Origin of the sequence: Pseudomonas sp. PGPPP4 (assembly GCF_002256045.1) — a bacterium.
Lineage (GTDB): Bacteria > Pseudomonadota > Gammaproteobacteria > Pseudomonadales > Pseudomonadaceae > Chryseomonas > Chryseomonas oryzihabitans.
In genome coordinates this window covers 226162-282254 of sequence record NZ_NKID01000004.1, presented here as the reverse complement: position 1 = coordinate 282254, position 56093 = coordinate 226162, and the positions used below count along the sequence as shown (strand labels likewise).

Genomic DNA, 56093 nt, shown 5'->3' with positions numbered 1-56093 from the left:
GTCCACCGCCTGGCGCAGCAGGCTGCGTCCCTCTTCGCCGATGGCGATGGAGCCCTGGCGGCGCTGGTAGCGGTCCAGCGCCTGGCGGCCGTCGGCCAGGCGCTGGTTCACCCGCGGCAACTCCTGGCGCAGGAAGGCCAGTTGCTGGGTGGATTCGTCGGCGTTGCGGGTCACGTCCTGGCGCACGTAGGCCTCGGTGATGCCGCGCAGGATGCGTTGCGCCCGCTGCGGATCTCTGTCCTGCAGCTGGATCGAGAGGATGCCCGAGCGCTTGCCGCGCTCGCTGACCCTCAGCCGCTCCTGCAGCGCCTGGATGGCCACGCCGCGGCGTTGCTTGACGAGAATGAATTCGGTGCCCGGATAGGCGTGCAGCTGGGCGATGTCCAGCTGCAGCTCGCCGGCGCTGGCCGGCTGGCCCAGCCGACCTTCCAGCAGGCGCTTGCCCTGGGCATCGTTCAGCAGGAAGCGATCCGGGGGCTCGGCGGTAAGGGTCAGCGGCTGGCCATAGAGGGCGTCGGGCACGCTCAGGCTGGCGATGGTCAGCTGTTCGCCGCCCCAGGCGAAGCGCGCAAGGCCGAACAGCGGCGCGGCCACCCCGGCGCCCGCGCGTTCGTGGCGGCGTGCCAGCCAGTCGCCCAGCAGCGGCAGGCGCCGCGGGGTGACGCTAAGGTCCAGGCCCTCGGCGTCCACCACCTCGCCAACCACCCGCCGCGAGGTGAGCAGCTGCATCTCGGTGATGGCTTCCGGCGGCGGCAGCGGCCGGCCATTGTCGGACTCGTCCAGGCGCACGATGCCGCGCTGGTATTCGATCTGCACCGTCGCCACCGCCTGATAGCGTGGCGCGGCCAGTTGCGCATAGGCCACGCCCAGCAGGGTGCAGAGGGCGATACAGACGAGCAGGCTGCGGCGATGGCGCCAGAGCGCGGCGCAGTAACGGGCGAAACCTATGTCCGCGGCCTGGGTGGCGGCGGGAAGCGTCTGATGCGACTTGTCCATGCAGGAGCGGGCCTTGGGGCAGGTACGAGAAAGGACAGCCGTCGCAGCCGCACGCTGGCGAGAGGGCAGCGCGCGGCGAACCGGGGGTCGAAATCGTCACACCAGGCAGGGCACAGCTGGGAACGCCAGGCACTGGATCGGGGATCCGCGCCTTGTCGGCTGGAGTGCTGCGTCGACTCTAAGCGAAAGCAAAAGCCAAAAATGTGACACTCCGTGCAGAACGCGACGGATGCCCGCTTGGCAGCGTCAAGGTGCTAAGGCAGTCTTCTTCGCGACCTGTCGTGTCTCCGGACGACAAGCCATGGCCAGCGCCTGGTGTTCCGGGAGCGCTCGTGCCCGTGCCGTTGCTGGCCGAGGCATCCCAGGTAGCAGATGCAAACGCCGCGGCCCCTGGCCACGGCGTGTTCCTGACGGCTTCTTGAATGTAGTCAGCGGTTGAAGCCCGGTTCCCACCTACGCGCCTCCTGGCCTGCGTGGGCGGTCTTGCACCGGTTGTACCAGGCCTGCGGAAGAGGGCGCCTGGTTCTTCACTGCCCTGGACGGCGTTCTCGACTGCATGGCTGTCAGGAGACAGGACAATGAGCGTGGTATCTGACGTTACCCATCCCGGGGTCCGGGTGGGACGGTGGCCGTTCTGGCTGGGCGGTCTGGTGGTCGGTCTGCTGTTGCTGCTGGCGCTGCTCTGGCGCCTGCCGGATTTTCGCGATGGCACCGGGGCGCAGAATCTCGAAGCCAGCTATCACGTCCTGCTCAGTCTCAATGCCCTGGACGAATCCGGCGTGACCCGCCACTGGTGGCTGCCCACGGTGACCCTGGGCGGCAGTCACGACCGGCAGGTGTCCTGGGGCGCGACCATCCCCACCCACAGTGGCGACTACGTTTACACCAGCTTCAGCAGCTACGGCTTTCTCGCGCCCTATCTCGGCCTCAAGGCCGCGGGGCTGACGCCTTCGCTGCACAGCCTCGCGCTGTTCAACGCCGCCCTCGGCGCCCTCACGGCGCTGCTGCTGTTCCGCCTGCTGTACCTGGTGCTGCGCAGTCACGGTGCCAGCCGCGCCCTGGCCGCCACGAGCGCGGTGCTGGGCGGCCTGATCGCGGTGTTCAGCCGCGAGGCGCTGCTGTCCCAGGGCCTGCTCTACTGGGTGCAGAGTTTCTACCAGGTGCTGCTGCTGGCCAGTCTGCTGACCTTCTTCCACTACCTGCGGGCAGCCGCGGGCCAGCGCCAGCGACTGGGCTGGCTGCTGGCCGGCCTGGTCTGCTTTGGCGCCCTGACCGAATGGACCGGCTACGTCTTCGGCGGCGGGCTGGTCGCGCTGTTCTGGCTGCAGCGCCGGCAATTGCCGGACGGCCAGCGGATGGCCTGGCGCCTGGCCTTCGCCACGGCCCTAGCCGGATTGCTGGTGCTGCTGCACTACAGCCTGGCGGCGGGCCTGTTGCCGACGCTCAAGGCCTTTGCCCGGCGCTTTCTCGCCCGTAGTCCGAACAATGCCCACCTGACCGACTTCTTCGCCGGCTACGGACTGTCCTTCGGCCTGTTCCTGGCTGCGGTGGCCATCGCCCTGGGGGTGCTGGTCTGGAAGCGCAGGAGCCTCAACTGGCCGCGCAGCACCACGCTGCTGCTGGTCGCCGCCAGCGTGCCGCTGCTGGAAAATCTGCTGCTGCTGCAGCATGCCACCCAGTTTTCCTTCGATCGGCTCAAGTTCATCTTTCCCGCCGCGCTGCTGCTCGGCCTGGCCTTTCTGGCCCTGAAGACCCCGGGGCGCGCCGTGCTCGCCGTGGTGCTGGTGGCCGCGGCCCTGCAGAACGGCCAGACCTATCGCCGGGACCTCGCCGGCTATGCCGGCTGGGGCGCCATCGACCGGCAGAATCAGGCCCTGGTCGGGCTGGTGAAAGGCCAGGTCACGCTGGACTGCACCCTGATCTCCACCGACATGACGGTGCGCGGCTACGCCAATCTGCTGTTCCACCGCAGCATCCACGAATTGCAGCGCCAGCCGCTGGACTACCACGGCGAGCCGGGAGCCTGTGGCGGACTCTATCTGGAAGGCCGGGATTTCCGCGTCGACCTGCCCGAATACACCCGCGCCCGCCTGAGTCTGGCGGACGGTCGCCAACTGACCTACGCCAAGGTCGAGGGTGACTGGCGCCTGCAATGAACGCCCCATCCATGAACGTGCTGCGAGGAAACCGGGTATGCCGGGTACGCTGATCAATCGACTGAGTTTTCTGGCCCTGGGTGGCCTGATGGTCCTGCAGTTCGGCGTCTTCGAACAGAGCCCGACCAATCCGGTGGGCATCCGCTACGTGGGCGAGCTGTACCTGGCGATCTGCCTGGGTTTCTTCGCGCTCTTCACGCTGAGCACCTGGGATCGGCCGCAGCGCGACTATCGGCTGCTGATGGGCTTCTGCCTGTTTTCCACGGCGGTGTTCGTCGGCTTGCCGGCGCTGTTCGCCCAGCTGTTCTGGGGCCAGCCGCTGGTCTACGGCCTCATCGAGGAGCGGCGGGTGCTCTACTGCTTCAGCGCCTTCCTGGTGCTCTACCTGGCCAAGCGGCTGAATGCCGTGCAATTCGAGAATCTGATCATCCTGGTCGGGCTGCTCTCGGCGCTGCTGTGCTGGCTGTCCTACTTCAAGATGCTGCCGGACCTGCGCGAGGAGGTGAAGGACCTCAGCCGCCCCGGACGGGCCTCCACGGGGGCGGGCGCCATCTTCTTCGGCTACTTCATCTGCATCTACTTCGCCGGTCGCGGGCGCTCCTTCATCGACGGCCAGTTGCGCCCCAAGCTGCGCCACGGCCTGCTGGCGCTGTTCTTTCTGGCGACCATCGTGGTGGTGCTGCAGACCCGCCAGCTGATCGTGGTCTGCCTGGTGTTCACCATCCTCGCCCTGCGCGCGCGCCTGGTCGGCCCGGCGCTGTTCGGCGCCATCATCATCGCGCCACTGATCCTCTATCCGCACCTCCTGGAAACCCTCGGCTTCAACCTGGATTTCTACGCGCGCTCGGTGCAGGAAGGCCCCACCGACAACGTCCGGGAAAACACCATTTCCCAGATCATCAACCACCTGCAGCTGTACAACGGCCTGCCCAGCGGCAGCCTCAGCCTGATGTGGAACGACGGCTTCAAGCCGATCTTCGGCGACTACTTCTTCCTTTCCGACGTCGGCATCTTCGGCACCGTGTTCCGCTTCGGCTTCCTGTCGATCCTGGTGATCCCCATCGGCCTGGCGGTCCACTACCTGGTGGCGCGCAAGCTGAGCCGCGACCTGGAATTCACCCTGGCGGTGTTCCTCGCCTTCATGACCATCTGGCCGCTGCAGGGGCTGTTCGAATACCAGGGCACCGCGGCCCTGCTCTTCGTCATGCAGGCGCTGAAGACCTACCACGGCGCGCCCCAGTACGGGGTGGTCAGCCTGCCGGAGCGACCGGGAGCGCTGCCGCCCGGTCGCCAGGTCCTGCCGGTCTAGCAGCCGGTCAGGCGTTCGACGCGGCGTTCGCCGGGAAAGAAGAAGGGGCGCAGGCGCACGCCCAGGCTGTTGCCGAAGAAGGCGGCCACCAGCCACAGCCAGCCGTGCAGGCTGCCCGAGGCGATGCCGCTGAAGTAGGCGCCGATGTTGCAGCCATAGGCCAGCCGCGCACCGTAGCCCAGCAGCAGGCCGCCGAGCACCGCCGCCACCAGCGACCGCGCGGGGATGCGCAGGCTGGGGGCGAAGCGCCCGGCCAGCCCCGCGGCGGCCAGGGCGCCCAGCATGATGCCGAGGTTCATCACGCTGGTGACGTCGAACCAGAAGGGCTCGGCCAGCGCCCGGGCATTGGCCGGTTGCTGCCAGAAGGCCCAGCCGGAGACGTCCAGCCCGAGCAGACCGGCACCCTTGGCGCCCCAGAGGGCGAAGGCCGAGGTGACGCCCCAGGGGCGACCGGCCAGGGCCAGGGTGACGAAGTTCAGTATGGCCAGGGCGATGGCGCCCCAGACCAGCGGCCAGCTGCCGCGCAGCAGGCGCGCCGCGCCCTGGTGTTCACCGGGCACCGTGACTTCCAGCGAGCCGTGGCGACGGCGCTCCAGCACCACCGAGACCCCGGCGATCAGGGCGAAGGCCGCCAGGCTGACCAGGATGCCGGGCAGCACGCCCAGGCTGGTCACCAGGGAGGTGGGCGGCAGACTGGGCAGGGCGAACCACCAGCCCAGGTGCTGGGTGGCGATCAGCGAACCGATGACGAAGAACAGCAGGGTCACCAGCATCCGCGCATTGCCGCCGCCGGCGGTGAACAGGGTGCCGGAGGCGCAGCCACCGCCCAGTTGCATGCCGATGCCGAACAGGAAGGCGCCGACCACCACCGAGGTGGACAGCGGCGAGACGTTGCCGCGCACCGCCTCGCCGAACAGGCTGCCGGCGCCCAGGGCGGGAAAGAACAGCAGCACCGCCAGGGCCAGCATCACCATCTGGGCGCGCAGGCCGGCGCCGCGGCGGTCGAGGATGAACACCCGCCAGGCCGAGGTGAAGCCGAAGGCGGCGTGGTAGAGGGTCAGGCCGAGGGCGCCGCCGAGCAGCAGCAGGAGCGCCTGACGGCCGCCCACGGCCTGGCCTAGAAAGACCATGCCCAGGGCGAGCAGGCAGGTCGCCCACAGGGCCGCCCAGGGCAGGCGAGGAGAGGAAAGCGTAGAGGTCTGCTGCATCATGGTTCCGGTAGCTTCGAACTAAAGTCCGACTATTTTAGTAGGACTTGCCCGGGAATCCCAGCCAACCGTCAGCTCTGGTTGAATGAAAGGGTTACATCGATATAGCCAGAAGTTATCTAGCGTTCAGGACAGCCGTTTGGCCGAGGGCGTGGTCAAAGCGGCCAAAGGAATCCCCTGGAGTCGCCGTGTCCGCTGCTGCCGTGCCGTCTGTTCCCGCCTTGCCTACCCTGCCGCGATTGCGCGGCTGGACCGCCCTGGCCGCTGCCCTGGTGCTGGCCGGTTGCAGCCTGACGCCCAGCTCCCAGGGTCCAACCCGTTCGCCGGCCGAGGTGCGCGCCGAGCTCCTGCGGCTGCTGCCGGCCAGCGTCGCGGATCGGCAGGGCTGGGCCAGCGATATCCAGACCGCCTTCAGCGCCCAGGGCCTCGAGCCCTCGACGGACAACCTCTGCGCCGTGCTGGCGGTGGCGGAGCAGGAATCCACCTACCAGGTCGATCCGCCGGTGCCGGGGCTGGGGCGGATCGCCCGGGAAGAGATCGACAGACGTGCGGCGCGGGCCTATGTGCCTCAACTGCTGGTGCGCACCGCGCTCAACCTCAGGTCGCCCACCGGCAAGACCTACGCCCAGCGCCTGGACAGTGCCCGAACCGAGCGCGAGCTGAGTCTGATCTTCGAGGACTTCATCGCCATGGTGCCCCTGGGCGGCCAGCTGTTCGGGCGCTTCAATCCGGTGCGCACCGGCGGCCCCATGCAGGTCAGCATCGACTTCGCCGAGGCGCATGCCCGCGGCTATCCCTATGAGCGCGAGGGTTCCATCCGCCATGAGGTGTTCAGCCGGCGGGGCGGTCTCTATTTCGGCACCGCGCACCTGCTGGGCTATCCCGCGGACTATGCCACGCCGCTGTATCGCTTCGCCGATTTCAACGCCGGCTGGTACGCCAGTCGCAATGCCGCCTTCCAGAGCGCGGTAAGCCGGGCCACGGGGATGAAGCTGGCGCTGGACGGCGATCTGGTGGTGCCCGGTTCGCGGACCCAGGGCGAGACCGAGCGGGCGGTCAATCGCCTGGCGCCGGCCCTGGGCATGAGCGACATCGCCATCCGCCACGACCTGGAGGCGGGGGAGTCCGAGGACTTCGCCAAGACCGATCTCTATGCCAAGGTCTATGCCCTGGCCGAGCGCAAGGCCGGTCGCAGCCTGCCGCGCGCCATCCTGCCGGGCATCACCCTGGAAAGTCCCAAGATCACCCGCACCCTCACCACCGCCTGGTTCGCCCAGCGGGTTGAGGAACGCTGGCAGCGCTGCCGGGGCCGCGCCGCGCGCTGAGGGGAGCAGGGGGCCGAACGGCGTTTTCCAGGTGACGAGGGTCGGGCCCGGGGATGGCAATTGGCCAGACTATTCGCCTAACATGGGGCGATGAAGCGGCCTCGCGCCGTACGGTTCTGGTGTAGTCCCTAGAGGTCCAGATGACCGATACCCCCGGCTCCCGGTTGACGCTGATCGTCGACCAGCCCACCCCTACGGCCCGCCATCGGCTGCCACCCCGCGAACAGGCCAAGGCCCTGCGACTGCTGCGTACCCTGGGCCTCGAAGCCGATACCCCGCCGGAACTGGTGCTGGCCTGGCTGGAACGCCGCGATGGCGGTTGTTCGCTGCCGGAAGCGGCGCGCCAGATCGGCCTGGGCAACTGGCTGGGGATCACCACCAGCCTGGCCGACCTCACCCAGAATCTGGCGCGCTTCGAAGCGGCCTACGCCCTGGACAGCGTGCTCGACTCCCTGACCGTCCTGGCCGAGCAGTCGCCGCCCGAGTCCCGCTAGCGGCTAGAGGCCGGCACCACGGATGTTGACGTAGAGGCTGTACAGCGAGTGGGAACCGGCCATGAACAGCCGGTTGCCTTCCGGGCCGCCAAAGCAGAGGTTGGGGCAGCGTTCCGGCAGGTGGATGTGCCCCAGCGCCTTGCCGCTGGGATCGAAGACCCGCACGCCATCGAGCGCCTCGGGCTTGGCCGCCGGCGCGCCACTGCTGCCCCAGCCGCACCAGAGATTGCCCGCCACGTCGCACTTGATGCCGTCCAGGGCGCCGTATTCCAGCGCCTCGATGTGCTTGCGGCGCTCGCCCAGGCTGCCGTCGTCCCTGACCGTATAGGCCCACACCAGGCGATTGGGCTTGGCGCGGCCCTCGACCACGTAGAGCAGCTTTTCGTCCGGCGAGAAGGCCAGGCCGTTGGGGCCGTTGAGATCACCGATCACCCGGGTCACCGCCAGGCTCTCGCCGTCGATGCGATAGACCCCATCGGGTTGCTCGGTCTTGACCCTATGACCCTCGTAGTCGCTGTTGGCCTGGAACGGCGGGTCGCTGAACCAGATGGAGCCGTCACGCTTGACCACCACGTCATTGGGCGAATTGAACGGCTTGCCGTCGAAGCTATCGGCCAGCACCGTGATACGCCCATCGTGCTCGGTGCGGGTGACCCGCCGCCCGAGGCCGTGAGTGGTGGAGCCTTCACAGGCGATCAGCCGACCCTGGCGATCACGGGTCAGGCCGTTGGCGAAATTCGACTGGGCGCGGTAGGTGTCCAGCCGGCCGCTGACCTCATCCCAGCGCACGATGCGGTTGTTGGGGATGTCGCTCATCAGCAGGTAGTTGCCATCGCCGATCCACACCGGGCCTTCGGCCCAGCGCAGGCCGGTGGCCAGGCGTTCGACACTGGCGTTGAACAGCCGCAACTCGAGGAAGCGGTCGTCGAGGATCTCGATCAGCGGATCGGGATAGCGTTGGCTCAGGGGTTCGGCGGCGCGAGCGAGACCGGGCAGGGCGAGGGCGGCGCTGCAGACCAGGCCGCCTTGGAGCAGGCGGCGACGGGACAACGGCCGGGCGAGACCCGGGGAGGAGTCGTGCATGGTGCAGGTCCTTGATTGTTATTGTTCAGACGAGGCAATGCGGATCAACCGGCATTAGCAGGCTAATCGTCTGACATCATATGTCTTGTGGCGGATGGCGCCAACCGGGGCGCGGGCCTAGTCGGCCTCGAGCACCAGGCAGGTCCGACCGCGGCCCTGGCGTTTGGCCTGATAGAGGCGCCGGTCGGCTTCGTGGAGAAAGCCTTCGAGGTCGTCGGCGAGGCCGCTGAAGACGCCGGCGCTGAACGACAGCGGCGGGGCGCCGGGGGCATAGCTCTGGGCGTGGCAGTAGCGGCGCAGCAGGTCCAGCGCCTGCAGCAGCTGCTCCGGTGGCATCCGGCTGACCAGGGCGAATTCCTCGCCACCCAGGCGACCGGTGAGATCCTGGGGCAGGGTCCGGGCCAAGGCCTGGGCGAAGACCACCAGGGCACTGTCACCGCTGGCATGGCCGTGTTCGTCGTTGATGCGCTTGAAGTGATCCAGGTCGAGCATGGCCACGCTCAGGGCGTGGCCCTCGCGTTCGGCCTGGCGGAACAGCTCCTGGGCCTGATCCTGAAAAGCGCGCCTGTTGCGCAGCCCGGTGAGGGAATCGTACTGGGCGGCGTGGGTGAGGGCGCGCATGAGATCCCGCCGTTCCAGGGTCGAGACCACTCGGCAATTGAGCTCCTCGGGGCAGAAGGGCTTGCGCAGGAAGTCGTCGGCCCCCTGCTTGATGAACTTGGCGCTGAGCGAACCCTTTTCGTCGGCCGACAGGCCGATGATGCTGAGGTCGTGGCGGCGCAGCTTCTGCCGCAACATCTGCACCAGTTCGAAGCCGCTGAGGCCGGGCATGCTGTGGTCCACCACCAGCAGGTCGATGTCCGGCTGCTCCTGCAGCAGGCGCAGGGCCTCGTTGCCGTCGCAGGCGTCCAGCAGCTGGTAGCGGTGGGGCGTCAGCACATGGCGGATGTAGTTGCGGGTGGCGTCGGAGTCCTCGGCGATGAGGATCTTGACCGCGGTATTGCTGTCCAGCCGCCGCAGCAGGCGAAAGGCGAATTCGTAGGAGTACTGGCTTTCCTTGAGCACATAGTCGACCACGCCCTTGGTCAGCAGGTCGTCGCGCCGGCGCTCGTCATAGGAACCGCTGAGGACGATGCAGGGCAGACGATAGCGCAGCACCAGATCGACGCTTTCGCCATTGGCCGCATCGGGCAGGTTGAGGTCCACCAGGGCGGCGAAGAACAGATTGGCCGAGGTTTCCAGCATCAGCTCGGCTTCGGCCAGGGTGGCGCAGAATACCGGCTCGAAGTCGCGCTGCTGACGAAAGAGGTGCGCCAGAATCTTGAGGACCATGGGGCTGTCTTCGATGACCAGGATGGAGCGCACCGGTAACTCCTGCAGGGCAAAGATCGGCCGAGAATAGTTCTGGCGTCAGAGGAAGGGATCATTCGCCTCTGCGTATCGGCCAAAGGATCGACGACTTGAATGGCCGCCGATCCTTCCCGGTTCAGCGGTCCGCCTGGCCTTCCAGCTGGCGCTGCCGGGGCAGGCGCAGGGCGTCGTCGCGCGGCAGCGGGCGACTCAGCAGGTTGCCCTGCACCTTGTCCACCTGCAGCGCCTTGAGCGCTTCCAGCTCGGCGAGGGTTTCCACCCCCTCGGCGATCACCTCCTTGTGGGTCTCGCGGGCGAAGGCGATGATCGCCGAGGCCAGCGCCCGGCGTTCGGCGTCGCGATCGATGTCGCGCACCAGGCTCATGTCCAGCTTGATCATGTCCGGCCGCAGTCGAAGGATGTGCCTCAGACTCGAATAGCCGGCGCCGGCATCGTCGATGGCCAGGCGCACGCCCTGGGCCCGCAGCGGTTGCAGCTGGGCATGCAGGGCGTCGTAGTCGTCGACCTCGGCATGTTCGGTGATCTCCAGCACCAGGCGTCCGGGAGGATTGCCGGCCAGCAGCGCTGGCAGGCGCCCGCCCAGGATGGTCTGCGGCGAACAGTTCATGGTCAGGTAGCTGTCGTCGGGCAGACTCTGCAGTCCCTGTAGGGCGAAGCGCATGGCGCTTTCTTCCAGTTCGTCGCCGAGACCGACGGCGCTGGCTTCGGAAAACCACAGGTCCGGGCTGCGCTGCGGCGGGCAGTGGAAGCGCGACAGCGACTCCCAGCCGGCGATGCGCAGATCCGCCAGGTGATAGATCGGCTGGTAGACGATGCTCGGCTGGTGGGCGGCCACCGCGCCCTGGATGCGCTCGCGCATCTCCACCTGGCCGCGGCGACTGGAGACGTCCAGGCTGAGGCGATCGGCCACCAGTTCGGCAAAGGTCCGCACCAACTCCAGGTCACGGGGACTCAGGGTCGGATCGGGCTGGTACTTGAAGCAGCAGAAGGTGCCATAGAGTTCGCCATCGCTGAGCCGCACCGGCACGCTGACGTGAGCGCCGATGGGCACGCTGCGGGTTTCCGGGATCAGCCGGGTAGCGCCGACGGCGCGGGTGTCGGGGATGAGTTCGGGCAGGTGGCCGGTCACCACCTGCTGACAATAGCCCTGGCTGAGCGGCAGGGCATCGCCGGCTTTGAGCGGCGCATCGGGCGCCGCATCGACGTTGCGAAAGACCCGATCCTGCTGGCGAAATTCGGCCAGAAAGGCCACGTCCATGTCCAGGTGGATGCGCAGCGCGTGCAGCACCTTGTCGATGCAGCCCTGGCTGCTCAGGTTGCCGGTATCCAGGCCAACCACCTCCAACAACTCGGTACCTGATTCCCTCATGTCCTCACTCCCGGGAAACTACGACCTGAACCAGTGTAGAGCCTGGAATGAATTTGTCAGTCAAATGACCTCATCCATTCGGCTTAACCCCGTTCGGCGTACCAGGCCTCGAAAGCGGGCAGGGCCATGGGCCGGGCCAGCAGATAGCCCTGGACCTCGTCGCAGCCGGCTTGCTGCAGGAAGGCCAGCACCTCGGGCGTCTCTATGCCCTCGGCGACGCTGCGATAACCGAGCTTGCCGATCAGCGCCAGCAGCGCCCTGACCACCTCCTGCTTGCGTGGATCCTCGGGCAGGTCATGGATCAGCGAGCGGTCGAGCTTGACGCTGGTGACCGGCAATTCGTAGAGATAGGCGAAGTTGCTGTAGCCACTGCCGAAGTCGTCGATGGCAATCTCCAGGCCCAGCTCGCGCAGGGCATGCAGCTGGGCGATGGCCTCGGGATTGCGTTTCAGCCATTCGCCTTCGGTGATCTCCACTTCCAGCCGCCGCGGATCGACACCCTGGCGCTGGCAGGTCTCGCGCAGCAACTCGACCAGATCGCCTTCGTCGAAATCCCGTGGCGACAGGTTGAGCGACAGTCGCCCCTGATAGCGAGTGTCCCAGTGCGCCAGCTGGCCGATGGCGGTACGGATCACCCAGCGGGTGACGCTGTGGATCAGCGCGGTCTTCTCGATCGCCGGAATGAAATCGCCCGGAGCGATGGGGCCGAGTTGCGGATGGGTCCAGCGCAGCAGGGCTTCGGCGCTGCACAGCCGGCGCTCGGGCAGGGCCAGGCGCGGCTGGAAGGCCAGGCTGAAGTCGCCGCGTTCGAGGCCTTCGGGAATCTGCCGGACCAGCTGGAAGATCCGCTGGAAGGCCTCGTCCCGGGGGCGTTCGTAGACCACCCAGTGACGACTGCTCAGCGCCGCCTGATCGACCGCCACCATGGCCTTGCGCAGCAGGTCGCGGACTTCGCCCGCGTCGAGCAGGAAGGGCACCACACCGGCCTTGACCGGCGGATCGATGGGAATGCGGTCGGCCTGGACCGGCATCCGCAACTGGGCGATGAGCGCGTCGAGCAGCGGCTGATAGTCGCAGTCCTCCGGCAGCAGGAAGGCGAATCTCTTGGTGTCCACGTGATAGACCTTGGCCCGCTCGCTCAGGGCGTCGCACAGGCGCAAGGCGAGGCTGCGCAGGAAGGTCTCGAAGGGCCACATGCCCTGGGCCAGAATCAGTTGCTCCTTCCAGTGGGTCTCCAGGGGATCCACCAGCACCAGCAGGCGCCCCTCGTCGGGCTGGAGTTCGGCCAGCTGGGCGACATCGGCGTGGAACTGCTGGCGATTGGGCAGGCCGCTGACCGGATCACGGCGGCGCAGGTGCTGGCGCAGGCCTATGAGGCTCATCACCTGGGCGGCGAAATCGTCCAGGCGCTTGCGCTCCTCCGCCGTCAGTTCGCGCGGCTGGCTGTCGAGGATGCACAGGCTGCCGATGGCATAGCCGCCCTCGGTGACCAGGGTCGAGCCGGCATAGAAGCGCACATGGGGGGCGCGTACCACCAGGGGGTTATGGCTGAAGCGGGTATCGCAGCAGGCATCGTTGATCTCCATCCGGCCATCCTCGGCCTGGATGGTGTGGGCGCAGAAGGCGTCCTCGATGGGCATCTGCGCCAGGTCGAAGCCGACGCGGGCCTTGAACCACTGGCGATCGCGATCCACCAGGCTGATCAGCGCGGTCGGCACATTGAAGCTGCTGGCGACCAGTTCGCAGAGGCGATCGAATTCCTCCGCCGGCGCCGAATCCAGCAACTCCAGGGCGTGCAGGGCGTTGAGGCGGTCATCTTCGTACTTCAGTGAATCGGCCATCAGGCTATCTCGGGAACATCGATGAGCCTTGCTTGAGCAACAAGCCCATCCTGGAAGAACTGCCGCGACCCGAGCCAGGCGAGTGCAGCAAACGAGAGGCAGGTCTGCGGAAGTATCGGCGAGAAATCATAAGACTTTAGCCGTTTCGTCTCGCCTGCCAGTCTGGAACCTTAGCGCGGCTGCACGTCAATCGCGAGCCCTGGTCGAAGGGATATCCCCTGCCGAGTAGCGACCATGACCCTGACCTGCCTGTTCGACATCAACGAGACCGTGCTGGACCTGTCCGCGCTGGATAGCCTGTTCACCGACCTGTTCGGTGACCCCCAGAGCCACACGCTCTGGTTCGCCCAGACCTTGCAGAACGCCATGAGCGCCGAGCTCTGTGGCCGGCACGCCCCCTTCGAGGCCCAGGGTCAGGCGGCGCTGGAGATGATCGGCGCACGGTTCGGGCGAACGCTCACCGCCGCCGACAAGCAGCGCGTCGCGGACGCCCTCAAGCGGCTGCCCGCCCATGCCGATGTCCGCGCGGGCCTCGATTTCGCCCGGGCACAGGGCGTGCGCTGCATCGCCTTTTCCAACAATGCGCGCGCCGCGACCCGGGCGCAGCTGGAATACGCCGGCCTGAGCGACGCCTTCGCCGATATCCTCTCGGCCGAGGACGCCGGCGCCAGCAAGCCGGTTACGGCCACCTATCGCCAGGCCGCCAGCAGCCTGGGTCAACCCGCCGAAGACCTGTGGCTGATCGCCGTCCATGCCTGGGACATCGCCGGCGCCCAGGCCGCCGGGTTCAAGGGTGCCCTGCTGCAGCGGCGTCCCGACCAGGTGGCCAATCCCCTGGCGCCGCCCCAGGTGACCGCCGGCACGCTGCAAGAGGCAGTGGCGCGCATTCTGGCGCACGAGGGCCGCGGCTAGTTGCCCCGGCGTGCTAACGTCCGCGCCATCACCGGCGGGTGCCGGTTTTTCCAGACAGTGAGAGTCGCTTTCCCATGACGGATACCCTTGCCCGGCTGCGTGCCGGCGAACTGGCCGGGGCCACGCGCCTGACCCTGCGCGCCGACCTGACCGAATTCCCCGAAGAGATCTATGGCCTGGCCGACAGCCTGGAAATTCTCGACCTGTCGGGCAATCGGCTGACCCGCTTGCCCGCCGACCTGGGGCGGCTGCACCAGCTGCGCATTCTCTTCTGCTCGGGCAATCCCTTCACCGAACTGCCCGAAGTGCTGGGCACGCTGCCCAGGCTAGAAATGATCGGCTTCAAGGCCTGTCAGCTGGAGCGGGTAGGCGCCGCGGCCCTGCCGCCACGCCTGCGCTGGCTGATCCTTACCGACAACCGCATCGCCGAAGTGCCCGCCGCCCTGGGTGAGCGGCCCGCCCTGCAAAAGTTGATGCTGGCCGGTAACAACTTGCAGAGCCTGCCGGCGTCCATGGCCGACCTGCACCAGCTGGAACTGCTGCGGCTGTCGGCGAATGGCTTCGCCACGCTGCCCCCGGCCATCCTGGAGCTGCCACGGCTGACCTGGCTGGCCTATGGCGACAATCCCCTGGGCGCCGCTCGCGAGCGCGCGGTACGGGCCCAGGCCGCCCGCCAGCAGCGCATCGCCTGGAGCGATCTGCAGCTTGGCGAGCGGCTGGGAGAGGGCGCCTCCGGCATTATCCACCAGGCGCGCTGGCAATCGCCCACCGGGCCGCGCGAGGTCGCCGTCAAACTGTTCAAGGGCAGCATGACCAGCGATGGCACCCCGGAGAGCGAAAGCGCCGCCAGCCTCAGCGCCGGCACCCATCCCTGGCTGATCGGCGCCCTCGGTGACCTGGCCGAGCATCCCGAGCAGCGCAGCGGCCTGGTGCTGGAGCTGGTGGAACCGGCCTTCGGCAATCTGGCCGGACCGCCCAGCTTCACCACCTGCAGCCGCGACGTCTATCCCGCGGACACCCGCTTCACCGCCAGCGCCGTGCGCAGCATGGCTGGCGGCATGGCCAGTGCCCTGGCGCACCTGCACGGGCACGGCCTGGTCCACGGTGATTTCTATGCCCACAACATTCTCTGGGATGGCGGCGCGCGCTGCCTGCTTGGGGATTTCGGCGGTGCCTCGCTGCTGCCCGAGGATGCGGCGCAGGCGGCGCGCCTGCAACGCTTCGAGAGTCGCGCCTTCGGCATCCTGCTGGAAGAGTGGCTGGCGCGGTGCAACGACCCGGTCGATCCGGCCCTGGCGGCCCTGGCCGCCGAGTGCCAGCAGCCCGTGCTCGATGCGCGTCCGCTACTGGCCGAGGTGGCGCAACGGCTGCAGGGCTAGTCACGGGGCTCAGCTAGGGCCCAGTCCACGGCGGCCAGGGCGTGCAGTCGCGTGGTGTCGAACAGCGGCACCGCGCTGTCGCCCTGGTCCACCAGCAGCATGATCTCGGTGCAGCCGAGCACGATGCCCTCGGCGCCCCGGGCGATCAGCTCGGCGATGATCGCCCGATAGGCTGCTCGAGATTCCATGCGTACCTCGCCGCGCACCAGCTCTTCGTAGATGATCCGGTGCACGGTCTGGCGCGCGTCCGCTTCGGGCACCAGCACCTCCAGACCGAAGCGCTCGGTCAGCCGTTCGCGATAGAAGGCCTGCTCCATGGTGAAGGCGGTGCCCAGCAGGCCGACGGTCCGCAGCCCCCTCGCCTGGATCGCCGCCCCGGTAGGATCGGCGATGTGCAGCAGCGGCAAGGCCGTGGCCGCCTCGATTTCATCCGCCAGGCAATGCATGGTGTTGGTGCAGAGCACCAGCGCCTCGGCCCCGCCGGCCGCCAGTTGCCGCGCATGCGCTTGCAGACGTAGACCCAGCGTCGCCCAGTCGCCGGCGTGCTGCAGCGCGGCGATCTCGGCGAAGTCCACCGACAGCAGCAGGCAGGCCGCCGAATGACTGCCGCCCAGTCGGCGCCGGACCTCTTCGTTGAGGATGCGATAGTAGTGAGCCGAACTCTCCCAGCTCATGCCGCCCAGCAGGCCCAGGGTGCGCATGGAGTGTCTCCTGGTGGTTGCAGAAACCTGATCTTGCCTGGGGATCGTGGGTTGGCGGAGAGGCAGTCGCGTGCGGATCGAGGGATACAGTCGGCCTCCCATGGGGTTGGCGAAGCGGCTGGCGGCTGCGCTGGCCTCCGCTATGCTTGCCAGAGGCCACTCCCGGCCCTGGAGGTGATCGTCATGCTCAAAGCCTTGTTCGCCGCGCTAGCCCTGACTGTTTTCGCATCCGCCAGTGTCCAGGCGGCGCCTTGCCGGGACGCCCATGGCAAGTTCGTCAAATGCGAGACGACCAAGACCAAGGCCGCACAATGCAAGGATGCCAAAGGCAAGTTCGCCAAATGCGGTACGCCCGGGGCCACACCCGTCAATTAGCCAGCGTAGCGCTGCCCGCCTGGCGGTCAGGTGACCGGCGGGCGGGCAGCGGCCTGGCTCAGGTGACCTTGAAGCGGCCTACCAGCTGATTCATCTGCACCGCCAGTTGCGACAGTTCACTGCTGGCGGTCGCCGTCTGGCTGGCACCTGCGGCGCTCTGTACCGACAGGTCGCGGATGGTTACCAGCGCCCGATCCACTTCCCGGGCCACATGGGCCTGTTCCTCGGCCGCGGTTGCGATCAGGGTGGTGCGCTCGGAGATCCCCGTCACCGCCTCGGTGATGACCGTCAGCGATTGCTGCGAATCCCGCGCCAGGGTCAGGGTGCGCTGCGCCAGGCCGGCGGTGGCGTTCATGGTGTTGACCGCCTCGCTGCTGCCACGCTGGACCTGGGTGATGACCGACTCGATCTCCTGGGTCGACTGCTGGGTACGCTGTGCCAGGGCGCGCACCTCGTCGGCGACCACGGCGAAGCCGCGGCCGGCATCACCCGCGCGGGCGGCCTCGATGGCGGCGTTGAGCGCCAGCAGGTTGGTCTGCTCGGCCACGCCGCGGATCACCTCCAGCACCGTGGTGATGTTGCCGACATCGCTCGCCAGCTGCTGGATGCGGCCACTGCTGTCGGTGACGTTGCCATTGAGCGCCTCGATGGCCTGTACGGTCTGCTCGACGCTGGCGCGGCCCTGACGCGACGCCTGATCGGAACTGCGCGCTTCACTGGAGGTGCTCTCGGCGTTACGGGCGACCTCTTCCACCGCCGCGGTCATCTGGTTGACCGCGGTGGCAGCCTGCTCAATTTCCTGGTTCTGCTGATTGAGGCCACGATTGGCGTCCTCGGTCACCGCGTGCATCTGGGTGGCGGCCGAGGCCAGCTGGATGGCCGAATCGCTGATCTGTTGCAGGGTCTGCATCAGGTTGCCGCGCATCCGCTCGAAGCTCAGGCTGAGCTGATGGAGTTCATCACGGCCATGGTCTTGCCAGGGTTGCATGAGGTCGCCATTGGCGATGCTTTCGGCCACCGCCATGCTGCGACGGACCGGCAGCACCAGACTCAGGGTAAAGCGCCAGGCGATCAGCAGAGTCATCACCATGGCGAGAACCAGGGTGCTGATGACGTAGGTCAGGCTCTGCTCATAGAGCACAGTTGACTCCTGACTGATGTCAGCGGCCTGTTCATGATTGACCTTGATCAGGTCCTGAATCTTGGCCAGCACCGGTTCGTTGAGCGGGCGAAAGGTCTGATTCAGGTAGGTGCGCGCAGCATCCACACCGTCGGTGGTCGACCGTCTCAAGACCTCATCCAGCACGGTCCGCCAGGGTCCGACCAGTTGCTTCAACTCCTGGTAAAAGCGGCCTTCCTTTTCACTACCGACTACGGTCTGGTAGGTATCCAGCGCCTTGTTGAAGCGTTCCAGCTCCTGCTTGAGCCGTACCTGACTGGTCTGACCGACCTCGCTGTCAGTCGTCGTGATCAATCTGAGGGTTTCCAGACGAATCTGCAGGATGGCGGATTCGAGTTCGGCTGCCGTCCGAGTACCCCCCAGACTGCTCTGTTCCATCACTTGCTGACTCGCCCTCAGCTTGCCTATCTGGTTCAGGCTGAAGAGCCCGAGACCCAGCAAAAGCACAGCGAAACTGGTAAAGCACAGCAGGGCTCTACTGCCTATTTTTAGATTTCTTAATGACATGAAGCGTCCCTCTCCAGTGAAATGCTGGAGAGCAATGTTTCAAAAAGTTTGAGGTTTGAAATCAGGTGCCCGATGAAACAGCTAAACAACGGCCTCATCGGTATTGCCGGAGAGTTGATTCTTATTAACTAATTTTTTAGTCAATCTTATGGCGCTATTTTTTCGTTAAACGTAGAGAAAAGATGAGGTGTGGACTTTTATGCGCTTATAAGATGTGTGACTTATGTGGCCTCAAGCCCCATGCAGACAGATACGCGGTCGACAGGAGGTGGGAGGGGAACGGATCAAGAAGAGTTGAATTTCAGACCCGCTGGTCTGAAGTATTTTAATTGGTCCGTTATTGTTATTTGGCTGTGCCTGATTGCAATTAGACAACGATTGCTGTCGTTGTTGTTGAGACTGTCGTTTAGCCAAGTACCTGTTTGAGTGTTGAAAAGTTTTTTGGCAAAGGGATACGTGGGGAGTAGCTGCCAAGACTTCAGGCTGCGTGTCGCAGCCTGAAGTCAGCCGGGGCACTGCGGCTCAATCGTCCCGCTGTGCCGATCCCGGCTCCGACCAGGCGCGGTGCCGTTCGGCCTTTTGGGCCTCGCTTTCCACCCGATTGAGTACCTCACCCTCGTGCTGGACCTCGGGACCGCCGCCATAGACATGGTCGAGGCCCTGCATCAGGGCCGCATAACCCTGGGCGGCCACCTGCACCGGATCGTTCTTGGGCCCGGCGCCAACGCTGGTGTCGTCCTCGCCGGCGCGGTGGAAGAAGTTGGTGTCGGTCTGGCCGGGCATGAGCACCGTCAGGGTCACGCCGCTGTCCTTGAGTTCGTTGCGCAGGGCGAAGGCGAAGGAGTTGATGAAGGCCTTGGAGGCGCCGTAGACGGCTTCGAAGGGAATCGGCGCGGTGGCCGAGATGGAGGAGGTGAAGAGCACCCGGCCACGGCCGGCGGCGACCATCTCCGGCAACACCAGCTTGGCCAGGTGCACGGTGGCCATGACATTGAGCTGGATCAGCGCCATCTCGTCTTCCAGGCGCGTCTGGCCGACGAAGGCGCCACCCAGGCCGACCCCGGCGTTGAGCACCACGACGTCCAGCGGGCGGCCCTGGCGACGCAGGAATCTAAAGGTCTCTTCCACGCCCACGGCGGTGCGCAGGTCGGCCGCATGGCTCCACACCTTGACCCCCAGGGCACGCAATTCGCGCTCGGCGGCATCCAGCCCATCGCCGCGGGAGACCAGCAGCAGATCATGGCCGTGGCGGGCCAGCTGCTTGGCCAGTTCGAAGCCGATGCCGCTGGAGGCACCAGTGACGGCGGCCAGCGGCCGGGAAACGTTGCTCATGCGAAAAATCCTCTGCAGACCTGATGTAGCTGGGATCGTCGCGGACTGCTGGTGCTCCCCGCGGCCGACGGTTGACCCTTGAGGGCATGGCATAATCGCCAGGCCGTGTAGAGGAGACAAGAGATGCAACCCGCGGATCTGGAAGCCCTGGTGACCTGGACCATGCCCTATGGCAAGTACGCCGGCCGCCTGCTGGCCGACCTGCCGGGCCACTACCTCAACTGGTTCGCCCGCAGCGGCTTTCCGCCTGGCGAGCTGGGCCGCTTGCTGGCGCTGATGCAGGAGATCGACCACAACGGCCTCAAGCCGCTGCTCGATCCGTTGCGCCGCCGCCGTTAGTCCGCCAGGCGACGCATGTCGATATGGGGGATGCCGTCTTCGTCATAGACCGCTGAGCAGGGCGTGAAGCCATAGCGGCCATAGTAGGCCTGCAGATGGGCCTGGGCGGAGAGAAACAGCGGGCGCCCGGGCCAGCGCTCGGCGCAGACGCGCAGGGCATCCGCCAGCAACAGATGTCCCAGGCCGCTGCCGCGGCCCTCGGGGGCGACGATCACCCGGCCGATCACCACTTCCTCGCGTACCGCGCCGAGCAGGCGCAGGTAGGCGTGCAACTGGTCGTCACGCCAGCCGAACAGGTGCCAGACGTCTTCCGCCAGATCCAGGCCGTCGGCATCGGGATAGACGCACTGCTGCTCCACCACGAAGACCCGGGCGCGCAGCACCAGGGCGGCATAGAGTTCGACGGTGGTCAGCGCCGGCGCGGCGCGGCAGCTCCACTGGAGGGTCATGGTCAGTCCTTGCGCCGGCCGGACAGCATGCGGAAGCGATTGCGGTTGAGCAGCACGTAGCCGGTCAGCTGCAAGCCCGCCGCGAACAGCAGGCTGCGCATGGCGCCGGGTTCGGCGGGGCGCGGACCCTGGTAGAGGCCATAGAGGGCGAAGGCCACGCCCAGCAGGCCGAGGATGAAGAAGACCAGACCGATCTTGGTTAGGCGGGGGAGGGTGCGCAGATTCATGGCAATGTCGTCACAGGCAAAGGCCGCCACGCTAACCGTCCGGACCGGGCTTGTCGAGCCGATAGGCAGCCGCAGCGGACTGGTCTAACGTGGCCTGATGGCCCCTGGCAAGCGGGAGAGAGCCCATGTTCAGCCATGTACAGGTCGGCGCGCGTGATCTGGAGCGCCTGATCGATTTTTACGACGGCGTGTTGCACGAACTCGGTCTGGTGCGGATGCCGGCCGAAGACGACGGTGGCCCGCCCGGGTGTGGCTGGCAGCGGCCAGGTCGAGCCTGGCCGCAATTCTATGTGCAACTGCCCTTCAATGGCCTGCCGGCCTCCTGGGGCAATGGCGTCCAGGTGAGCTTTGCCGCGCCTTCGCCGGCGGCCGTGGAGGCGGCCTGGCATCGCGCCCTGCAACGGGGCGGCAGTGACGAGGGAGCCCCCGGCATCCGGCCGGGCTATGGTACGGACTTCTACGCCGCCTACTGCCGGGATCCGGAAGGCAACAAGCTGTGCTTCGTGCATGCCGAGGGACTCGCCGCGGCCTGCGACTAGGACGGTCCGGCGCTCCGGTATCTCGGCGCTCAGACGTTGGCCGCCAGGGCGACCGCATCGGTACGGGCGGCCATGATGAAGTCGTTGCGGTGGAGGCCGCCGATGTTGTGGGTCCACCAGCTCACCGTCACCGCACCCCATTCGGTGAGCAGGGCCGGGTGATGGTCCTCGTCCTGGGCCTCGCGGCCGACGCGGTTGGTGAAGTCCAGCGCCTCGAGGAAGTTGCCGAAGGCATAGCGGCGTTCCAGCCGCGGGACCCCCGCGCGTTCCACCAGTGTCCAGCCCGGGACGGCCTTGAGCAATTCGTGGCTGGCGGCCTCGCTGAGGGGCGGTTCGCTGGAGCGACAGGGGATGCAGTGGGCGTGGGCGAGATCGGCCATGGGGCGCTCCTTGAGGGGAAAAAAATCACCGGAGGCCAAGGGTAACAGACCCGCCGGTCAGCTCCCGGCGTCCCGTCCGACCATGGTCGAATGGTCCGAAACCGGTGCGCGCCGTACAACGGAACACAACAAGAACAACAGTTTCCCGCCGAGGAGATCGTCCCATGAGTGCCGCTTTCTACCCGGTCCGCGCGGAAGTCGCTTCCCGGACCCTGACCGATGAAGTCACCTATCGCCGCCTGTACCAGCAGTCCATCCTCAACCCCGATGGCTTCTGGCGCGAGCAGGCCCAGCGCCTGGACTGGATCAAGCCGTTCAGTCGGGTCAAGCAGACCTCCTTCGACGATCATCGCGTCGACATCCAGTGGTTCGCCGATGGCACCCTGAACGCCTCCTACAATTGCCTGGATCGCCACCTGGAAACCCGCGGCGACCAGACCGCCATCATCTGGGAAGGCGACGATCCGGCCGACAGCCGCCACATCACCTACCGCGAACTGCATCGCGAGGTCTGCCAGCTGGCCAACGCCCTGCGCGGCCAGGACATCCACCGCGGCGACGTGGTGACCATCTACATGCCGATGATCCCCGAGGCCGTGGTGGCCATGCTGGCCTGCGCCCGTATCGGCGCGGTGCACTCGGTGGTGTTCGGCGGCTTCTCCCCCGAATCCCTGGCCGGCCGCATCAGCGACTGCCAGTCCAAGCTGGTGATCACCGCCGACGAAGGCGTGCGCGGCGGCCGCAAGATCCCTCTCAAGGCCAACGTCGACGAGGCCCTGACCAACCCGGCCACCTATTCGGTGCGCAAGGTGATCGTCTGCAAGCGCACCGGCGCCGACATCGCCTGGCACCGCCACCGCGACGTCTGGTACGAGGACATCACCTCGGTGGCCCCGGAACATTGCGAGCCCAAGGAGATGTCCGCCGAGGCGCCGCTGTTCATCCTCTATACCTCCGGTTCCACCGGCAAGCCCAAGGGCATCCTGCACACCACCGGCGGCTACCTGACCTACGCCGCCCTGACCCACGAGCGGGTCTTCGACTATCGCCCGGGCGAGGTCTACTGGTGCACCGCCGACGTCGGCTGGATCACCGGCCACAGCTACATCGTCTACGGCCCCCTGGCCAATGGCGCCACCACCCTGCTGTTCGAAGGGGTGCCCAACTACCCGGACGTCACCCGCATGGGCCAGGTGGTGGACAAGCACCAGGTCAACGTCCTCTACACCGCGCCCACCGCCATCCGCGCCATGATGGCCCAGGGCGATGCGGCCATGCGCGGCGTCGATGGCAGCAGCCTGCGCCTGCTCGGTTCGGTGGGGGAGCCCATCAACCCCGAGGCCTGGCACTGGTACTACAAGACCGTGGGCCAGGAGCGCTGCCCCATCGTCGACACCTGGTGGCAGACCGAGACCGGCGGCATCCTCATCAGCCCGCTGCCCGGCGCCATTGGCCAGAAACCCGGTTCGGCGACCCGTCCGTTCTTCGGCATCCAGCCGGCGCTGGTGGACAACGAAGGCAACCTGCTCGACGGCGCCGTGGAAGGCAACCTGGTGATCCTCGATTCCTGGCCGGGCCAGTCGCGCTCCATCTATGGCGACCACGACCGCTTCGTCGACACCTACTTCAAGACCTTCAAGGGTATGTACTTCACCGGTGACGGCGCCCGCCGCGACGAAGACGGCTACTACTGGATCACTGGTCGCGTCGACGACGTGCTCAACGTCTCCGGCCACCGCATGGGTACCGCCGAGATCGAGAGCGCCCTGGTGGCCCATCCCAAGGTCGCCGAGGCCGCGGTGGTGGGTATGCCCCACGACCTCAAGGGCCAGGGCATCTATGTCTACGTGACCCTCAACCAGGGCGAGGAAGGCAACGAGGCCCTGCGCCAGGAGCTCAAGCAGTGGGTGCGCAAGGAGATCGGTCCGATCGCCACGCCCGATGTCATCCAGTGGGCGCCGGGGCTGCCCAAGACCCGCTCCGGCAAGATCATGCGGCGGATCCTGCGCAAGATCGCCGTGGGTGAATACGACGCCCTCGGCGACATCTCCACCCTGGCCGACCCGGGCGTGGTCCAGCATCTGGTCGGCACCCACCAGCAGATGAGCCAGGCCGTCGCCTGATTCGACGGCTCCGCCAACCGCCCGCTATCGTCCCGGTAGCGGGCGGTTTGTTTTTGGCGGTCCTGTAAGGAGTTGTCGCCAGGGCAAAAGCCCTGGCCGTTGCGCTGGCGCTAGAATCGCGCCAGCCGGCGGACCGGAGGGCACACCGGTCCACTCCCCGGGCAAAGGCCGGGACAGGGGCAGCGCTCCGGCGTACCATGCGTGCCACCCCACAAGGGTTTCATGGCGCGCGGGCCCCGGATCGGTCGCCCCCGCCGCTCTCGACAGGAAGCCAGACGTTAGATGACCATCCGCATCGCCTTTCTGCTGTGGCCCGACGTTCGTCCGCTGACCGTGGGCCTGGTCGAGGAAGCGCTGGAACTCGCCGCTCGCCATTCGAGCGATACGCCCTACGAGGTGCGCTTTCTGCAGGCCGGCAGCGAGTTGCAGCCGCGCCTGCCGGGTGGCCACTGGGAAGGGCAGCTGGAACGCCTGGATCGCCTCTTCGTGCTGGCCGACGAACCCTCGCCCGCGCTGCCGCCGCCGCTGGCCGCGGCCCTGCGCCAGACCGCCCGGGCCGGGGTGGTGATGGGAGGTTTCTCCGCCGGGGTGCACATCCTCGCCCAGCTCGGTCTGCTCGACGGGCATCGCGCCGCCGTGCACTGGCGCTGGCTGGAGGAATTCAGCGAGCAATTTCCCAAGGTCATCGCCACCCACCACCTCTACGAGTGGGACCGCGATCGCCTGACCGCCTGTGGCGGCCTGGCCATCCTCGATCTACTGCTGGCCATGATCGGCCGTGATCGCGACGCCGAACAGGCCGGCACCATCGCCGAGGAGCTGATCGTCGAGCGGCTGCGCGAAGGCAGCGAGCGGCAGCGCATTCCGCTGAAGAATCGCCTGGGGTCGAGTCATCCCAAGCTGACCCAGGCGGTGATGTTGATGGAGGCCAATATCGAAGAGCCCCTCACCACCGACGAGATCGCCCAGCACGTCTGCGTGTCCCGACGGCAACTGGAGCGGATCTTCAAGCAGTACCTGGCGCGGGTGCCCAGCCAGTACTACCTGGAATTGCGGCTGAATCGGGCGCGCAAGATGCTCACCCAGACCAGCAAGTCGATCATCCAGATCGGCCTGTCCTGCGGCTTCTCGTCGGGGCCGCACTTCTCCAGCGCCTATCGCAACTTCTTTGGCGTCACTCCTCGCGACGACCGCAACCAGCGACGCGGTGCGGCGGGCGAGGGCAGCATGGTGGCCGAGCGCTAGGCGCCCGGCGCACCCCTTCAGCTCAACGGCTCCGCCACTCCTTCGTCCAGCCAGGCGCCCAGCCGATCGGCCGGTAGCGGCGCGCCGCAGTGGAAGCCCTGGATCTCGTCCGCCGGCAGGTGCTGCAGCTGGCGCAGGTGCTCGGCGTCTTCCACGCCCTTGAGAGTCACCTTCAGCCCCAGCGAACGACCGAGATCGATCATGGCCCGCACCAGGGCGCTGTCTTCTGGCGCCTGGTGGTGCCGGGCGATCAGGCTGCGGTCGAGGCGGATGCCGTCCAGCGGATAGCGGCGCAGGTAGGCCAGGGAGCACAAGCCGGAACCGAAGTCGTCCAGGCACAGGCGCACGCCCAAGCCCTTGAGCGCGCCCAGGGTGTTGGCCACGTCGGCGGCCGGATCCAGCAAGGTGCGTTCGGTGAGCTCCAGCTCCAGGCGCGAGGCCGCCAGGCCGCTTTGGTAGAGCGCCTCGGCCACGGTCTGCACCGGATCTTCGTTGGCGTGGAATTGCTGCGGCGACAGATTGACCGACACCGAGAGGCGTTCCGGCCAGCCCTGGGCATCGTGGCAGGCGGTCTCCAGCACCCAGCGCCCCAGGCGCTGCCCGAGGCCGGCGTCCTCGGCCAGGGTCAGGAAGTCCAGCGGCTCCAGCAGGCCCTGGGTCGGGTGCTCCCAGCGCACCAGCGCCTCGAAGCCGCGCAGGCTACCATCGGCCAGGCAACGACGCGGCTGGTAGTAGAGACTGAGGCGATCCTCGCGCAGGGCCTGGCGCAGATCCTGTTCCAGCTGCCGGCGCAGGAGCACCTGCTCGTTCATGGCCGGTTCGTGGAAGCGCCAGGTGCCGCGGCCAGCGGCCTTGGCCTGGTAGAGGGCGATGTCGGCCAGGCGCAGCAATTCCGCCGGGATGCCGGTATCCCGCGGCGCCAGAGCCACGCCCAGGCTGCTGCCGATGAAGACCCGCTGCTCGCCGAGGCGGAAGGGTTGGCGCAACTGCTCCACCAGCCGTCGACAGAGGTCGGCGATGGCAGCGGGATCGCGATTGCCACTGAGCACCACGCAGAATTCGTCGCCGCCCAGGCGCGCCACCAGGTCGGTGGCGGTCACGTTCTGCCGCAGGCGCTGCGCCGCTTCCTGCAGGACCTGATCGCCGGCCGCATGGCCAAGGGCGTCGTTGACCGTCTTGAATCTATCCAGGTCCAGGCTGATCAGCGCCAGGGGCCGGGGCTCCGGGCCTTCCAGGTGGGTGGCGAGAAATTGGTGCAGGCGATGGCGGTTGGGCAGGCCGGTCAGGGGATCGTGCCAGGACAGGTGCTGGACCTGGGCCAGGGCCTCGATCTCGTCGGTGAGATCGGTGACGGTGCCGCGGTAGCCGCCTTCGGGAATGGCCCGCGCGGCGACCCGGCAGGTGCGTTCGCGGCCGTTGCCGTCCAGGTAGTGACAGACCAGCGGCGGGCATGGCTTGCGATCGTGGGCCTGGCCGGCGAGCCAGTGCGCCAGGGTGTCGGCATGGGGGGTGAGCAGTTCGTTGAGCGGCCGGCCGAGCCAGCGCTCGGTGGCTTCCCCGGTGACCTCGGCGAAGCGATCCGAGACATAGACCAGGCGCAGCGTGGCGTCGACCTCCCACAGCCAGTCCGAGGTGGCCTCGGCGATGTCGCGGAAGCGCCGCTCGCCGATGGCCAGTTCGCTGCGGCTGGCCAGCAGGTCATCGTACTGGGCATCCAGCTGGCGCATCGAGATCAGCGCCTGGCGAAACAGCCAGATCAGTCCCAGCAGCAGGATCAGCACCCCGCCACCAAACAGCGGCAGGGTCTGTTGCATCAGCCACAGCCCCGGACGCGGTGGGCGCCAGGTCAGCTGATAGCTGGAACCCGGCAGTTGCCAACTGGCGCGGCTGCCGGCACCGTTGGCGCTGATGCTCAGCGGCGGCAGGTTGTTGGCTTCGCTCAGGGCCGCCAGCCGGGCGGGACTGAGCACATTGACGAAGACCAGTACCGAGGCTGGCGCCTCCTGGGGGCGAACGCCGGCCTGGTCGCCCGGAGTGATGGCGGCGGCGGCCACCAGCGCCGGCATCCCGGCTACGGTCAGCACGCCGGACACGCTGCCGGCGCGGGCGTCGGCGCTGCGCGCCGCCGCCAGCAGGCCGGCGATGTCGCCCTGCAGCCAGGGCGTAGCGGGATCGGCCAGCTGGCCATCGAGCAGGCGATAGCGGGGTCGGTCCTGGCCGTCGAACACCAGCACCCCTTCATAGCCATAGACGCGGTACAGGGATTCGCCGAGGTTGCCCTGATCGTAGGCCCAGTCAGTATCCAGTTCCTGATGGAGGCGGCGATAGGCTTCGTCCCATTTGCTGTAGTCGATCAGATTGCGGGCGACCTCTTCGTCGAGGCGCGTGAAGGTGCGGCCAACGGCGCGCTCGGTGTGCTGGGCGACGGTGGCATCCTGGCGCACGGCATTGTCGACCAGCAGATAGCAACCCAGGCCGATGAGACCCAGGAGCAGTACGCAGAGCGCCGGAAACAGCCGCAGGAGGACGGTATGGCCCCGCCGACGTGGTAAGCCGCTGCGGGACGCTGAAGATGTTGGCATGCCTGAACCCTGGCTGGATGAGCGTTCCTATGCCTTCGCCTGGTGGAACCTGGAAGTGACCAAGCGAAGCGGATGAAACCTTGCCGTCGCTAGACTAGACCCTTGGGGCGCGCGACGCTAAACGTAAAGCGGGAGATGCCAAAGGGATCGCGCTAAGCATCGCGCGAACGCCTATGTCAGGTGGGATTGCCGGCACCACCATAGAAGGCGCAGCCCTGCCAGGTCTGGCCATTGATGCGCAGTTCGGCCTGCAGCGACTGCACGGTGCCGGTACGACCGTCCACGCAGCGCCGCGGATTGATCCACAGCTCGACCTTCTCGCCATTGGCCTCGGTGGACAGGGCGCGCATGCCGCCCGGCAGTTCTTCCTGGACGAAGGGCAGGGCGCGGCGCTGCTGGCCGGCGGTGCTGACCAGCATGCCCTGGTTGCTGACCTGGACGCTCCAGTCCGGTCCATGGCCACCGGCGTTCATGGCGGTGCGCTTGAAGTTGGGATCGCTGCAACCCGGTCCGCTGTATTGCACGCGGTAGACGTCGGTGACGGCGAACACGCCTTGGGCGCCATCGCGACCGCCGGACTTGAGCTTGCCGCGCAGGTCGGCGAACAGCGAAGCGGCGCCACTGTCGGCGGCCAGTTCGTGGGCATCGCGCAGGATGGCGGTGTTGTTGGCGTCGGTGACGTCGAAGAAGCGCTGTTCCTGGCAGGGGCGGAACAGCAGCTGGTCACCGCTCCAGCGCAGATCGCCCTGTAGGCGCTCGCCGCCCGGTGCACGCGGGGTGTCGTCGCTCTGGAACAGGCTGCAGCCGCCGAGGAGGCCGAGCAGGGCTAGGGGAAAGATGGCACGCGGCGCTGGCATCGCAGGACTCCGACTGAGGTGGGCACACGTTACTCAGACAGCGCCGCGAGCTCAAGGACTTACCAGACGCGATACGTCTTGCCGGTTTCCCGTCCTTCCACGCTGCGTTCGTAGGCCAGGGCGGCCTCGGCGCCGCTGACCGCCTTGAAACCGCGGAAGAAATCGCCGTAGTGGCCCAGGGACTCCTGCAGCACCGTCGGGCTGATCGCGTTGAGGCGCTGACCGTGGGGCAACTCGATGGCCGCACCGCGGACGAAGCCTTCCAGCGCCGCGTTGACCATGGCCGCCGAGCTGCCCTGGGCGATGGGCTGTTCGCTGAGAATCCCGGTGGTCAGGGTAAAGGAGGCGCCCTCGGCGGCCTGCTGCTGGCCGAGCAGCACCAGGTTGACCTGGCCCATGAGCTTGTCCTGCAGGCCTTTCTGGTACGCCTCGGGCGTCATCTCGGTGAAGGGGGCGAAGGTCACCGAACCCACCGCGCTGACCAGGGCATCGAAACGACCCACCTGGGCGAAGAGGGCACGGATGGACTCGGGTTGAGTAATGTCGACCTGCAGGTCGCCGGATCGGCGACCGACGCGGATCAGGTCATGGCGGCTGCCCAGGCGTTCGGCGATGGCGCTGCCCAGGGTCCCGCTGGCACCGACGAGGATGATTTTCATGGGAGTGGCTCCGTGAAGGGAAGGGAGTCCTCAGCCTAGAATGGCCCATTGCCCGGATAAATCGCCTGAATGGCAATCCAGTGTTTCCAGGAGGAAACGATGCAGGACGACTTCACCGATCTCTCCGCCTTCGCCATCCTCTGTGACAGCGGCAGCTTCACCCGTGCGGCCGAGCGCCTGGGCTGCAGCAAGGGCCAGCTGTCCAAGCGCATCCGGGCGCTGGAGACACGGCTGGAGACCCAGCTGCTGCACCGCACCACCCGCCGCCTCGCTCCCACCCCCGCCGGTCGTGCCCTGCTGCCGGAGGCCCAGGCCCTGGTGCGCCAGCGCGAGCGGGCCCTGCAGAGCGTGGCCCGGCTGCAGGAGGAAGCCGCCGGCCCGGTGCGCCTGACCGTGCCGGTGTCCCTGGGCTACACCTTTTTCGAGGTGCTGCTGGCCTGTCGCGCCGCCCATCCCGCCATCCAGCTGGACCTGGTGCTGGACAACGGCTATCGCGACCTGGTGGCCGAGGGCTTCGACCTGGCGATCCGCGCCCGGCTGGAGCCGGACGAGCGCCTGGTCGCCCGCCCGCTGTTCGCCATGCAGGAGGTGACCTGCGCGGCGCCGGGCTATTTGCGGGAGCGTACGCTGCCAGAGCGGCCCGAGGACCTGTTAGAGCAGCGCTGCCTGGTGAACAACCACTATGCCCAGGGCGAGGTCTGGCTCTATCACCGCGACCATCAGCTCAGCCGCGTCCAGGTGGAGCCCAGTCTTTCCTGCAACCATTACAGCCTACTCAAGCAGGCGGCCCTGGCCGGGCAGGGCATCGCCCGGCTGCCGTCGTTCATGGTGCACGAAGAGCTGGCCAGTGGCGCCCTGGTCTGGCTGCTCCGGGAATGGCGCACCCCCAGCCAGCCGCTGTTTCTGGTGCATCCCTACCAGGGCGGGTTGCCCAAGCGCACCAGAGTGGTGGCGGAGGCCCTGAGCGACTGGTTCGAGCGCAGTCGGCAGCGCCTCGAGGCGTTGGGGTAGTGGGGGCGATAATGCTGAACGCCTGCGCGGACAGCCCCCTCTCCCTGCGGGAGAGGGCTGAGGTGAGGGCGCGCTTCGCCGCGGAACCCCCAGTGGAAAAGGCTGCGCCGTTTTCCACGCTACGTGTCTGTCGGGCTTCGACGATGGAGGTGTCTCAACTCAACCTGCGGTCGAGCCGCCGTAGGTTGGGTTGAGCGCAGCGAAGCCCAACAGCGCCGGTATTCGAGCAGGCATTGTCGGGCTTCGACGATGAAGCCGTCTCAACCCAACCTAGGTATTGCATGGATCGCCCCCTCTCCCTGTGGGAGAGGGTTGGGGTGAGGGCGCGCTTTGCCGCGAAGCCCCCAATGGAAAAGGCTGCGCCGTTTTCCATGCTACGTGTCTGTTGGGCTTCGACGGTGGAGACGTCTAGACGCAACCTACGGTCGAGCCGCCGTAGGTTGGGTTGAGCGCAGCGAAGCCCAACAGTGCCGAGGTTGAGGCGTGTCGGGCAGCGAGGACATGCTCAACCGCCCAGATAGGCCTTGCGCACATCCGGGTTGGCCAGCAGTTCGGCGCCGCTGTCCTGCATGACGATGCGGCCGTTCTCCAGCACATAGCCGCGGTCGGCCAGCTTGAGCGCCTGGTTGGCGTTCTGCTCGACCAGGAACACCGTCACCCCATCCTGGCGCAGTTGCTCGATGATCTCGAAGATCTGCTGGATGATGATGGGCGCCAGGCCCAGGGAGGGCTCGTCGAGCAGCAGCAGGCGCGGCTCGCTCATCATCGCCCGGCCGATGGCGAGCATCTGCTGCTCGCCGCCGGACATGGTGCCGGCGCGCTGGGCATAGCGCTCCTTGAGGCGCGGGAAGAGGCCGAGGACCTTCTCCAGCTGGCGGTCATAGGCGTGCTTGTCGGTAAAGAAGCCGCCCATGGCCAGGTTCTCTTCCACGGTCAGGCGGGCGAACACCCGGCGGCCTTCCGGCACCACGGCGATGCCCTTGCGCATGATCTGCGCGGTTTCCTGGCCGACCAGTTCCTCGCCTTCGTAGCGGATGCTGCCGCCATGGGCGCGCGGGGTACCGCAGAGGGTCATCAGCAGGGTGGACTTGCCGGCGCCGTTGGCGCCGATCAGGGTGACGATCTCGCCCCGGTTCACCTGCACGCTGACGCCATGCAGCGCCTGGATCTTGCCGTAGAAGGTGGAGACGTTGTCGAACTGCAGCATGGAGGTCTCCATCAGGATTCGCCCAGGTAGGCCTTGATCACGTCGGGGTTGTTGCGGATCTGCTCCGGCGTCCCGTCGGCCAGGGGGGTACCCTGGTTGATCACCACGATGTGGTCGGAAATGCTCATTACCAGGTGCATGTCGTGCTCGATCAAGAGCACGGTGACGCCGTGCTCGGCGCGCAGCAGGGCGATGAGCGCCTTGAGGTCCTCGGTCTCGCGCGGGTTGAGGCCGGCGGCCGGCTCGTCGAGCATGAGGATCTGCGGGCGGGTCATCATGCAGCGGGCGATTTCCAGGCGGCGCTGCTGACCGTAGGCGAGGTTGCCGGCGTTACGGTTGGCGAACTCGGTGAGGTTGACCTGCTCCAGCCAGAAGCGCGCGTAGTCCATGGCCTCGGCTTCGCTCTTGCGAAAGGCCGGGGTCTTGAACAGCCCGGCCAGGAAGCCGGTATTGAGGTGGCGATGCTGGGCCACCAGCAGGTTTTCCACCGCGGTCATTTCCTTGAACAGGCGGACGTTCTGGAAGGTGCGCACCACGCCCTTGCGGGCGATCTTGTGCCCGGGCAGGCCCTGGATGGCCTCGCCGCGCAGGAGGATCTGGCCGCCACTGGGCCGGTAGAAGCCGGTCAGACAGTTGAACACCGTGGTCTTGCCGGCGCCGTTGGGACCGATCAGCGAGACCACCTGGCCCTGTTCCACGCGGATGTTGACGCCGTTGACGGCCAGCAGGCCGCCGAACCTCATGGACAGGCCGGAGACATCGAGAAGGGCTTGGCTCATTTGCGCAACTCCAGGTGCGGGCGTTGCATCGGGAGCAGGCCTTGCGGACGCCAGATCATCATCACGACCATCAGCAGGCCGAACATCAACATGCGGTATTCGCTGAATTCACGCATCAGCTCCGGCAAGAGGATCATCACGATGGCCGCGAGGATCACGCCGAGCTGGGACCCCATGCCGCCCAGCACCACGATGGCCAGGATGATGGCCGATTCGATGAAGGTGAAGGATTCCGGCGACACCAGGCCCTGGCGGGCGGCGAAGAAGCTGCCGGCGAAACCGGCGAAACAGGCGCCCAGGGTAAAGGCCGAGAGCTTGATCAGCGTGGGATTCAGACCCAGGGCGCGGCAGGCGATCTCGTCTTCGCGCAGGGCTTCCCAGGCGCGACCGATGGGCATGCGCAGGAGGCGATTGATCACGAACAGGGTCAGCAGCACCAGCAGCAGGGCGATCAGGTAGAGGAAGATCACCTTGTATTCGGAGTTGTAGGGGATGCCGAAGTACTCGTGGAAGGGCGTCATGCCCTCGGGTGCGCGGCGCTCGAAGGTCAGGCCGAACAGGGTCGGCTTGTCGATGCCACTGATGCCGTTGGGGCCGCCGGTCCATTCGGTGAGGTTGCGCAAGAGGATGCGGATGATCTCGCCGAAGCCCAGGGTGACGATGGCCAGGTAGTCGCCGCGCAGGCGCAGCACCGGGAAGCCGAGCAGGAAGCCGAACAGCGCCGCCATCAGCCCCGCCAGCGGCAGGCAGACCCAGAAGTCCAGGCCATAGTAGTGGGAGAGCATGGCGTAGGTGTAGGCGCCGACGGCATAGAAGCCGACGTAGCCCAGGTCGAGCAGACCGGCCAGGCCCACCACGATGTTCAGGCCGAGGCCGAGCATCACGTAGATCAGGATCAGGGTGGCGATGTCCACCGCGCCGCGCGAGCCATAGAAGGGCCACACCAGGGCGACCAGCACCAGGCCGAGGATCACCCAGCGCTGGGTCTTGGGTTCGGTCAGCTTGGTGCCCAGGCCGGTGGCCGGCAACGGCAGGCCGCCGCTGCGGCGCCAGCCGGCGGTGACCTGGTCGCGCACCAGTTGCCAGACGAACATCAGCACCGCGGCCAGGGCCACGATCCAGAGGGTGCGCGGCGTGGCGCCGTGCACTTCGAGGTTGACGCCCACCGTCTCCAGCTTGAGGCCGAGGATGGGGTAGGCGACGGCCAGCACCAGCAGGGCGCTGAAAAAGGCGGTTCGCAAACGGGCACTCATACCTTTTCCACCTCCGGGCGACCAAGGATGCCGGTGGGGCGGAACAGCAGCACCAGCACCAGCAGGCTGAAGGCCACTACGTCCTTGTACTGGTCACCGAAGACGTCGGCGCCAAAGGCCTCGGCCACGCCCAGCACCAGGCCGCCGAGCATGGCGCCGGGGATGCTGCCGATGCCGCCGAGCACGGCGGCGGTGAAGGCCTTGATGCCGGCCAGGAAACCCAGGCTCGGGTTGATCACGCCGTACTGGATGCCCAGCAGCACCGCGGCCACGGCGGCCAGAGTGGCGCCGATGACAAAGGTCAGGGCGATGATGCCATTGGTGTTGATGCCTAGCAGATTGGCCATCTTGATGTCCTCGGCGCAGGCGCGGCAGGCGCGGCCCAGGCGGGAGCGGGAGATGAACCAGGTCAGGCCGAACATGGTGAGCAGGGTGACGATGAAGATCAGCACCTGCACATAGGAGATCACCACGCCGTTCATGGCGTCGGTGCCGATGATGAAGTTGCCCGGCAGCAGGTTGGGGATCGACTTGTCCTTGGAGTCCTGGGCCAGCAGCACCCAGTTCTGCAGGAAGATCGACATGCCGATCGCCGAGATCAGCGGGATCAGCCGGTTACCGCCGCGCAGGGGGCGATAGGCGATGCGTTCGATGCTGTAGCCGTAGGCACTGGCGATGATGATGCTGGCGCCGAAGGCGGCGAGCATGACGATGGGCAGGCTGTGGATGCCCAGCATGGCCAGGCCGGCGATGGCGATGAAAGCCACGTAGGAGCCGATCATGTACACCTCGCCATGGGCGAAGTTGATCATGCCGATGATGCCGTAGACCATGGTGTAGCCGATGGCGATCAGGGCATAGGTGCTGCCGACCGTGAGGCCGTTCACCAGCTGTTGCAGGTAGTGGTAGAACTCGGGCATGGGTGTCTCCAGGGGACCCAAGTGCACTTCTGGTGCAGGTCCCAGGCCTCGGATGGAGGCGGATAAACGAAGCCCACCGCCGTTGGCGGTGGGCTCCGGTGTTACAGGCAGGGCTTACTTGGCTTCAGTCTTGGTGCCGTCGGCGTGCCATTCGTAGACCACGAACTCGAAGTTCTTCAGGTCGCCTTTTTCGTCGAACGCCAGCTCGCCGGTGGGGGTGTTGAAGGTGTTGCTGCGCAGCGCCTTGGCCACGTCCTCGGGCTTCTCGTCGCCCGCCTTGGCGATGCCTTCGGCGATGACCTGCACGGCGGCGTAGGAGGGGAACACGAAGGGACCGCTCGGATCCTGCTTCTTGTCCTTGAACGCCTGCACCAGGGCCTGGTTCTTGGGATCCTGGTCGAAGGTGCGCGGCAGGGTGACCAGCAGGCCTTCGGAGGCCTTGCCGGCGATGGCGGAGATGGAGCTGTTGCCCACGCCTTCCGGACCCATGAACTTGGCGGTCAGGCCCTTCTCGGCCGCCTGACGCAGGATCAGGCCCAGCTCGGGGTGGTAGCCGCCGTAGTAGACGAAGTCGACGTTGGCCTGCTTGAGCTTGGCGATCAGCGAGGAGAAGTCCTTGTCGCCGGAGTTGATGCCCTCGAACATGGCGACTTTGACGCCGGCCTTGTCCAGGGTCTGCTTGACCGCGGTTGCGATGCCTTCGCCGTACTGCTGCTTGTCGTGGATGACCGCGACGATCTTCGGCTTGACGTGCTCGACGATGAACTTGCCGGCGGTCGGGCCCTGCATGTTGTCCAGGCCGATGGTGCGGAAGATCAGCTTGTAGCCGCGGTTGGTGATGTCGGGGCTGGTGGCCGCCGGGGTCACCATCAGGATGCCTTCGTCTTCGTAGATGTCGGAGGCCGGCTGGGTGGAGCTGGAGCAGAGGTGGCCGACGACGAACTTGACGCCATCGTTGACGATCTTGTTGGCAACCGCCACGGCCTGCTTGGGATCGCAGGCGTCGTCGTAGATCACGCCTTCGAGTTGCTTGCCCTTGACGCCGCCTGCCTTGTTGATCTGCTCGATGGCCATCTGGGCACCAATGAACTCCATGTCACCGTACTGGGCGACCGGACCGGTCTTGGGGCCGGCCAGGCCGATCTTCAGGGTGTCGGCTGCCAGGGTGTGGCTGGCCATGCCGGCCAGGGCCAGGGCCGCGACCAAGCGGGAGAAACGCAGAGTTGCCTTTTTCATGAGTGCTCCACTCGGAATGCTTTTATTAATGAGGCAGTTGGAAGCGAAAATGTGCCAATTTTGTTCTTTATGACGCGCCGCGCAGTTTAATCACCGTCTGTTCGTCTTGGAAAGCTGGCGACGACAACTTGTCGGACTTGTCGACCGTGCGTCCGGGCGCTCGGCAAGCGGGGAGGGCAACGGTAGAATCCGCCCTTTTCGCGAGGCCCGCACCATGACCGATCACGCAACGCGCTACGCCACCCTGCTCGGGCAGACCGCCGCTATCGGCTGGGAAGAATTGCAACCGCATTTTGCGCGGGGCGTGCTGCTGGAAGTGGCGCCCGAGCTGGACCTGATCGAAGCGGCCATCGCCGTGACCCAGGACGATGCCGCCCGGGTGGGACAGTGGCTGCAGCAGGGTCAGCTGGCCAAGGTCGACGAAGAGCGCGCCCGCCGCCGGCTGGAGGCGCCGGAGGTGGCCCTGTGGGCGGTGGTGGTGGCGCCCTGGGTGCTGATGCAGGAGCGTCCGGCCGAGCGCGCGGCGGACTAGCAACGCCAACGGCCCGCGCAAGGCGGGCCGCTGTTGCCGGGGGTGGCTCAGCGTTCGCTGTCGAGATCGCGCAGCTGGTGTTCGCCATAGCGATCGCCGGCCACCGCGCCTGGCGGCAGCAGGCGTTCCAGTTCGGCGCGATCCGCATCGCTCAGCGTCACCTCTAGCGCACCGAGGGATTCGTCGAGCTGAGCGCGGCGGCGGGCTCCGACCAGCGGCACGATGTCGTCGCCCTGGACGGCGACCCAGGCCACCGCCAGCCGGGCCGGGGTGGTGCCGCGGCGTTCGGCGAATTGCTTCAGGCCTTCTACCAGCGCCAGGTTGCGCTCCACGTTGCCCGGCTGGAAGCGCGGACTGAGGGCGCGGAAGTCGCCGCTGCCGGAGGGTTGGCGCCAGTGACCGCTGAGCAGGCCGCGGGAGAGCACACCATAGGCGGTGATGCCGATGCCCAGGTCGCGGCAGGTCGGCAGGATCTCGGCCTCGATGCCGCGCGAGACCAGCGAATACTCGATCTGCAGGTCGCAGACCGGGTGCACCGCGGCCGCCCGCCGCAGGGTCTGGGCGCCCACTTCCGACAGGCCGATGTGGCGGATGTAGCCGGCCTGGACCAGCTCGGCGAGGGCGCCCATGGTGTCCTCGATGGGCACCTGGCGATCCAGCCGCGCCGGGCGATAGATGTCGATGTGGTCCACGCCCAGGCGCTTGAGGCTGTAGGCGACGAAATTCTTGATCGCCACCGGCCGGGCGTCGTAGCCCAGCCACTCGCCGCCCGGACCGCGCAGGGCGCCGAACTTGACGCTGATCAGCGCCTGCTCCCGCCGACCGCGCAGGGCTTCGCCCAGGAGCAGTTCGTTGTGGCCCATGCCATAGAAGTCACCGGTGTCGAACAGGGTGACGCCGCGTTCGAGGGCGGCCTGGACCGTGGCGATGGCCTCGCCACGGTCGGCGGCGCCATAGAGATCGGACATGCCCATGCAGCCCAGACCGAGCGTGGATACCAGCGGGCCCTGCCGGCCCAAGCGACGCTGCTGCATGAGGGATTACTCGTCAGGTGGATGAGGCTTCACTCTAGTCGTCCGGGTGCTGTGCGATAATCCGCTCCTGACACAACGACCTGTTCGCCTAGCCGTACAATGGAGGCGTCTTGAATCTGGATGACCTGGCGGCCTTCGTCGCCGTGGCCGAGGCCCGCAGCTTTCGCGGCGCGGCCTATGTGCGTGGCGTGGCCGCCTCTTCGCTGAGCGATGCGGTGCGGCGGCTGGAGCGGGAACTGGATGTGCGCCTGCTGCACCGCACCACCCGTAGCGTGACGCCCACCGCGGCCGGCCAGCGCCTGCTGGAACGCCTGACCCCGGCCCTGCGCGAGGTGCGGGGCGCACTGGACGCCATCAATGCCGAGGGCGAGAGTCCCGTGGGCAGCCTGAGACTCAATGTGCCCACCATCGTCGCCCGGGTGCTGCTGCCACCGCTGATCGGCCCCTTCCTGGCCCGGCATCCGGGTATCCGCCTGGAAGTGGTGGCCGAGGACCGGCTGATCGACGTGCTCGCCGCCGGTTTCGACGCCGGGGTGCGCTACGACGAGCACCTGGAAGCCGACATGATCAGCGTGCGGCTGGGGCCGGTCACCCAGAGATTCGCCGTGGCCGGAACCCCCGCCTACCTGGAGCAGCATGGCGTACCGGCGCATCCGGCCGACCTGGTCCGGCATTCCTGCATCGGGCATCGCTTCGCCAGTGGCCTGGTGGCGCAGTGGGGCTTCGAGCGCGGCAGCGAGGTCATCAATGTCGCGCCGGGCAGTCGCCTGCTGGCCTCGACACTCGACCTGGAATTGCAGGCCGCCCTCGACGGCGTCGGCCTCATCTATTCCTTCGCCGACTACCTGGCAGCGCCCCTGGCCGACGGCCACCTGGTGGAAGTGCTGGCCGACTGGTCCCCGTCCTTTCCCGGTCCGCGGCTCTATTACGCGGATCGCCGCCAGTTGCCCGCGCCCCTGCGCGCCTTCGTGGCCTTCCTGCGCGAGCGTCACGGCTAGGCGAGCGCGCGGGGCGCCGCTACCCTGAGCGCCAGTCCGCCGCCTGGAGCCGCCATGACGTCCCTGTTCATCCGCCTGGTAACGTCCCCATGATCATCGGCACCGCCGGCCACATCGACCATGGCAAGACCGCGCTGATCCAGGCCCTCACCGGAGTCGCCGGTGACCGCCGCCGTGAAGAGCAGGCGCGTGGCATCACCATCGACCTGGGCTATGTCTATGCCGATCTGGGCGACGGCGGCCTCACCGGCTTCATCGACGTACCCGGCCACGAGCGCTTCGTGCACAACATGCTGGCCGGCGCCAGTGGCCTGGATCTGGCCCTGCTGGTGGTGGCGGCCGACGACGGCGTCATGCCGCAGACCCGCGAGCACCTGGCGATCCTCGAATTGCTCGGTATACCCCGGCTGCTGGTGGCTCTGACCAAGGCCGATCGGGTGGACGCCGAGCGACTGGCCCAGGTGCATCAGGAGGTCAATGCGCTGCTGGCTGCCGGGCCCTTCGCCGGGGCGCCGCTGTATCCGGTGGCCAGCCCCAGCGGCGCCGGCATCCCCGCGCTGCGCGCCGCCCTGCTCGCGGCCCTGGACCAGGTGCGCCAGCGCAACGCCCGCGGCGGCTTTCGCCTGGCGGTGGACCGGGTGTTCAGCGTCGCCGGGGCCGGCGTGGTGGTCACCGGCACCGCCTTTGCCGGCCAGGTCGCCGTTGGCGACGAACTCCTCCTCACCCCGCGCGGCCAGCGCCTGCGGGTGCGGGGACTGCATGCCCAGAATCGCGCCGCGGAAGTCGCCCAGGCCGGTCAACGGGTGTCGCTCAATCTGGCCGGCGAGCGCCTGAGCACCGACAGCCTCGCCCGCGGCGACTGGCTGGTGGCCGAGGCGCTGCACGCGCCCACCACCCGGATCGACGTGGAGCTGCGCCTGCTGCCCGGCGAGGCGCGCAACCTGGCGCACTGGACGCCGGTGCACGTGCACCTCGGCGCCCAGGATCTCACCGGGCGCGTCGCCCTGCTGGAAGGCGACAGTCTCGCCCCGGGTGCCACGGCCCTGGCGCAGCTGGTGCTCAATGCGCCTTTGCACGGGGTGCACGGCGATCGCCTGGTGCTGCGCGACCAGTCCGCCCAGCGCACCCTGGGCGGCGCGCGGCTGCTCGATCCCTTCGCCCCGGCCCGCCATCGCCGCACCCCGCAGCGCCTGGCGCAACTCCAGGCGCTGCGGCAGGGCGCCCTGGAGGAAGCCCTGCCCGAAATCCTGGCCCAGGCCGCGGCTGGCCTCGATCCGCGGCTGCTGGCCCGGCAATTCAACCGCCCCGAAGGCGACTGGCAATTGCCCGCCGACACCCTGAGGGTGGACACGCGGGTCGGTCCGCGGCTGTTCGCGGCGGCGCTGTGGCAGGCGGCGCTCGAGCGCCTGGGCGCGGCGCTGGCCACCTTTCACCAGGAGCAACCCGACGAGCTGGGTCCGGATCGGGATCGCCTGCGCCGCATCGCCGCGCCGGAACTGGAGCGGTCCGTCTATCTGGCGCTGCTGGAGACGGCCCTGGCCGAGGGACGCTTGCAGAGCAGCGGTCCCTGGCTGCACCTGCCCGATCACCGGGTACGCCTGACCGAGGCGGAGGAGGGGCTCAAGGCCCGGCTCTGGCCGCTGCTGGAGGCCCAGCGCTTCGATCCGCCCTGGACCCGCGATCTCGCCAAGAGCCTGGGTCAGCCCGAGGCCGAGGTGCGGCTGTTGCTGCGCAAACTGGCCCGGCTGGGGGAACTGACCCAGGTGGTCAAAGATCTCTTCTATCCCCAGGCGAGTCTGGAAGCCGCGGCCGGCGAGGCATTGCGCCTGGAGCGCGAAGCAGGGATCATTCGCGCCGCGGCCTTTCGCGATGCCCTTGGTATCGGTCGAAAGCGCAGCATCCAGATCCTCGAATGCCTGGATCGCATCGGTTTCACCCGTCGCTTCGGCGACGAGCGCCGGGTCCGCCCGGACAGCGCCTGGGCCCGCGCCGCCGAGGGTTAGCGCAACAGAGGAAGGCAATCACGCCCGGTGGCGTGGCCGGGCTTCAAACCCGGTTGGGGACGGCAGCCGTTCCCGGGTGGGTTCGACTCCCACTGCCTTCCGCCATTTCCTGCGGTCAGTGCCCGTCCAGCGGGTGATGCAGCACCGCGCCCTCCCGTTGCAACTCCTGCAGGAACCAGTCGGCCGCCCAGAGCTGTTCGGGCATATAAAGACCCGCCGGCAGCGGTCTACCGCCCACCAGGCCCAATACCCGCTCCAGCGACAGCACCAGCCCGAGGGCGGTCAGCGAGGCCTGCCCCTGGCTGAACTCCAGCACGGACCGTGCGGTGGTGGTCTGGCCGTCCCTTTCACCGGTCACCCTGACCGCGATCTCGGCCGCCGTTTCCGCGCCCCGCCGGCGGCTGGTGGACTCGCCCATGGCGATGTCGAAGCGGAGTTCCGGCGCGGCGGTGGTGGCCCAGAGACTGAGCAGGTCGATGGAGCCAAAGGCCGTGGCGGCCAGCGTGCGACCGTCCAGCGCCGTGACGCTGCCCTGCAGGTCGGCACCGCTCAGCCAGTGGCGGCGCCCATGGCGGAACGCCAGGGCCGCGGGCGCCGCGCTGTGCACCCGCGCCATGTCCTCCCAGGCCAGGGGACCGGCCGGATCTTCTTCGTCCAGCAAGACCTCCACCCCGATGGCCGCGACCCGGGTGAAGCGGCGGGCGAGATCGAGCGCCAGCGCCAGGGCGGCGCCCGAAGCCCAGTGGCTGGACAGCACCAGGGCATGGGCGCCGGGGCGGTGCATGAACAGAGCGACTTCCGGCCCCAGTTCGGTGACGCCGGTGTTGGCATTGAGATAGGGGATGCCCAGGCGCTGGGCGAGGCGCAGGCCGTGCAGGGCCTGATCCGGTGCCAGCATGATGATGGCCGCGGGAGCGAGGGCGGGATCCAGTCCCAGCCCCGGCTGGTCGAGATCCAGGCCCACTGCCCGGGCCTGGCCGGCGGCCTGGGCGACGTCCTCGGCCGTGGCGAGGTTGCGGCCCCCCACCAGCAGCGGCCAGTCAGGCTGGCGCTGGCGGAACCAGTGGACGGCCTGGCGGCCTACCGTGCCCGAACCGCCGGCAAAGAGTATGGGTTGCAGTGGCATGATGCTGTCCTCGTGGTTGCAGTGCTGAGATCGCGGAGACCGTACCGCCAGCTGGCCAGCAGCTGCTCCCCGCGTTAACCTACCAAGAGTAGGTTCTAAATCAGGATTAACCTACCTTTAGTAGGTTTGCAAGAAGACGTGACCAATGGCAGAGCGATCCATCCCTGAAAAACCGATCTCCGATGGTGCCGCGCGGCGTCTTTCTAAGGCGGCGCGGCGTCAGCAATTGCTGGAAACAGCGCGGCTCATCGTCCGGGAAGAGGGTGCGGATCGCCTGACCCTGGGCTATCTGGCCGTACAGGCAGGCGTTTCCAAGCCGGTCGTCTACGAGCATTTCGGTACCCGCTCGGGACTGCTCATCGAACTCTATCGCTGGCTCGATCTGGCGCAGATGGATGCCTTTCGCCAGGCCATGACGGCCCGGCAGCAGAGCGCCGAAGAGGCCACCGCGGCGCTGGCCGAGGGCTACATCCGTTGCGTGACCGACATGCAGGGCGAGGTCGGCGTGCTGGCGGCGGCCCTGGCAGGGAGTGAGGAAAAGACCGCGGTGTATCAGGAGTTGCTGGAGCACGGCACCCGGATGGTGGCGGCGGTGCTCACGCCGCACAGCACGAGGTCCGCCGCGGAGTTGCAGGTGTCCTGCATCGGCCTGGTCGGCGCCGGCGAGGCTCTGGCCGCGGCCGTGGTGCGCGGGGCGCTGGGCGAGCGTGAGGCCATCGAGGCCTTTACCCGCCTGGTGCGCGCGGTGCTATAGCGACCGGCGCTAGTAGACGTCCTTCAGATAGCGCTTCTGCTCGCTCATGCCGCGCACATAGTCGGCGGCGGCCTCGTCGCTGAGGTGGCCATGGGTCGCCACCACCTGGCGCAGGGCCTGGTCGACGTCCCTGGCCATGCGGCTGGCATCGCCGCAGACATAGACGCGGGCGCCGTCCTGCAGCCAGCGCCAGACCTCGGCGCCGCGTTCGCGCAGGCGATCCTGCACATAGATCTTCTCGGCCTGGTCGCGGGAAAAGGCCAGGCTCAGTTCGCTCAGCAGGCCATCGCGCTGGAAGGCGTCCAGTTCGTCGCGGTAGTAGAAGTCATGGGCGGCGTGCTGTTCGCCAAAGAACAGCCAGTTGCGGCCCCCGTCGCCCCGGGCGCGGCGCTCGTGTAGAAAGCCGCGGAAGGGCGCGATGCCGGTGCCGGGGCCGATCATGATCAGCGGGACGTCGCCCTGGTCTGGCAGGCGGAAGTGACGTGAAGGCTGGATGTGCACCTCGGTGGTGGCGTCCTGCAGGCGGTCGGCGAGAAAGGTGGAGGCCACGCCCTTGCGCTGACCGTAGCGCACCGCCGAGACGGTGAGGTGCACCTGGCCGGCATGGGCCAGGGGGCTGGAGGCGATGGAGTAGAGCCGCGGTTGCAGGCGCTTGAGGCTGCCGAGCAATTCGCTGGCGTCGTGCCGGGCGGGAAAGCGGGCCAGGACGTCGGCCAGTTGCCGGCCCCAGAGCCAGGTCTTGAGTCTCTCCCGGTCGCCCAGCAGGGCGCGGCACTCGGCAGCATCGCTGCGCTCGGCGATCAGCGCCAGGGTCTCGGGGTTGGGACGGGCGATCTCATAGTGTTCGCTCAAGGCCTGGCGCAGCGACAGCTCGCCGACCTTGGCTACCGTGACCGCTTGTTCGCCGTCCAGGCCGGCGAGGGCGAGGACCTCCTCGACCAGTTCCGGGCAGTTGCGCGCCTTCACGCTCAAGGCGTCGCCGGCCTGGTAGGTCAGGGGCTGCGCGGATTCGAAACCGAACAGCCGCACCTCCTTGTTCGATCCGGCACCATTGAGTCTCCGGTTGATGACCAGCCGCGCGGGCACCGCCGTCGGGCGGCCGGTCGTGGTCGGAGGGGCGACGGGCACCTGGGCGGCCTGGGGCGCCAGTTGCCCTTGCAGGGCGGTCAGCCAGGCGTCGGCGGCGTCGAGGCCATCGGCGTCGCAGTCCAGCCGCGGGCAGAGGCGGCGGGCGCCGAGTTCGGCCAGGCGGGCGTCGAGGCGCTGGCCGTGGCCGCAGAACTGCTCATAGGTGGAATCGCCCAGGGCCAGCACGGCGTAGTCCAGCTCGGCGAGGGAGGCATCGAGGCGCCCGAGGCCCTGCCAGAAGGCCTGGCCATTGTCCGGGGCCTCGCCGTCGCCAAAGGTGCTGCTCACCAGCAGGACGCGGCGGACACCGCTCAGGCGTTTCACGGCATAGGCGGCCATGTCGTGCAATTCGACGGTGAGACCGGCCTGGCACAGGCGGGCGACGCAGCGCTCGGCCAGGGCTTCGGCGTTGCCGGTCTGGGAAGCCCAGAGCACCACCAGATCGGCCGGCGCGATAGCGGTCTGGGGCAGGCCGGCGCTCTGGCTTTGCGGCAGGCGGCTGAACAGCCCGGCGAGCAGGCCATCGAGCCAGAGCCGGGTGTCGGCGGCCAGCGGCGCCTGGGCCGGCAGGCAGGGTACGCCCTGGGCGCCACCGTCGCGCAGGCCGTCCATGAAGCCGGCCAGGTAGGTGCGTTCGGCCGCGCTGAGCTGGGGCCGGACCGCGGTGGCGACCCCGGTGAGATCGGCCAGCCGCGCCAGGGCGGGTTGCTGGACGCTCTCGGTGACCGGCTCGTCGGCCGGCAGCTGGCGGTGGGGAATGGTGGCGACCCGGGTCAGGCGCACCGCGCAGACCTTGAGTTCCGGTTGCAGCGAGAGCGGATCGACGGCGTCGCTGGTGACGGCATTGATGGCCAGGTCGCTGCCCTGGACGTCGGCCCAGTGAAAGGGCGCGAAGCAGTTACCGGGCTGGACCCGGTCGCTGACGGTCACCGGCAGCACCGCGCGACCGCGCCGCGAGGTGATTTCCAGGCGATCGCCCGCGCTGAGCCCCAGCGCCTGGGCGTCCTGGGGGTGCACCTCGACGAAGGGCGCCGGATTGAGGCGATTCAGCGCGGCGATCTTGCCGGTCTTGGTGAGCGTATGCCACTGGTGCTGCAGACGCCCGGTGTTGAGCACGAAGGGGTAGTCGGCATCCGGCAATTCCGCCGGGTCCAGGTGCGGGCGAGCGAAGAATTGCGCCTTGCCGCTGGGGGTGGCGAAGTTGAGCGCGGTGGGTTCGCCGGTTTCATCCAGGCGCAGGGTCTGGCTGCGGCCGTCGTTGCGATAGCGGATCGGCTGGCGCGGATCGCTCTCCTCGCTGGGGCAGGGCCATTGCAGCGGCGTCTCGCGCAGCCGGGCATGGCTGGCGCCGCGGAGGTCGTAGCCGGTCTGGGGGTTGTGGAACTGCCTGATCTCGTCGAACACCTCGGCGGCCGAGGCGTAGGTGAAGTGTTCGCCATAGCCCAGGGCGCAGGCCACGTCGGCGATGATTTGCCAGTCGGCGCGGGCCGCGCCGGGCGGGTTGACGGCCTGGGGGGCCAGGGTCAGGTTGCGCTCGGAGTTGATCATCACCCCGTCGGCCTCGGCCCAGAGCGCGCCGGGCAGGAGGATGTCGGCGTAGCGGTTGGTCTCGGTGTCGAGAAAGGCGTCCTGGGTGATCACCAGTTCGGCGGCCTGCAGCCCGCGGATGACGGTCTCGCGATTGGCCACGCTGGCCACCGGATTGGTGCAGATGATCCAGCAGGCCTTCACGGTGCCGGCGGCCAGGTCCTCGAACAGGGCGACGGTGCCCTGGCCCAGGCGGGTGTGCAGGGTGCCTTGCGGAATCCGCCAGGCGCGTTCGACGAAGGCGCGGTCGGCGGCGGACAGCAGGCTGCGCTGGCCGGGCAGGCCGGGCCCCATGTAGCCCATCTCGCGCCCGCCCATGGCATTGGGCTGGCCGGTCAGGGAGAAGGGGCCGCTGCCGGGGCGGCAGATCTTGCCGGTGGCCAGGTGCAGGTTGCACAGGGCGTTGGTGCTCCAGGTGCCGTGGGTGCTCTGGTTCAGGCCCATGGTCCAGAGACTGGTCCATTCACCGGCCTCGCCGATCCAGCGCGCCGCGGTGCGGATGTCCGCCTCGGCCAGCCCCGTCCCGGCGGCCACGCGCGCCGGGCTGTAGTCGGCGAGAAAGGCGGGCATGTCCGCCCAGCCCTCGGTATGGGCGGCGATGAAGGCGTCGTCCAGATAGCCCTCGACGTGCAAGAGGTGCAAGAGGCCGTTGAGCAGCAGCAGATCGGTGCCCGGACGCAGTTGCAGGAAGAGATCGGCCTTCTCGGCGGTGGCGGTGCGCCGGGGATCGACGACGATCAGCCGGGCGCCGCGCTTGACTCGGTCCAGCAAGCGCAGGAAGAGGATGGGATGGCAGTCGGCCATGTTGGCGCCGCTGACCAGGAAGAGGTCGGCGCGGTCGAGGTCGTCATAGGAGCCGGGCGGACCGTCGGCGCCAAGGGACAGCTTGTAGCCGGTGCCGGCACTGGCCATGCACAGGCGGGAGTTGGATTCGAGCTGGTTGGTGCCGATGAAGCCCCGCGCCAGCTTGCTCGCCAGGTACTGGGCCTCCAGGGACATCTGCCCGGAGACATAGAAGGCGATGGCATCGGGTCCGTCGCGGTCGAGGATGGCGCGCAGGCGCTCGGCGGTGGCGGCGATGGCCTGCTCCAGCCCGGTCTGCACCGGTTCGTGGGAGCGGTCGTGGCGGACATAGGCCTGCTCCATGCGCCCGCTGTCCACCAGCGCCTGGTGGCTGGTGCTGCCCTTGGTGCAGAGCCGGCCGCGGTTGGCGGGGTGGTCGCGATCGCCGCTGACCTTGGTGACCCGACCGTCTTCCACCTGCATGACGATCCCGCAGCCGACGCCGCAGTAGGGGCAGACGCTCTTGAGGTGGGTAGTGGTCATGGCAAGGATCCTTCGAAAACCAGAAAGCGAAAAGGCGCCGGTCGCGCTCCCCGGAGGGAGGCGAACACGGCGCCTTTGTCGTGAAGGGGGCGATCGGCGTTGACCGCTCCATGCCAGGGATTTAGCAAGGCCCGCGCCAGCTTGGTCCGGTGCGCGCGGGGAGCGCATGACTGCTGGCCTGGCAGGGTGCCCATGGCGCCTGGCGAGGTCGCAGCCCTGGCGGTCGAGATGCGCCGGGACAGGGCAGGCTGGCCCCGCCTTGCACCGTTGTGGTTCCAGTCGGCAGCCGTCCGGACCGGCGCCGGCAAGCCGCTTGGCGGGCTGCAGGCCGCGCCAGTGGCCGATCTGCGGGCGAGCCGAGCAAACTGGCACAACCGATGCAGAAGCTCTGGCGGACCCGCCCATTCGGGTCGCCCGGTCGATCAACGGCGATCGACAGCCACTGCAGGCGACGGGCACGGAGCAGAGCCAAGGGCTCCTCCCTACTAGAACAGGCAAAGGCGCCTGAGACCGCAAGGTTTCAGGCGCCTTTTTATTTGCCGCGAATCAACCTGATTGGCCTCGGCCGGGGGATAGCCTCCATGAACAGCATCGTGACCCGCAAAGAACGCCTGATCGTCGTCGGCAACGGCATGGTCGGCCATCACCTCGTCGAGCAGCTGCTGGCGGCCGGCGCCCTGGACCACTACGAGATCCATGTCTTCGGCGAAGAGCGCCAGCGCGCCTATGACCGGGTCCATCTCTCCGAGTACTTCGCCGGTCGCGATGCCGAATCCCTGGCCATGAGCGAAGCCGGCCTCTATGCCGTGCCCGGCCTGGTGCTGCACCTGGGCTGCGCGGTGACCGCCATCGACCGCGAACAGCGCGAGGTGCTGACGCCCGAGGGCGCCTTTGGCTACGACCGCCTGGTGCTGGCCACCGGTTCCTATCCCTTCGTGCCGCCCATCGAGGGCGCCGAAGGGGATTCGCGCCTGGTCTATCGCACCCTGGACGACCTGGACACCATCCGCCTGGCCGCCGCCCGCGCGCGCCGCGGCGTGGTGGTGGGCGGTGGCCTGCTCGGCCTGGAGGCGGCCAATGCGCTGAAATCCCTGGGCCTGGAGGCCCATGTGGTGGAATTCGCCCCGCGGTTGATGCCGGTACAGCTGGACGACCTCGGCGGCGCCGCGCTCAGGCAGCGCATCGAAGACCTGGGCGTGGGCGTGCACCTGTCCAAGGCCACCCAGAACATCACCGCCGGCAGCGAGTACCGCTACCGCATGAACTTCGCCGGCGAGGATTTCCTCGAGACCGACCTGATCCTGTTTTCCGCCGGCATCCGCCCCCAGGACGCCCTGGCCCGCAGCTGCGGCCTGGAACTCGGCGCCCGCGGCGGGGTGGCCGTGGACAACGGCTGCCTGACCAGCGATCCCTTCATCCATGCCATCGGCGAGTGCGCCGCCTGGAACGGCAGCATCTTCGGCCTGGTCGCCCCGGGCTACCAGATGGCGCGCCTGGTGGCCGCCACCCTCTGCCACGGCCAGGCCACGCCCTTCACCGGCGCCGACATGTCCACCAAGCTCAAGCTGCTGGGCGTGGACGTGGGCTCCATCGGCGATGCCCACGGCGCCACACCCGGGGCGCGCAGCTATCGCTACATCGACGAAGCCAGCGCCAGCTACCGCCGCCTGGTGGTGTCCGCCGATGGCAAACACGTCCTCGGCGCCGTGCTGGTGGGTGACAACAGCTACTACGACACCCTGCTGCAATACGCCCAGAACGGCATCCCGCTGCCCCAGGATCCGGCCAGCCTGATCATGCCGGTGGGCGAGGGCGCCCCGACCCTGGGCGCCGATGCCCTGCCGGCCACGGCTACCCTCTGCTCCTGCCACAACGTCACCAAGGGCGCGGTCTGCGCCGCCATCGACGCCGGCTGCACCGACCTCGCCGGCATCAAGAGCTGCACCAAGGCCGCCACCGGGTGCGGCGGCTGCGCGGCGCTGGTCAAGCAGGTCTTCGAGCACGAGCTGATCGCCCGCGGCGTCGAGGTCGACAAGAGTCTCTGCGAGCACTTCGCCCATACCCGCCAGGAGCTCTATCACCTGGTGCGGGTGGAAGGCATCCAGAGTTTCGACGAGCTCCTGGCGCGCCACGGCCGCGGCCACCATGGTTGCGACATCTGCAAGCCGGCGGTGGCCAACGTCCTGGCCTCCTGCTGGAACGCGCCCATCACCGATCCGCACCTGGTGCCGCTGCAGGACACCAACGACACCTTCATGGCCAACATGCAGAAGAACGGTACCTACTCGGTGGTGCCGCGCATCCCGGGCGGCGAGATCAGCCCGGAAGGCCTGATCGCCATCGGCCAGGTGGCGAAGAAATACGACCTCTACACCAAGATCACCGGCGGCCAGCGCATCGACCTCTTCGGCGCCCAGCTGCACGAATTGCCGGACATCTGGGGCGAGCTGATCGCCGCCGGCTTCGAGACCGGCCATGCCTACGGCAAGTCGACCCGCACGGTGAAGAGCTGCGTCGGCAGTACCTGGTGCCGCTACGGGGTGCAGGACAGCGTCAAGATGGCGCTGGACATCGAGCACCGCTACAAGGGCCTGCGTGCCCCGCACAAGCTCAAGTTCGCGGTCAGCGGCTGCACCCGCGAGTGCGCCGAGGCGCAGAGCAAGGACATCGGCGTGATCGCCACCGAGAACGGCTGGAATCTCTATGTCTGCGGCAACGGCGGCATGCGCCCGCGCCACGCCGAGTTGTTCGCCACCGATCTGGATGACGCAACCCTGATCCGCTACATCGACCGCCTGCTGATGTTCTACATCCGCACCGCCGACCGCCTGCAGCGCACCTCGGTGTGGCGCGAGTCCCTGGAGGGCGGGCTGGATTACCTCAAGCAGGTGATCATCGACGACAGCCTGGGCCTGGGCGCCGAGCTGGAAGCCCAGATGCAGCTGGTGGTGGATCGCTACGAATGCGAATGGGCCAACGCCCTGAACGACCCGGACAAGCTCAAGCGCTTCCGTACCTTCGTCAACCAGCGCGGCAGCGACCCCGACATCCATTTCGTCAAGGAGCGCGGCCAGCGTCGGCCGGCCCGCCACCACGAACTGCACCTGATCAACCTGACCGAGGAGGCCTGACCATGACCCAGACCACTACCGCGCGTGCCCTGGAACCCCGCTGGCAACCCCTGTGCAGCCTGGCCGATCTGGTCCCCCAGTCCGGCGTGGTGGCCCTGCACGAGGGCGAGCAGGTAGCGCTGTTCTACCTGCCGGAGACCGAGCAGAAGGTCTTCGCCGTGGGCAACCGCGACCCCAAGTCCGGCGCCAACGTCATCGGCCGCGGCATCGTCGGCCAGCTGGGCCAGGATCTGGTGATCGCCTCGCCGCTGTACAAGCAGCACTTCCGCCTGGCGGACGGCGGCTGCCTGGAGTACCCCGAGCAGGCCCTGCCCACCTGGGCGGTGCGGCTGAACGGCGAGCGGGTGGAGATCGCCTGAAGCGACTCGACCCTCACCCCAACCCTCTCCCGGCGGGAGAGGGGGCGTTCCGGCGTGGGGCGGGGCTTGGCGCGTAGCCTGGATAATGGCGCAGCCTTGTCCGGAAACGGCCAAGGCGATGTCAGGTCACCCTCACCCCAACCCTCTCCCCGAGGGAGAGGGGGCAGTCCGGGGTGGGGCGGGCCTTCGCGCGTAGCCTGGACAACGGCGCAGCCTTGTCCGGGAATGGCCAAGGCGATGCCAGGTGACCCTCACCCCAACCCTCTCCCCGAGGGAGAGGGGGCAGTCCGGGGTGGGGCGGGCCTTCGCGCGTAGCCTGGACAACGGCGCAGCCTTGTCCGGATTCTCCGCCGAACACCCCATCCCCACTGTTGCAGCTGCCGCAGTGCACCTTTGCGCAATCGGGACCTGCGCGGGGCGGCGAAATGACTGCCAAGGGTCGATACTCAAGGAGCGGGGACGCTGTCTGCCGATCCTGGCAATCGCCTCGCGGGAGGACACCATGCGCCTGACAAGAACAATTCGCTCCGCGCTGTTCATCGCCCTGCTTCTGGCCCTGGCCGCCATCGCCCTGCTGGAGGGCTGGCGCGCGCAACCGGTGGGCGAACCCACGCTGCGCGCCGATCCGGTCTGTACCCATGGCTATGCGCCCTATGGCTGCTATCCGGTACCGGCCCGCGGGGGCGATCTGGGGTGGCTGGAGCGCCTCTAGGTCGTCATCCCGGCCGCTGTTCGGTAGCCAGCAGCAACGCCAGGTCGTTGACCGCCAGGACCGGGCCGAACAGCGGGCCCTGGACCTCGTCGCAGTGCTGCGCCCGCAGCCAGTCCAGCTGGACCGGCGTCTCCACGTCTGTCGCCGCCACCCGCAGGCCCAGGGTCCGTCCGAGGCCGATCAGGGCCTGGGCGATGGCGGCATCGGCAGGCTGGTCTTCCAGACGAGCGACGAGACGGCTATCCAGACTGATGCCATCCAGCACGGACTGGCGCAGCGCCTCGAGGCCGCCGGAGCCGCTGCCGAAGTCGGCCAGGCTCAGGCGCACGCCCAAGGCCTTGAGCGCCTGCAGCTGAGTGAGAGACACGTCTTCCGCCTGCAACAAGGCCTCGGGCACTTGCAGCTCCAGGCGTCCCGCTGCCAGACCACTCGTCTGCAGGGCGCTGGCGACCGCCTCCACCAGGGCCTCGGCATCGGCGCACTGGCGCGCCGACAGACTGATGACCAGCCGCAGCGGCACGGGCCAGGCCGCGGCGGCGCGACAGGCGCCGTCCAGCAGCCACGGCCCCAGGGCCACGCTGAGTCCGGTCTCTTCGGCCAGCGGCAGGAAGGCGGCGGGCGGCAGCAGACCGCGCAGCGGATGGGCCCAGTGCAGCTGGACCTCGACGCCGCTCAGGTCACCCGTGGCGACGCCTCTGCGCGGCAGGTAGCCCAGGCGCAGCTGGTCGAGCGCCAGCGCCTGGCGCAACTCCTGCTCCAGATCCCGCCGCTGGCTGAGCTGGGCGTCCATCGCCGGCGCATGAAAGCACCAGCCGTTGCGACCCGCGGCCTTGGCCTGGTAGAGCGCGATATCCGCCAGACGCAGCAGGTCCTCGACCTGGGTGGCCTGGTCCGGGGCCTGGGCGATGCCAATGCTGGTGCCGACGCTGACCGACTGCTCCTCCAGCAGAATCGGCCGACCAATGGCGTTTACCAGGCGGGCACAGATCTGGTCGACCGTCGCCACGTCCAGGTGACCGAGCAACACCACGATGAATTCGTCGCCGCCCAGGCGCGCCACCAGGCCGCCGGGCCTCAGACTGGCCTGCAGGCGCCGGGCGATTTCCTGCAGCACCCGATCGCCGGCGGCGTGGCCGAGGCTGTCGTTGACCGGCTTGAAGCGATCCAGGTCCAGGCTGAGCAGCGTCAGCGGCGTTCTGGATTGCGCCAGTTTGCGTGCCAGGTAGTGCTGCAATTGCAACCGGTTGGCCAAGCCGGTCAGGCTGTCGTGCTGCGACAGATGTTCGATTTCCGCCTGGGCATTGACCGCGGCGGTGATGTCGCTGGCGGTACCGCGAAAGCCGGCGCCCTCGGGCAGCGGCCGGGCGGTGATCTCGCAGACCCGGGCGTGACCCTGGCGGTCGCGGTAGTGGCAGCGCAGCACCTGACGCTCGTCGCGCTGGTGAACGTTGTTCTGGAGCCAGTTGGCCAGGCGGGTGGTCTCGCTGCTGAACAGCTCCGTGAGCGGCCGGCCGAGCCAGCTGCCGGGCGCATGGCCGGTGATGCGGGCGAAGCGTTCGGAGAGATAGGTGATACGGCCTGCGGCGTCGCTTTCCCAGAGCCAGTCGGAGGCGGCCTCGGCGAGTTCGCGAAAGCGGCTTTCGCTGCGGCTCAGTTCGGCCTGGCTGGCGACCAGGGCATCGAATTGCCGGTCGAGCTGGCGGGCCGAATTCAGCGCATGACGGATCAGCAGGGCCAGCACCAGCCCGAGCAGCAGCACCCCGGCCAGAAAGATCGGCAGGGTGCGGCGCAGGAGCTGGGCACCGGGTTGCGGCGGTTGCCAGTTGAGCAGCAGCGGCGAATCCAGAAACTGCAGGTATTGGTGATCGGCGAGGGGCGCCCGCGACGCCTCGAGTCGCGGCAGGCCATAGGTGTCGCTGAGATGGGCCAGGGTGTCCGGATCGAGCACGTTGACGAACAGCATCACCGAGGGCGCGCCGGGGCCAGGGGCCACGCTGTAGCTCGCGCCCGGCGTTATGGTGGCCGCGGCGACCAGCGCCGGGACGCCGCCCACGCTCAGCACCCGGACCAGGCTTTCGGTCTCGCCGGGGCGCTGGCGGGTCTCCGCCAGCAGACCGGCCAGATCGCCTTCGAGCCATTGCGCCGCCGCGCGCTCGGTCGGCCGGCCATCGATCACCGCGTAGACGGTCCGGTCCTGCGGATCCAGTACGAAGACCCCGTTGTAGCCGTAGAGCTCATAGGGGATGTCGCCGACGTTGCGCTCGTCGTTGGCCCAGAACAGATCGACCGTCAGGTGCAGGTGCTTGTAGGCCTCGCCCCACTTGGCGTAGTTGATGATGTTGTGGCCGATTTCGTTTTCCACCTGCACCAGGGTGCGCTCGATATAGGTGCGGGCGCGTTGCTGGACGTCGGCGTCCTGGCTGGTGGCGGTCCTGATCAGCAGGTAGCAGCCGAGGCCGAGCAGGATCGGCAGGGCGCAGATGACCGGAAAGAGGCGCAGCAGCAGATTGTGGCTGCGGCGGGTGGCGATGGGCGTGGACGTCATGATCAACCTGGGCGGCGCTGGAGACAGTCAGGTTCCCCGCAAGCGGGCCACAGACGACGCGCGGGGTACCTGGCCAGAGGCCATTATCCGTTACCGCCCAGCGGCCGTCTGCTCAGCGTCGGACCGGGGGCAGCCAAGAGCCGCCCGGACGGTCAACCGCTCAAGGCCGCGGCGGATAGCTGACGAGCAGGTCGCCGATCAGCCGGCTGAAGGCGGCGCTGCGCTGGGCCGGGGTGGCGTTCTGGTCGTCCAGCAGGCGCTCTTCGCTGGCGCGCCAGACCAGCTTGCCGTCACGGCCATCGAGCATGTCGAGTTGCACCGTCATCACCGGGTAGGTGACGGTCTGGGTGCGCACATAGCTCGGCCCCCAGGGACCGGGACCCCAGGCGGAGCCCCAGGGGCCACCCCAGCCCGGGCCCCAGTAGGGATCGGCATAGCTGAAGCTCTGCTGGCGCTGATCGAGGATCACATAGAGCTTGATCTTCAGATCCGGGCGCGCGCCGGCCGGTGCGGGACGCAGCCCGCGCTGGTCGAGCCCGCTGCTGACCGAATCGCGCAGGCGCTGTTCGGTGAGATCGCTGCGCACGCGCGGATCGTTGGGGCGGTACTCGATGGCGGGATCCGCCCAGCCCCAGCTGCGATAGGCGGCGAAGTCGCGGCTGGCGTCATAGTCCAGATTGCGCGGACCGCGCTCGGCGCAGGCCGCCAGCAAGAGGACCGCAAGCAGCAGAAGGCAACGTTTCATGGGCGATCCTCTGGGTCAGGGGACTAGTCTGCTTGGACTGGCTTAAGGGCGACTTATCGCATCAGCTCGGCGGATAGTTGGCCAGCAGGCGGCGGGTGGTGTCCCTCAGGGTACGCGCGCGTTCGCCGCTGTTGCCACCGTTGGCCTGCTCGGCGGCCGAATGCCAGAGCACCTGGCCCGTGGCGGGATCGAGCAATTCCACCTCCAGCACGTCGACCAGAAAGGTCCGGGTGCGGGTCCGCGCCTGGCCGACGCTGGCGCCATAGCCCGGGCCGTAGCCATAGGGCCCGTAGCCGCCGTAGCCATAGCCGGTGTCGTAGTAGTCGGTGTATTGCTCGCTGCGCTGCTGCTGAGTAAGGCGGGCCCGCACCTGCAGATCGGCGCGGGCACCGCCAAGGGCCGGCCGCAGTCCGCGCTGGTCGAGACCGTCGGCCACCGCCTGCTGCACGGTCTGGCCATCCAGGCCGCCGCTGACCACGGCGGCGCCGGGGGCCCAGCGCCAGGTGCGATAGCGACTCCAGTCACGCGGTGCCGGCGGATAGGCCGCCGGATCCTGCTGCGGCAGCACTGGCACCGAGGCTTCCGGCAGGCTGCTGGCGACATAGGGATTGGGCGTCTGGCAACCGGCCAGGGCGAGCAGCGCGAGCGACAGGCAGAGCAGGGGGCGACGCATGACCGGTTCCTCGAAGGAATGCTGGCCAGAGCATACCGCGCCCGGGGCTATCCTGCCTTAGCTTGGCAGAGCCAATGCAGATAGCGGCCGAGACCGGCGAAGGCCGGGTGCCGTCGATGGGTCAGTTCCATGGCCACCAGCTCTTCGCCCGCGGCGCGCGCCTGGAATTCCGGCGGCATGTAGTCATGGAAGACCCGTACGCCACTGCGCGCCCGGATCCGCCAGTCCGGCGCCAGCCAGGCCTCGACCTCGCGCGGGTCCAGCGGTTGTTGCGGGGTGAGGCCGCGTTGGCCCGCGCCGGCGTATTCACCCTGCCTGAGTTTGCGAAAGTGCCCCTTGAGCAGATTGCGATAGATCAGGGCGTCGCGGTTGTAGAAGGCCAGCGACAGCCAGCCGTCCGGCGCCAGGCAGCGTTGCAGGGTCGGCAGGATCGCCGTGGGCGTCTCCAGCCATTCCAGCACCGCGTGGCAGAGCACCAGATCGAAGGGTTCGGCGAAGGCGGGCAGTTCCTGCCAGGGCAGCGCCAGCCAGTCGGCGTCGACTCCGGCGGCGGCGAAGGCGTCCTGGGCTCCCGCCAGCATGGGCGCCGAGGGCTCGGCCAGGGTCACCCTATGGCCCTGCTGCGCCAGCCAGAGACTCATGTGGCCGAGACCGGCGCCGATGTCCAGCACCCGCAGCGGGCGCGGGGGCAGTACCTCGTCAAGGTCGGCCTGCAGCACCGCCAGGCGGATGGCGCCCTTGGTGCCGCCATAGATGTTGGCGGCGAAACGGGTGGCGCGGTCGTCGAAGAAGGTATCGCTCACGGCAGGAAGCGCCTCTCGTTGTCGGCCAGCTTGGCCAGCACCGCCTGTTCCACGTCCAGCTCCAGTTCGCTGCCCAGTTGCAGCAGATAGAGCAGCACGTCGGCGATTTCCTGGCCGGCGTGCTCGCGCTCGGCGGCGCTCAGGGCGCGGGCTTCGACATCGCTCTTCCACTGGAAGATCTCCACCAGCTCGGCCATCTCTACGCTGGCGGCCATCGCCAGATTCTTGGGGTTGTGATAGCGCCGCCAGGCGTTGGCATCGCGGATCGCGTGCAGGCGGGTGAGCAGGGCGGGGAGGTCCATGGGCGTCCGGGGGTCGAAAAAAAGCCATTCTCCCATGGCTGGTCGCGTGGGCGGCAGTGGCTCGTCCGCCGAACCGCAAGACAGCCTGGCGCCGCTGCTCTACCCTGGGCGCAACACCGATACGCTGGCTGCGGGAGCCCTGATGAAAGCTTGCCTGACCGGACTGGGGTTGGCGCTGCTGTTGACCACCGGCGTCGCCCATGCCGAAAAATTGCTGCTGGAAGGCACCCTGGGCCAGGCCCGGGTGGTGGTGGAATTCGACCCCACCGCCAACGACGAGGCCTATGGGCGCTATTTCTACGACCGCTATCGCCGCGACCTGCGCCTGAGCGGTCCGGCCCAGCCGGGCGACCGGCTGGAGCTGGAGGAGGGTGCGCCCTGGCAGGAAGGCGCCAAGGCCAGCTGGTCGCTGACGCGCGGCACCGACGGTCGCTGGACCGGCAGCTGGAGCGGAGCCGGCAAGACCCTGCCCCTCGCCCTGGCGCCGCTGCACCTGGCGCAGCCCGCCGCGGACGATCGCTATCGGCAGAAACTGCGCCGGGACGATCCCTACGAATATCGCCGCCTGCAGGGACTCCAGCTGGAACCGGGCGAGCGCCAGACCTTCATGGGGCGTGAGCTGCGCGGGTGGCGCGAGCCGGTCTCGGGCATGCAGCTGTTTACCGTGGAGGGTGCCAGCGAGGCGGCCAATGCCGTGCTGCGCGACCGCCTCTGGGCGGAGGTGGACGCCCATCTGAGCTGCATCGGCCCTGACGGTGAGCACAGCCTGCAGGTGACCCCGCAGTTGCTCACCGAGCGGGTACTCAGCGTCAATCTGTTCAGCCAGTACAGTTGCAGCGGCGCGGCCCACCCGGATTTCGGCAGCGCGCCCCTGACCCTGGATCTCCAGACCGGCCAGGAGCTGGCGCTGGAAGACGTTCTCTGGCTGGGTCATGGCCAGCCGCTCCGCCCGCAGCCGGAAGATCGCTATTCCCAGGCCCTGGCGGACTAT

The 56093-nt window shown here is 67.9% G+C and carries 48 protein-coding genes and 1 tRNA gene (2 of these 49 only partly in view); 21 read left to right on the top strand and 28 right to left on the bottom strand.

The window, feature by feature from the left end; genetic code table 11:
• Positions 1-996: the beginning of a polysaccharide biosynthesis tyrosine autokinase gene (locus CFE50_RS09525; protein WP_286732978.1), read on the bottom strand. The gene continues 1149 nt to the left of window position 1, outside the view; 996 of the gene's 2145 nt are visible here — the first part of the coding sequence; it begins with the start codon at positions 994-996; its stop codon lies beyond the left edge, outside the window.
• 578 nt (positions 997-1574) lie between these two features.
• On the opposite strand from CFE50_RS09525, the gene CFE50_RS09520 reads away from it, so the two are divergent.
• Both CFE50_RS09520 and CFE50_RS09515 read left to right on the top strand, forming a co-directional pair.
• A complete protein-coding gene (locus CFE50_RS09520) occupies positions 1575-3152 on the top strand; it encodes a hypothetical protein (RefSeq protein ID WP_286732976.1) in 1578 nt (525 codons plus the stop codon).
• A 37-nt stretch (positions 3153-3189) separates the two neighbouring features.
• Positions 3190-4461, top strand: a complete 1272-nt coding sequence (locus CFE50_RS09515; protein ID WP_286732974.1) for a hypothetical protein — start codon at positions 3190-3192, stop codon at positions 4459-4461.
• Here the strand turns inward: CFE50_RS09515 and CFE50_RS09510 are convergent.
• Positions 4458-5669: a YeeE/YedE family protein gene (locus CFE50_RS09510; protein ID WP_144955698.1), complete on the bottom strand. Its 1212-nt coding sequence runs from the start codon at positions 5667-5669 to the stop codon at positions 4458-4460. The two genes, CFE50_RS09515 and CFE50_RS09510, sit on opposite strands and share 4 nt — an antisense overlap.
• A gap of 203 nt (positions 5670-5872) precedes the next feature.
• Here CFE50_RS09510 and CFE50_RS09505 point away from each other — a divergent pair, with 203 nt between their 5' ends.
• Both CFE50_RS09505 and CFE50_RS09500 read left to right on the top strand, forming a co-directional pair.
• A complete protein-coding gene (locus tag CFE50_RS09505; RefSeq protein WP_502694695.1) occupies positions 5873-6994 on the top strand; it encodes a DUF1615 domain-containing protein in 1122 nt (373 codons plus the stop codon).
• 140 nt (positions 6995-7134) lie between these two features.
• The gene (locus CFE50_RS09500; RefSeq protein WP_007159597.1) at positions 7135-7488 is read left to right on the top strand and encodes a hypothetical protein; all 354 of its coding nucleotides are present in this window, start codon (positions 7135-7137) and stop codon (positions 7486-7488) included.
• A 3-nt stretch (positions 7489-7491) separates the two neighbouring features.
• On the opposite strand, the gene CFE50_RS09495 is transcribed toward CFE50_RS09500, so the two are convergent.
• From CFE50_RS09495 to CFE50_RS09480, 4 genes are all read right to left on the bottom strand, one after another.
• A complete protein-coding gene (locus tag CFE50_RS09495; protein ID WP_241807685.1) occupies positions 7492-8571 on the bottom strand; it encodes an SMP-30/gluconolactonase/LRE family protein in 1080 nt (359 codons plus the stop codon).
• A 117-nt stretch (positions 8572-8688) separates the two neighbouring features.
• On the bottom strand, positions 8689-9936 hold the full coding sequence (locus tag CFE50_RS09490; protein WP_169854026.1) for a GGDEF domain-containing response regulator: 1248 nt from the start codon (positions 9934-9936) through the stop codon (positions 8689-8691).
• Positions 9937-10057: 121 nt separating this feature from the next.
• The gene (locus tag CFE50_RS09485; protein ID WP_241807684.1) at positions 10058-11311 is read right to left on the bottom strand and encodes a sensor domain-containing phosphodiesterase; all 1254 of its coding nucleotides are present in this window, start codon (positions 11309-11311) and stop codon (positions 10058-10060) included.
• 83 nt (positions 11312-11394) lie between these two features.
• Positions 11395-13152: a putative bifunctional diguanylate cyclase/phosphodiesterase gene (locus CFE50_RS09480; RefSeq protein ID WP_241807683.1), complete on the bottom strand. Its 1758-nt coding sequence runs from the start codon at positions 13150-13152 to the stop codon at positions 11395-11397.
• A 234-nt stretch (positions 13153-13386) separates the two neighbouring features.
• Here CFE50_RS09480 and CFE50_RS09475 point away from each other — a divergent pair, with 234 nt between their 5' ends.
• A complete protein-coding gene (locus tag CFE50_RS09475; protein WP_286732971.1) occupies positions 13387-14064 on the top strand; it encodes a haloacid dehalogenase type II in 678 nt (225 codons plus the stop codon).
• A 74-nt stretch (positions 14065-14138) separates the two neighbouring features.
• Entirely contained in the window at positions 14139-15443 is a 1305-nt protein-coding gene (locus CFE50_RS09470; protein ID WP_286732969.1) for a leucine-rich repeat-containing protein kinase family protein, read from the top strand.
• Here the strand turns inward: CFE50_RS09470 and CFE50_RS09465 are convergent.
• Positions 15440-16144, bottom strand: a complete 705-nt coding sequence (locus tag CFE50_RS09465) for an aspartate/glutamate racemase family protein (RefSeq protein ID WP_286732967.1) — start codon at positions 16142-16144, stop codon at positions 15440-15442. The genes CFE50_RS09470 and CFE50_RS09465 overlap by 4 nt on opposite strands.
• Positions 16145-16327: 183 nt before the next feature.
• Here CFE50_RS09465 and CFE50_RS09460 point away from each other — a divergent pair, with 183 nt between their 5' ends.
• Positions 16328-16519, top strand: a complete 192-nt coding sequence (locus CFE50_RS09460; protein WP_241807679.1) for a hypothetical protein — start codon at positions 16328-16330, stop codon at positions 16517-16519.
• Between the two features lie 58 nt (positions 16520-16577).
• On the opposite strand, the gene CFE50_RS09455 is transcribed toward CFE50_RS09460, so the two are convergent.
• Positions 16578-18206: a methyl-accepting chemotaxis protein gene (locus tag CFE50_RS09455; protein ID WP_286732964.1), complete on the bottom strand. Its 1629-nt coding sequence runs from the start codon at positions 18204-18206 to the stop codon at positions 16578-16580.
• A 522-nt stretch (positions 18207-18728) separates the two neighbouring features.
• Positions 18729-19538 (bottom strand): SDR family NAD(P)-dependent oxidoreductase, encoded by an 810-nt coding sequence (locus tag CFE50_RS09450; protein WP_241807677.1) that lies wholly within the window; start codon positions 19536-19538, stop codon positions 18729-18731.
• 123 nt (positions 19539-19661) lie between these two features.
• Between CFE50_RS09450 and CFE50_RS09445 the strand changes: the two genes are divergently transcribed.
• Positions 19662-19877 (top strand): DUF3820 family protein, encoded by a 216-nt coding sequence (locus tag CFE50_RS09445; RefSeq protein WP_007159585.1) that lies wholly within the window; start codon positions 19662-19664, stop codon positions 19875-19877.
• Here CFE50_RS09445 and CFE50_RS09440 read toward each other — a convergent pair.
• The gene (locus CFE50_RS09440) at positions 19874-20326 is read right to left on the bottom strand and encodes a GNAT family N-acetyltransferase (RefSeq protein WP_286732961.1); all 453 of its coding nucleotides are present in this window, start codon (positions 20324-20326) and stop codon (positions 19874-19876) included. The genes CFE50_RS09445 and CFE50_RS09440 overlap by 4 nt on opposite strands.
• A 2-nt stretch (positions 20327-20328) precedes the next feature.
• The gene (locus CFE50_RS09435; protein WP_241807675.1) at positions 20329-20553 is read right to left on the bottom strand and encodes a hypothetical protein; all 225 of its coding nucleotides are present in this window, start codon (positions 20551-20553) and stop codon (positions 20329-20331) included.
• 125 nt (positions 20554-20678) lie between these two features.
• Here CFE50_RS09435 and CFE50_RS09430 point away from each other — a divergent pair, with 125 nt between their 5' ends.
• Entirely contained in the window at positions 20679-21092 is a 414-nt protein-coding gene (locus tag CFE50_RS09430; RefSeq protein WP_241807674.1) for a VOC family protein, read from the top strand.
• Between the two features lie 29 nt (positions 21093-21121).
• Here the strand turns inward: CFE50_RS09430 and CFE50_RS09425 are convergent, their stop codons facing one another.
• The gene (locus CFE50_RS09425; protein WP_241807673.1) at positions 21122-21472 is read right to left on the bottom strand and encodes a 4a-hydroxytetrahydrobiopterin dehydratase; all 351 of its coding nucleotides are present in this window, start codon (positions 21470-21472) and stop codon (positions 21122-21124) included.
• A gap of 164 nt (positions 21473-21636) precedes the next feature.
• Here CFE50_RS09425 and acs point away from each other — a divergent pair, with 164 nt between their 5' ends.
• Complete coding sequence (gene acs / locus CFE50_RS09420; RefSeq protein WP_007159580.1) at positions 21637-23595, top strand: acetate--CoA ligase; 1959 nt, start codon at positions 21637-21639, stop codon at positions 23593-23595.
• A 282-nt stretch (positions 23596-23877) separates the two neighbouring features.
• Positions 23878-24840 (top strand): GlxA family transcriptional regulator, encoded by a 963-nt coding sequence (locus CFE50_RS09415; protein WP_007159579.1) that lies wholly within the window; start codon positions 23878-23880, stop codon positions 24838-24840.
• Positions 24841-24857: 17 nt separating this feature from the next.
• Here the strand turns inward: CFE50_RS09415 and CFE50_RS09410 are convergent, their stop codons facing one another.
• The 3 genes from CFE50_RS09410 to CFE50_RS09400 all read right to left on the bottom strand — a co-directional run bounded on the left by CFE50_RS09410 (position 24858) and on the right by CFE50_RS09400 (position 28938).
• Complete coding sequence (locus tag CFE50_RS09410; protein ID WP_286732954.1) at positions 24858-27422, bottom strand: bifunctional diguanylate cyclase/phosphodiesterase; 2565 nt, start codon at positions 27420-27422, stop codon at positions 24858-24860.
• Between the two features lie 176 nt (positions 27423-27598).
• Positions 27599-28279 (bottom strand): lipoprotein, encoded by a 681-nt coding sequence (locus tag CFE50_RS09405; protein WP_007159577.1) that lies wholly within the window; start codon positions 28277-28279, stop codon positions 27599-27601.
• A 59-nt stretch (positions 28280-28338) separates the two neighbouring features.
• Positions 28339-28938, bottom strand: a complete 600-nt coding sequence (locus tag CFE50_RS09400) for a short chain dehydrogenase (RefSeq protein ID WP_286732950.1) — start codon at positions 28936-28938, stop codon at positions 28339-28341.
• Positions 28939-29037: 99 nt separating this feature from the next.
• On the opposite strand from CFE50_RS09400, the gene CFE50_RS09395 reads away from it, so the two are divergent.
• Positions 29038-29949: a LysR family transcriptional regulator gene (locus CFE50_RS09395; protein WP_286732947.1), complete on the top strand. Its 912-nt coding sequence runs from the start codon at positions 29038-29040 to the stop codon at positions 29947-29949.
• Between the two features lie 505 nt (positions 29950-30454).
• Here the strand turns inward: CFE50_RS09395 and CFE50_RS09390 are convergent.
• The 5 genes from CFE50_RS09390 to CFE50_RS09370 form a co-directional block, all read right to left on the bottom strand.
• Entirely contained in the window at positions 30455-31156 is a 702-nt protein-coding gene (locus tag CFE50_RS09390; protein ID WP_007159574.1) for an ABC transporter ATP-binding protein, read from the bottom strand.
• An 11-nt stretch (positions 31157-31167) separates the two neighbouring features.
• Positions 31168-31935, bottom strand: a complete 768-nt coding sequence (gene livG, locus CFE50_RS09385; RefSeq protein ID WP_278387384.1) for a high-affinity branched-chain amino acid ABC transporter ATP-binding protein LivG — start codon at positions 31933-31935, stop codon at positions 31168-31170.
• Positions 31932-33188, bottom strand: coding sequence for a high-affinity branched-chain amino acid ABC transporter permease LivM (locus CFE50_RS09380; RefSeq protein ID WP_286732939.1), 1257 nt, complete (start codon positions 33186-33188; stop codon positions 31932-31934). Before CFE50_RS09380 ends, livG begins: the two co-directional genes overlap by 4 nt.
• Positions 33185-34108, bottom strand: a complete 924-nt coding sequence (gene livH, locus CFE50_RS09375) for a high-affinity branched-chain amino acid ABC transporter permease LivH (protein WP_007159571.1) — start codon at positions 34106-34108, stop codon at positions 33185-33187. The genes CFE50_RS09380 and livH overlap by 4 nt, the downstream gene beginning before the upstream one ends.
• Positions 34109-34222: 114 nt before the next feature.
• A complete protein-coding gene (locus CFE50_RS09370) occupies positions 34223-35344 on the bottom strand; it encodes a branched-chain amino acid ABC transporter substrate-binding protein (RefSeq protein WP_286732935.1) in 1122 nt (373 codons plus the stop codon).
• Between the two features lie 214 nt (positions 35345-35558).
• On the opposite strand from CFE50_RS09370, the gene CFE50_RS09365 reads away from it, so the two are divergent.
• Positions 35559-35876, top strand: a complete 318-nt coding sequence (locus CFE50_RS09365; RefSeq protein WP_241807666.1) for a DUF2288 domain-containing protein — start codon at positions 35559-35561, stop codon at positions 35874-35876.
• Between the two features lie 47 nt (positions 35877-35923).
• Here CFE50_RS09365 and CFE50_RS09360 read toward each other — a convergent pair whose 3' ends face one another.
• Positions 35924-36910, bottom strand: a complete 987-nt coding sequence (locus CFE50_RS09360; protein ID WP_286732931.1) for an aldo/keto reductase — start codon at positions 36908-36910, stop codon at positions 35924-35926.
• Between the two features lie 110 nt (positions 36911-37020).
• Here CFE50_RS09360 and CFE50_RS09355 point away from each other — a divergent pair, with 110 nt between their 5' ends.
• The 3 genes from CFE50_RS09355 (at position 37021) to CFE50_RS09345 (ending at position 40016) form a co-directional block, all read left to right on the top strand.
• On the top strand, positions 37021-37908 hold the full coding sequence (locus CFE50_RS09355) for a LysR family transcriptional regulator (protein WP_286732929.1): 888 nt from the start codon (positions 37021-37023) through the stop codon (positions 37906-37908).
• 89 nt (positions 37909-37997) lie between these two features.
• A complete protein-coding gene (gene selB, locus CFE50_RS09350) occupies positions 37998-39911 on the top strand; it encodes a selenocysteine-specific translation elongation factor (RefSeq protein WP_286732928.1) in 1914 nt (637 codons plus the stop codon).
• A 9-nt stretch (positions 39912-39920) separates the two neighbouring features.
• A tRNA-Sec gene (locus CFE50_RS09345) sits at positions 39921-40016 on the top strand.
• 10 nt (positions 40017-40026) lie between these two features.
• On the opposite strand, the gene CFE50_RS09340 is transcribed toward CFE50_RS09345, so the two are convergent.
• Complete coding sequence (locus CFE50_RS09340) at positions 40027-41037, bottom strand: hypothetical protein (protein WP_286732927.1); 1011 nt, start codon at positions 41035-41037, stop codon at positions 40027-40029.
• Between the two features lie 145 nt (positions 41038-41182).
• Between CFE50_RS09340 and CFE50_RS09335 the strand changes: the two genes are divergently transcribed.
• Entirely contained in the window at positions 41183-41791 is a 609-nt protein-coding gene (locus CFE50_RS09335) for a TetR/AcrR family transcriptional regulator (RefSeq protein ID WP_267398170.1), read from the top strand.
• A 9-nt stretch (positions 41792-41800) separates the two neighbouring features.
• On the opposite strand, the gene CFE50_RS09330 is transcribed toward CFE50_RS09335, so the two are convergent.
• Positions 41801-45832 carry a bifunctional nitrate reductase/sulfite reductase flavoprotein subunit alpha gene (locus CFE50_RS09330; protein WP_286732924.1) on the bottom strand — a complete coding sequence of 1344 codons (4032 nt, stop codon included), beginning with the start codon at positions 45830-45832 and terminating at the stop codon, positions 41801-41803.
• 581 nt (positions 45833-46413) lie between these two features.
• On the opposite strand from CFE50_RS09330, the gene nirB reads away from it, so the two are divergent.
• The 3 genes from nirB to CFE50_RS09315 all read left to right on the top strand — a co-directional run bounded on the left by nirB (position 46414) and on the right by CFE50_RS09315 (position 50034).
• On the top strand, positions 46414-48963 hold the full coding sequence (gene nirB, locus CFE50_RS09325; RefSeq protein WP_286732923.1) for a nitrite reductase large subunit NirB: 2550 nt from the start codon (positions 46414-46416) through the stop codon (positions 48961-48963).
• A 2-nt stretch (positions 48964-48965) separates the two neighbouring features.
• Positions 48966-49322, top strand: a complete 357-nt coding sequence (gene nirD / locus CFE50_RS09320) for a nitrite reductase small subunit NirD (RefSeq protein WP_241807658.1) — start codon at positions 48966-48968, stop codon at positions 49320-49322.
• Positions 49323-49824: 502 nt separating this feature from the next.
• On the top strand, positions 49825-50034 hold the full coding sequence (locus CFE50_RS09315) for a hypothetical protein (protein WP_007159560.1): 210 nt from the start codon (positions 49825-49827) through the stop codon (positions 50032-50034).
• A 4-nt stretch (positions 50035-50038) separates the two neighbouring features.
• Here CFE50_RS09315 and CFE50_RS09310 read toward each other — a convergent pair whose 3' ends face one another.
• The 5 genes from CFE50_RS09310 to CFE50_RS09290 all read right to left on the bottom strand — a co-directional run bounded on the left by CFE50_RS09310 (position 50039) and on the right by CFE50_RS09290 (position 55102).
• Positions 50039-52579 (bottom strand): bifunctional diguanylate cyclase/phosphodiesterase, encoded by a 2541-nt coding sequence (locus tag CFE50_RS09310; protein ID WP_286732921.1) that lies wholly within the window; start codon positions 52577-52579, stop codon positions 50039-50041.
• 160 nt (positions 52580-52739) lie between these two features.
• Entirely contained in the window at positions 52740-53324 is a 585-nt protein-coding gene (locus tag CFE50_RS09305) for a DUF4136 domain-containing protein (protein WP_027597115.1), read from the bottom strand.
• A gap of 61 nt (positions 53325-53385) precedes the next feature.
• Entirely contained in the window at positions 53386-53997 is a 612-nt protein-coding gene (locus CFE50_RS09300; protein ID WP_286732920.1) for a DUF4136 domain-containing protein, read from the bottom strand.
• Between the two features lie 47 nt (positions 53998-54044).
• Positions 54045-54800: a methyltransferase domain-containing protein gene (locus CFE50_RS09295; protein WP_241807654.1), complete on the bottom strand. Its 756-nt coding sequence runs from the start codon at positions 54798-54800 to the stop codon at positions 54045-54047.
• Positions 54797-55102 carry a nucleotide pyrophosphohydrolase gene (locus CFE50_RS09290; RefSeq protein ID WP_007159555.1) on the bottom strand — a complete coding sequence of 102 codons (306 nt, stop codon included), beginning with the start codon at positions 55100-55102 and terminating at the stop codon, positions 54797-54799. The genes CFE50_RS09295 and CFE50_RS09290 overlap by 4 nt, the downstream gene beginning before the upstream one ends.
• A gap of 142 nt (positions 55103-55244) precedes the next feature.
• Between CFE50_RS09290 and CFE50_RS09285 the strand changes: the two genes are divergently transcribed.
• On the top strand, positions 55245-56093 hold the 5' portion of the coding sequence (locus tag CFE50_RS09285) for a hypothetical protein (protein WP_286732918.1). The gene runs 270 nt beyond the window's last position; only the first 849 of its 1119 coding nucleotides appear in the window; it begins with the start codon at positions 55245-55247; its stop codon lies beyond the right edge, outside the window.

Excerpts from the sequence above, each read along its gene's own strand:
- CFE50_RS09290 (WP_007159555.1), bottom strand. The coding sequence starts at position 55,102 with ATGGACCTCCCCGCCCTGCTCACCCGCCTGCACGCGATCCGCGATGCC.
- CFE50_RS09380 (WP_286732939.1), bottom strand. The coding sequence starts at position 33,188 with ATGAGTGCCCGTTTGCGAACCGCCTTTTTCAGCGCCCTGCTGGTGCTG.
- CFE50_RS09305 (WP_027597115.1), bottom strand. The coding sequence starts at position 53,324 with ATGAAACGTTGCCTTCTGCTGCTTGCGGTCCTCTTGCTGGCGGCCTGC.
- selB (WP_286732928.1), top strand. The coding sequence starts at position 37,998 with ATGATCATCGGCACCGCCGGCCACATCGACCATGGCAAGACCGCGCTG.
- CFE50_RS09300 (WP_286732920.1), bottom strand. The coding sequence starts at position 53,997 with ATGCGTCGCCCCCTGCTCTGCCTGTCGCTCGCGCTGCTCGCCCTGGCC.
- CFE50_RS09465 (WP_286732967.1), bottom strand. The coding sequence starts at position 16,144 with ATGCGCACCCTGGGCCTGCTGGGCGGCATGAGCTGGGAGAGTTCGGCT.
- CFE50_RS09470 (WP_286732969.1), top strand. The coding sequence starts at position 14,139 with ATGACGGATACCCTTGCCCGGCTGCGTGCCGGCGAACTGGCCGGGGCC.
- CFE50_RS09485 (WP_241807684.1), bottom strand. The coding sequence starts at position 11,311 with ATGAGGGAATCAGGTACCGAGTTGTTGGAGGTGGTTGGCCTGGATACC.
- CFE50_RS09395 (WP_286732947.1), top strand. The coding sequence starts at position 29,038 with ATGCAGGACGACTTCACCGATCTCTCCGCCTTCGCCATCCTCTGTGAC.
- nirB (WP_286732923.1), top strand. The coding sequence starts at position 46,414 with ATGAACAGCATCGTGACCCGCAAAGAACGCCTGATCGTCGTCGGCAAC.
- acs (WP_007159580.1), top strand. The coding sequence starts at position 21,637 with ATGAGTGCCGCTTTCTACCCGGTCCGCGCGGAAGTCGCTTCCCGGACC.
- CFE50_RS09520 (WP_286732976.1), top strand. The coding sequence starts at position 1,575 with ATGAGCGTGGTATCTGACGTTACCCATCCCGGGGTCCGGGTGGGACGG.
- CFE50_RS09495 (WP_241807685.1), bottom strand. The coding sequence starts at position 8,571 with ATGCACGACTCCTCCCCGGGTCTCGCCCGGCCGTTGTCCCGTCGCCGC.
- CFE50_RS09400 (WP_286732950.1), bottom strand. The coding sequence starts at position 28,938 with ATGAAAATCATCCTCGTCGGTGCCAGCGGGACCCTGGGCAGCGCCATC.
- CFE50_RS09390 (WP_007159574.1), bottom strand. The coding sequence starts at position 31,156 with ATGCTGCAGTTCGACAACGTCTCCACCTTCTACGGCAAGATCCAGGCG.
- CFE50_RS09510 (WP_144955698.1), bottom strand. The coding sequence starts at position 5,669 with ATGCAGCAGACCTCTACGCTTTCCTCTCCTCGCCTGCCCTGGGCGGCC.
- CFE50_RS09480 (WP_241807683.1), bottom strand. The coding sequence starts at position 13,152 with ATGGCCGATTCACTGAAGTACGAAGATGACCGCCTCAACGCCCTGCAC.
- livH (WP_007159571.1), bottom strand. The coding sequence starts at position 34,108 with ATGCCCGAGTTCTACCACTACCTGCAACAGCTGGTGAACGGCCTCACG.
- CFE50_RS09370 (WP_286732935.1), bottom strand. The coding sequence starts at position 35,344 with ATGAAAAAGGCAACTCTGCGTTTCTCCCGCTTGGTCGCGGCCCTGGCC.
- CFE50_RS09335 (WP_267398170.1), top strand. The coding sequence starts at position 41,183 with ATGGCAGAGCGATCCATCCCTGAAAAACCGATCTCCGATGGTGCCGCG.
- CFE50_RS09310 (WP_286732921.1), bottom strand. The coding sequence starts at position 52,579 with ATGACGTCCACGCCCATCGCCACCCGCCGCAGCCACAATCTGCTGCTG.
- CFE50_RS09340 (WP_286732927.1), bottom strand. The coding sequence starts at position 41,037 with ATGCCACTGCAACCCATACTCTTTGCCGGCGGTTCGGGCACGGTAGGC.
- CFE50_RS09450 (WP_241807677.1), bottom strand. The coding sequence starts at position 19,538 with ATGAGCAACGTTTCCCGGCCGCTGGCCGCCGTCACTGGTGCCTCCAGC.
- CFE50_RS09330 (WP_286732924.1), bottom strand. The coding sequence starts at position 45,832 with ATGACCACTACCCACCTCAAGAGCGTCTGCCCCTACTGCGGCGTCGGC.
- nirD (WP_241807658.1), top strand. The coding sequence starts at position 48,966 with ATGACCCAGACCACTACCGCGCGTGCCCTGGAACCCCGCTGGCAACCC.
- CFE50_RS09315 (WP_007159560.1), top strand. The coding sequence starts at position 49,825 with ATGCGCCTGACAAGAACAATTCGCTCCGCGCTGTTCATCGCCCTGCTT.
- CFE50_RS09440 (WP_286732961.1), bottom strand. The coding sequence starts at position 20,326 with ATGACCCTCCAGTGGAGCTGCCGCGCCGCGCCGGCGCTGACCACCGTC.
- CFE50_RS09500 (WP_007159597.1), top strand. The coding sequence starts at position 7,135 with ATGACCGATACCCCCGGCTCCCGGTTGACGCTGATCGTCGACCAGCCC.
- CFE50_RS09405 (WP_007159577.1), bottom strand. The coding sequence starts at position 28,279 with ATGCCAGCGCCGCGTGCCATCTTTCCCCTAGCCCTGCTCGGCCTCCTC.
- CFE50_RS09435 (WP_241807675.1), bottom strand. The coding sequence starts at position 20,553 with ATGAATCTGCGCACCCTCCCCCGCCTAACCAAGATCGGTCTGGTCTTC.
- CFE50_RS09360 (WP_286732931.1), bottom strand. The coding sequence starts at position 36,910 with ATGCAGCAGCGTCGCTTGGGCCGGCAGGGCCCGCTGGTATCCACGCTC.
- CFE50_RS09365 (WP_241807666.1), top strand. The coding sequence starts at position 35,559 with ATGACCGATCACGCAACGCGCTACGCCACCCTGCTCGGGCAGACCGCC.
- CFE50_RS09475 (WP_286732971.1), top strand. The coding sequence starts at position 13,387 with ATGACCCTGACCTGCCTGTTCGACATCAACGAGACCGTGCTGGACCTG.
- CFE50_RS09410 (WP_286732954.1), bottom strand. The coding sequence starts at position 27,422 with ATGCCAACATCTTCAGCGTCCCGCAGCGGCTTACCACGTCGGCGGGGC.
- CFE50_RS09515 (WP_286732974.1), top strand. The coding sequence starts at position 3,190 with ATGCCGGGTACGCTGATCAATCGACTGAGTTTTCTGGCCCTGGGTGGC.
- CFE50_RS09455 (WP_286732964.1), bottom strand. The coding sequence starts at position 18,206 with ATGTCATTAAGAAATCTAAAAATAGGCAGTAGAGCCCTGCTGTGCTTT.
- CFE50_RS09430 (WP_241807674.1), top strand. The coding sequence starts at position 20,679 with ATGTTCAGCCATGTACAGGTCGGCGCGCGTGATCTGGAGCGCCTGATC.
- CFE50_RS09415 (WP_007159579.1), top strand. The coding sequence starts at position 23,878 with ATGACCATCCGCATCGCCTTTCTGCTGTGGCCCGACGTTCGTCCGCTG.
- livG (WP_278387384.1), bottom strand. The coding sequence starts at position 31,935 with ATGAGCCAAGCCCTTCTCGATGTCTCCGGCCTGTCCATGAGGTTCGGC.
- CFE50_RS09445 (WP_007159585.1), top strand. The coding sequence starts at position 19,662 with ATGCAACCCGCGGATCTGGAAGCCCTGGTGACCTGGACCATGCCCTAT.
- CFE50_RS09460 (WP_241807679.1), top strand. The coding sequence starts at position 16,328 with ATGCTCAAAGCCTTGTTCGCCGCGCTAGCCCTGACTGTTTTCGCATCC.
- CFE50_RS09425 (WP_241807673.1), bottom strand. The coding sequence starts at position 21,472 with ATGGCCGATCTCGCCCACGCCCACTGCATCCCCTGTCGCTCCAGCGAA.